The following is a 54,086-nucleotide window of genomic DNA, read 5'->3' as shown; positions in this document are numbered from 1 at the left end:
GCTCGGCTCCGCTGCGCTGCGCCTCCCGCCCAGGCTGGCATCGGAAATGCGGATCAGCTAATCATGCAACCGGACCAATCATCGCGGGCAGTCCATTTCCGAGTCCTGACGTTGAGCCGCAGACGAGCGCGGTGCGTTGGGATATTCCAAGGTCCAAGCCTTCACGTATCATGAAAACCTCCCCACCGCATGGTCAGGCGGCTTGCGCGAGTTCCTTGAGCCGCGCCTCGCAGGCCTCGCGCACGAGATCCTGAAGCGATGCGATCCGTGCATCGAGCCAGGCGAGTTCCTCGGCGCTGATCCGATATTCAGACGAATAGCGCGCCTTCACGTAAGCGGCTCTCAACAGCTCGTAGCAGCGTCGCTCGAACTTGTTCGTCGTCGGCCAGACCTGTGTCAGACGCGGCTCAAGTTCCTCCGCCAGCGTACGTAATCGATTGAGATTGTGGGTCTTGGGGCTGTAGAGGGTACGGACGAGAAACAGGCAATGATAGAAGCGTTCGACCGCTTGGTGGAACTGAAACGCCGCTTCCTTCAACCGTGCTTGGGAAACACAATACCGTGCGGTATCCAAAAATCCGGCCGCGCTTTCGAACCATTCCCCATAATAGCCCGTCGTCTCGGCCAGCGCCTGGTCGGCCGAAAGCGGAGTCGGACGCACGAAGGGATGACCCGGCTCGGCATGGAGCAGGACGCCCTCGCGCAGGATATCCGCGAAGAAATAGCGACCGCGCGCGAGCTTCTCGTTCACGCTGTCGAGGCTGTCGACGATGAACTGGACGGGCGTGCGCAGCAGCTGCCCTGCCGCCAGTTCCTCGTTCAGTCGCTGGTCGGTCTTCAACCAGAATTCGGGGACGTCGGCGAGGTCCTCATGGTTGACGACGATGAGAATGTCATAGTCGGAAAAATAGCGGCCGATCGGATCCTCGACCCAGTCGCCCCGCGCATAGGATCCGAACAGGATGATCTTGAGGATGCGACCATCGCGAAAGCGCGGCGCCCGCCTGGTGGCGAGTTCGTCGGCAAAACCGCCACGCAGGACCTCGACGACATGATCGAGCTCGCGGCGCTTGCCCTCCGGGAGATGATCGAGCGATCGCTTCACAGCCACAGATTCGCGCGAATTGTTCGATCTGCCAAGCCTTTAATCGATGCTCGCATAACCGAGGGCGTCAGCTCGAAGAAGCTCCAATAGCCACGTCGACACATCATCGAGCATAGCTCGGCCAAAGCGCCCCAGCCCACAAGGCTCACCCTCGTCCGAGAAGAAGCTGCCGATAACCACCCGCAACCAACCGACGACCTTCGCGGAGCAGGCGCTGGACCTGGAGCCGCAGATAGTCGGAGGTTCCACGCCAGTCGGCTGCGACCCGCGAGTTGCCGAACAAGCCCGCCGCCAGTTCGCGCTGGCTCGCCCCCGCCCTCACCGCATCGAGCGCGCGGAGCATCAGTGCCCAACGCGCGGCGCGGCGCTCCCGGGGCAGGAGACTTCGGACAAGTCGTCCGGTCCGTACAAGGCAGTCCAGGCGCTTGAGGGTCAGCATGCGGGCTCCCAGATCATCGAGCCCGGAGAGGATGAAGCGCGGCACGATGGGACCGGCCAAAACCGTGCCGTCGACGACATCGAGGCGCACATGGACGCCGCCTTGGCGCAACAGCAGGCGTTCCGGGCCCGTATCCCCGGGCTGAACGAAGACTCCGACCCCGAGTCGGAGGACGTCGATCATCCCCACCTGCTCCGGTTCGGCAGCAAGCGCCTGAACGGAAACGACGTGCGGATCGCTCTGACTGGTCCAGAACAACCGGGCATCACCCGCCCGGATATCGGGGTGCTCGGCGAAAGCTCAACCCCCAAGGCAAGGCGTCGGACAGGCCATCGGACAGGAGATACGCGCTTCCCGTCTGGTCTGTCACACGCCCGAGCCGAACGACCGCGGCGCGATAGGCAGGGTCGCGTCGAACGAATTCCCAGGCGAGACCCGCACGGTCGAGATCAGCGACATAGTGATAGTGGCTACTGTCCTGCCAGTCGCAGGGCGGATCGGAAGCGGACATGGCGGCTCCTTGTCGTTCCCCCGGACCGCAACCAATCAGGGGCGCCACGGGCTGTCATCGGAAAGCCATAGCCGCGAGGCCCACGATGGACGGGTTGCGGAAGCTTCGCCGAGTCGCTCCCGCTTGCTGGCGGAGACATGGCGGAAACTGGCGGGCCTCACGCAATTTCTGGCGGGCAGGATACCAGACTTCGCGGCACTCACGAGTCGGTTACCGCTGCGGAGCCTATCGAACGCCATTTTACCCTGCTGAAAGGCTGACCGCCCCTAGGCCGGATTTGCCGAGCGCGCGATCGCTGATCTAAGGGAATTCGCGTCGGGCGCCGTGACATAGGCGCGGGGCTGGAGCCGGGGGACGCGGTCGAAACCGCGTCGGCAGCGCCCCACGCACGAAATAGCGGGCCTTTGCACAAAGGTTCCAACGCCCGACCCCTCTTGCTCCCCTTTTCCGATTGGCCCACTCTTGGACTGCCTCCGGCGCCGGCCGGCGGCAGGGGCGTGGAAACCCCTGTGTAGGACGTCAGATGACCGCGATGTTGTGCGGGCATCGGGACATGCCCGGTCGCGCCAAGCGATCCGGGCCGCTCGATGATGACAGCGTTCCTCGCAGGATGGCGCCCCGCAGATCGCGGAAGGCACATCATGGCGACACACAAGGATCGGACCGAGGATGGCGACGATGGCGAGACGATGGTCCGCACCCGGCTCGAGCGACATTATCGCGCCCATGCCGGCTGGCTCGGACGAACGTTGCGCTTCCGGTTCGGCGCCGGCGCCGAAGAGGCCGAGGATCTCGTGCAGGAATCCTATCTGCGGATGGCGCGCTACGCCGATGGCGACCATGACCGGCGTCCCCGCGCATTGCTGCTCGCGATCGCGCGCAACCTGCTGCGCGACCATCGCCGCAGCGCGGCCTGGCGCCATAGCGCCCAGGTCCAGCGAGCGCTCGAGCCCGGCGAGATCCTGCCCGTTGAACCCGATCAGGCCGAACAGCTTCTCCTCAAGCAGATCATCCTGGGCATGCCAGCGCTGTACCGCGACGTCTTCCTGCTCTCACGGTTCAGCGCGATGAGCTATGCCGACATCGCTCGCCATCTCGGCCTGTCGGTCAAGACCGTCGAGTGGCGGATGACCAAAGCGCTCGAACATTGCTCGGTGCAGCTGCGCTATTAGGGAATTGGACGATGGCCGGGGATGCCGAGGACGAAGAGATCGAACGGGCGGCGGCCGACTGGCTGAGCCGGCTCAACAGCCATTCGGTCTCCACCGAGACGATCGAACAATTCTATGCATGGCGCCGCAATCCCGCGCATGCCGCTGCCTTCGGCCGCCTCGAATATCTCTGGGACCGCTCCGCCGCTCTCGACGGCGACCGCGATATCGCGCATGCCGTCCGGGAGGTGCTCGGACGACCACCAGCGAAGGCGCGATCCAGCTGGCTCACCAGCCGGCGCGCGGTGTTAGCGGGTGCGGCTGGCCTGCTTGGCGCCGGCGGACTGGGATGGGCCTTTCAGCCCGATCGCTACGAAACCGCCCATGGCGAGCAGCGGACCGTGACGCTCGATGATGGCAGCAAGGTCGCGATCAACACCGACAGCGCGATCGAGGTGCGGATCAGCCGGTCGGCACGTCGCCTGACGCTCGTGCGGGGCGAAGCCTGGTTCGATGTCGCGCATGATCCTGCCCGCCCCTTCACCGTCGAGGCGGCCGACACACTCGTCACCGCCACCGGCACGAGCTTCTCGGTGCGCCGCGGCGACCGGTTCGAACGGGTCGTGCTGAGCGAAGGCGGGGTGACGGTCGCCATTGACGACATCGGCGCCGTCCATCGCCTGCAACCGGGAACGGCCCTCACGGTGCGCGCCGGCATCGCCGGGCCGGTCATGCCGGTCGACCTAGCGTCCGAGATGAGTTGGCGGAGCGGTCGGCTCAATTTCAAGGACATGCCGCTGGCGCAGGCCATCGCCGAGGTCAACCGCTACACAAGGCAACCGCTCCGCCTCGCAGGATCACGCTTCGCGGCGGTACCCGTCAACGGTACGTTCGAGACCGGCGATACCGACACGTTCGTCGCCGCAGTGACGGCGCTCTTTCCCCTTGCGGCGCAACCGACGCGCGACGGCATCCTGCTCGCAGAGCGTTGATCCCGGGTACCGTGACAAAATTATTTCCCTCGCTGTCAGGGTAGCCCCTGCCCTGTCCCGTTGAAGGCTCATCGGCGCCGCCGTCACCCGGCCGGCGCCTGGACGGCCCGAGGGGGAAGGAATGATGGTGACGATGAGGAAGATGGCGATTGGCGCAGCGATGGGGGCGCTGGCGATCGCCGCAACGGAAGGCTCGGCGAGCGCGGCGCAACCGGTCGAGTTCGGGCAGGCCGCAGCGCCGATGGACACGGCGTTGCGCAGCTATGCGGCGCGAACCGGCCGGCAGCTCTTCTACACGAGCGCCCTGGTCGCGGGATTGACGGCACCAGCGCTTGCGGGCCGGCTCGATCCCGACGAAGCGCTGCGGCGACTGCTCAGGGGATCGCCGATCATGGTGGTCAAGGCGCGGGGCAAGCTCGTCGTTCTTGGACAACGCGCCCAGGCGCCACAACCGACCGCCACAAAGGCCGCAACACCTCGCCCACCACGCCGCAAGGCGACCGAGGCCGCCGCCCCAACCGATGGCGAGCAACCCGAACCAGCGATCATCGTCACCGGCAGCAATATCCGCGGCCAGGTTCCGACCGGCCCCCTGCTCGTGCTCGACCGCACCGAAATCGATCGATCGGGCTATGGCACCGTCGCCGAACTGGTGGCGGCGCTGCCACAGAATTTCGGCGGGACCGCCACCGAGGACAGTTTGTCGACGGGGTCGGATCGCAGCTTTCCCAATACGGGCTTCGGCTCAGGCGCCAATCTGCGGGGGCTGGGATCGGATGCGACGCTAGTCCTGGTCAATGGGCGTCGCATGGCCGGCTCAGGCGGCAAGGGCGATTTCACCGATCTCTCCTCGATCCCGGTCGGCTCGATCGCGCGGATCGAGATCCTCGCCGACGGCGCTTCCGCGATCTACGGGTCTGACGCGGTCGGCGGCGTCATCAACATGATCCTCAAGAAAGATTTCGAAGGCGCGGAGACTCGCGCGCGCTTCGGCAGCGCCACCTCGGGGTCGCTACGCGACTATCAGTTCAGCCAGCTCGCTGGCACCCGCTGGTCCACCGGGCACATCATGGCCTCCTATGAATATTCGAAGCGGGCGGCCCTCCCGAGCGCCGATCGCCGCTTCACCCGCAGCGCCGACCTCCGTCCGCTGGGCGGCGACGATTTCCGCAACAGCTATTCGATTCCGGCGACGGTGCTTCGCTTCGATCCAGGGCTTGGCACCTATGTGCCGGGCTTCGCGGTGCCTGACGGACAGGACGGCACCGGTCTCACCCCTGGCTCCTTCACGCCGGGTGGCAATTTCAACGATCTGCGGACCGGGACCGACATCCTGCCACGCCAGAGTCGCCATATCGGCTATGTCTATGCCGAGCAGGAAGCGAGCGGGGCGCTCACGCTGTTCGCCGAGGGTCGCTACGCCCATCGCAGCTTCTTTCTGCGCAGTCCGGCCTATTTCGGCATCTTCCCGGTGACAGGAGCCAATCCCTGGTTCGTCAGCCCGACGGGGGCCGGCGTCGATCTCCTCGGCTACAGCTTCCTGCGCGAACTGGGTCCGATCCGCAACCAAGGCTCGGTCGAGACGTGGAGTGCCGCTGCGGGCGGAACGCTCGAGCTGGGCCGCGGTTGGACGATCGACGCCTATGTCTCGCGGGCATCCGAACGCACGCACAACCGGACCAGCAACTATGTCAACAGCGCTTTCCTGAACGAGGCGTTGGGCCTCGTTCCCGACGATCCGACGACGCCTTTCAGCACGGCGCGCGACGGCTTCTTCAACCCCTATGGCAGCGGCGCCTCGAACAGCGCCACCCTGCTCGGCTTCATCGGCCAGGCCGCCACCGAGGAACTCGATCGATCACGGGTCGATACCGTCAACGCCAAGGCGGATGGCGACCTGTTCGACCTGCCCGGCGGAACTGTCCGGGTCGCCATCGGAGCGAGCATCCGCTGGGAGCATTTCGAGCGACACGGCATGAACTTCACCGATACGGTGACGCCCGTCCCGCTGATCCCCACCGACGACAGCCGGCGGATCGACGCGGGCTTCATCGAGCTTTCGGTGCCGCTCGTCGGCGCCGACAATGCCATGCCCGGCATCGAGCGGCTGCTGCTGACGGCCGCGGTCCGGCATGAGGATTATCAGGATTTCGGCACGACCACCAATCCCAAGCTCGGCCTGCTCTGGGAACCGCTGTCGGGGCTCGCTTTGCGCGGAAGCTGGGGCACGTCGTTCCGCGCGCCCTCGAGCAAGGAGATCACCGACCCGCTCCAGGCCGTCACCACCCAATATGTCAACGCCGCAGGCGGACGCACGTCGGTGCTGTCGTTGAGCGGCGGCAATCCGAACCTCAAGCCCGAAAAGGCGCAGGCATGGACCTTGGGTGCCAGCTGGTCGCCGCCCGCATCGGGGTTCAGGGTCGAGCTCAACTGGTTCCATACCCGCTTCAGCGACCGGATCGGCCGCCCGGCCTTCGAGAATCCGACACGGGTCCTGCGCGATCCGGCCTTTTCCTCCTTCGTCACCCTGGTCGATCCCATCAACAATCCGGCCGATCTGGCTCGGTTGCAGGCGCTCGCTGCCACGCCCGGCGCCAGCATCTCGATCGCACAACCGCTCGATTCGCTGCGCGCGATCGTCGACGGGCGTTATGCCAACAGCGCCCGCACGATCGTCCAGGGGCTCGACGCGCAGCTGAGCAAGACCTTGCCGCTGGCGGGAGGGACCGCAGTGCTTTCGGTCAACGGCAGCTGGTTGATGGATTTCAAGACCCAGGTCACCTCGGCGGCTCCCGCTGTCGAGCGGGTCGGCACGGTGGGCAATCCGAGCGACCTGCGCGCCCGCGCCAGTCTGAGCTGGGATCGCCGCGGCGTGGGCGGCACCTTTACCATCAACCATGTCGGCGGCTATCGCGACGATCTGAGCCTGCCGCGCCGATCGGTCGGCGCCTGGACAACGCTCGATGCCCAGCTGCGCTATGCGCCCGAGCGCCCCGGCTGGCCCAAGGGCCTCAGCATCGCGCTCAGCATCACCAATCTGCTCGCGACCGACCCGCCCTTTGTCAACAATGCAGGCGGCTTCGGCTATGATCCGGCCAATGCCGATCCCCTGGGCCGTGTCGCTTCGCTCCAGCTGACCAAGCGCTGGTAGCCCCACCTCTCTCGTAGATCGGACAAACATCATGACCATGTTCCGCACGGCATTGTCGTGCCTGTGCCTCGTCGTGTCCGCGACACGGGCCGCCAGTTCCAGCTATGACGTCGCGGCGATGCTGCGCACGGAGAGCTACGGCGCCGTCTGGATCGCCCCCGACGCGCGGGTCGCGGTGGTCGAGCGCCGCCAACGCTATGACACGGCCAGCGACTATGGGCTCGGCTCCTTCACCGCCCGCCAGCTGTCGAAGCTGATGCGGATCGATCTCGAACGAGGCGGCCCAGCCAAGCCATTGTTCGACCAGCCGGCGGATACGGGCTTCTGGGCGGAAGGCTTTTCGCCGTCCGGTCGATATCTGTCGGTGATGGCGCTCAAGGACCGCAAGCTGCGCGCGGGGCTGTTCAACATGGAGCGTCGCGAGCTGCGCTGGCTGGATCTCGTTCCCGACCTGCCCTTTTCCCAACCGGGCCCGGTCTGGATCGACGATGATCATCTGCTGATGGTCGCCTTCGCACATCAACGCTTGCCGCGGCTGCTCGACGGCGTGGCGGCGCCCCAGGCGCGGGTCGAGCGGGGCTGGAGGCTGCAGGCCGAAGGCCGGACAGCGTCGCTTCGCCGCCTCACCAGCCGCGACGAGAGCCCCGCGGTCGCGCGCAACGAACTGCAGCTGATCGACCGGGCGAGCGGGGCGCAGACCTCGCTCATCGCGGGCGAGATCGCCGATCTCGCACTGTCGGCCGATCGGCGGTTCGTAGCCGTGGTCACGCTGGGTAAGGCCATCCGACCAGGCTCCGGTCCGATCGGTCTCGATTTCCAGCCGCGCACGCATATCCTCACGATCATCGACCTGCGCTCGGGAAGCCATTGGCGTCCTTGTGGGGATTGCGATATCGGTCCCGACCTGCTGCGCTGGTCGCCGACAGGCGCGTCGCTACTGGCGATCGCGCGGCACGTGGTCACGGACGCCTGGGAAAAGGGAGCGCTGCTGCGGGTCGATCCCGGACGGCACAGCGCGCGCTTCCTCGCCGACGGCAGGCTGGCACCTGCCGTCGGTCGTGACGAGGGCGGCGGCGGGCCCTTTCTGTCAGCCACCTGGGCGGGATCGACCCCACTTCTCTACGCTAAGACCCGGCCTGACCGGGCGGACTGGTATGCGCTGAACGACGACGGCCCGCATAATCTCACCGCCACTTTCGCGTCACCGCCACGCACGCTGGCCGCAACCGGGCAGGACCATCTCAGCATCTTTGCCGATGGCCGGCTGTGGCAGGTCGACCTCACCGGGCACAGGCAGGTTCTCGCCGACCACATTGCAGGCGTTGGAACTACCCAGCTCGACGGCTATCATTTCGGGCAGCGCGGCCTCATCAACATGCCGCCCTATCGCCCACCCGTCTTGCTGCGCCGGCATGCCGGCGCTCCCATGCTTCGATCCGAAGCGGCCGGCGCAATCGTCGACCTGCCCGCGTCGGCAACCCTCATCGGCGACGCGACCGCCCATGGCAGCGCGCTGATCCTCGACCAGGACGCATCCGGCATCGGTTCGCTGATCGCGCTCGACGCCAGGGGTTCCCGGACCGTCGATCATATCAACCGCCATCTCACGGGCATGCGGCCTGGGCGGTTCGTTCCCATCGCCGCACACTCGCCGGACGGGACGCCGCTCACCCATTGGCTGCTGTTGCCGGTGGATGCGCCGGCCGACCGCCTCCCGCTGATCGTCATCCCCTATCCCGGCACCGTGTGGGGGGCTGGCAGTCCGCCCACGATGCCGCTCCAGCGGGTACAGGCGGTCACCAATGGGCAGCTTGCCGCAGCCCAAGGCTATGCCGTCCTCTATCCGAGCCTGCCGCTGCCACTCGACGCGCGTGAGCCCTTGCCGAAGATCATCGCCGGCGTCGACGCCGCGGTCGACGCCGCCATTGCGAGCGGGCTGGTCGACCCGGACCGGATGGCGGTATGGGGTCAAAGCTATGGCGGCTATTCGGCGCTTGCGATCGCCACGCGCAGCCACCGCTACCGGACGATCATCGCGTCGGCTGCACCGAGCGACCTGATCGGGCTCTATGGCAGCCTCGTCCCGCGCACCGATGCCGACCGCCCCGAATATGTGCTGACGATGGCCGAGGCGGTCGAGCTCGGTCAGTTCCGGATGGGTGGACCGCCATGGGCGACGCCGGAGAGCTTTCTGCGCAACAGCCCGCTTCTCGCCGCCGATCGGATCGAAACACCGCTGCTGCTCATCCATGGCGACATGGATTTCGTTCCCATCTCGCAGGCCGAGCGGATGTTCGCCGCGTTGGTTCGGCGAGGACGTACGGTCGAGCTGTTGCGCTATGCGGGAGAAAATCATGTGTCGACCTCGCCCGCCAATATCGCCGATCAGTTGAAGCGGCTCTTCGCCTGGCTCGCCACCTATCTTCGCCCGCACTGATCAGCGACCGCTCCAGCGGCGCAGCCAGGCTTCGACCGACGCGTAATAAAGCGGGGTTCGCGCCTTGACCGCCCCGACGAGATGATCCTCGTCGAGCATCGCATCGAGCTTCGGACGGTCGACAAGGCCGCGTGACACCAATTCGCCATCGAGCAGATAATCGCGCAGGAACGGCAGGTTAGCAACCACCGCCCGATTGGAATAGCGGCTCGTCTCGCCCTTGCCGTTCCGGCGGTAGATGGCGTCGGGCAACCGGTTACGGAAGGCATCCCGCGCAAGCGGCCGGTCGCGCAGATCGAAGGCCAGCTCCGGAACCGTGAGCGACAGGCAAGCCTCGATCACCGGCTGCGCCATCAGCGGATGGATGACGGGTGCCGCCTGGTGCCGCAGGGTCGGCGAGAAGAACAGCCGACAATTGGCGATCGTGTCGATGTGGATCCGTTTGGCAGGAGCCAGATCACGAGCATCATCGAGCCAGGGCGAGCGAAACCGCCGTGGATCGATGAGCGCGCGCGCCTTGGCGCCCAACAGGGACGCGTCAAACGCCGCCGAGGCCGAAGAGGCCGGAACGCTGCGCACGCAGTCGCGGAGCATCATTCCCCAGACACGCCATATCGAACAGCCCGCCCGTTGCGCGGCGATCCACGGCATCGGCCCGAAGAAGCTCGATACCCCATGATCGCGGGCATGATCGACAGCGATGTCAGGGTAGGCCATCTGGAAGAAAACCGCGTCGCCGCCCTGACCGGTCATGATCACCCCGGCGCCCCTCTCGCGAGCCGCCGCGATCATCATCTCCTCTTCATGGATGTCGAGACCGTACAGACGCGGGCCGGCGGTGCCGGCGGTCGATGCAAGCCTGGAAAAATCCATCGTTTCGGCCGAAACGGTGCGTTCGATCAGATCGATACCATGCTGACGAGCGGCGGCACGGGCCAGTATTCGCTCATCGCCTTCCCCATAAGCCGTCGCGAAATTGATCGCGCTGATCCGCTCGGGGTCGACCATCTGCGCGAGCGCACCCAGCACGATCGCGGAATCGAGCCCGCCCGACAACTGGACGAGGATATGTCCCTGGCCCGCCGAACGCGCCCTGCAGGCGAGATCAACCGCCCGTCGCAGCACGGCGGACGCCTCATCGCGCCGCTGTCCGGCGGCACCGCGAACGATAGCGGACGGAGACCATAGGACGCGGTCGAACGTATTGCCTGTCAGATCATGGAGAACACCAGGTTGCAGCAGCGAGACACCCGACAACAAGCTATGGTCAACCGCCACGAGCGGATGCGCCAGAAGATGGGCGACCATGGCAGGATCGGGACCGATCCGCGCGCCTGCCGCCTCGACGAGCCAATCGGGCCAAGAGGGTGCTATCAGCCAGCTTCCTTCCAGTTCGGTGCGATAGGCCTGCATTTCTCCGATCGGATCGCGCAGCATCGTCACGCCACCGCCGCCGTCGCAGAACAATGCGAGATAGCGCCCCCAGGCGGTGCCCAGAAGGCTGCTCGCCCGCGTTTCACCGGTGTGGGCCGCAGCCGAAATGCGATCGAGCCATTCACCGCAGACCCTGGTGCCGCTCTTGTCGAACAAGTCGCCGACGAGGAGGATCTCGCCATCGCCCGAAGCAAGGAGGGGCGCACGGTCGGAGCGACGCCAGATGGCGAGTTGATTGTCACGGATCGTAGATGCGAGTTTGCCGCCGCCATGGCGTTCGACAGCGCGAGCGACGGCAGCGACCCCGGCCGCAAAGGTGGCGCCATCACCCTTTCGGACCATCACGACATAGTCGAGTTCGGGATCGGGATCAGAGCCGGACAATAGGGGTGTACCACCGGACATGTTCGAGCGTGTCGTTGAGAACGACACCGTCATGCTCGACCCAGCAATGGGCGTCGAACGGATGGGTTCGTACGCCGAAGATCCACTTCGCATGGGCGCCACGCAGCTCGAGCATGTGGAGCAGCAACAGCGACCGGACCAGGCAACGGCCCGAGCGGGGAACGAGCGGTCGGAGCCGCGCCGTCATCCTGGCGATCCCATGCACCTCCGAAACAGGGGCGGAGCGGCGCGGCCGGATACCACGCGCGCGCTGCCGCGCGAACCAGCGGGCCGGTCTGCCGAGCCTTATATCGCGCCAAGTGCGGATCGCGGCGAGGCCCAGAACAAGGAGATCGACGAGTCTCACGCGAATAGAGCCTTCCGATATTCCAAGATCGGTCCCGGCGGTTGTCGGCATTGGGCCTGCCCAGGCAGTGCCGGCCGGGCTCTCGACGAGCAAGCCCTCTTCGGACAAGGCATCGAGCAGGTCAGACGGAGAAGGCGTTCCGGTCATCGCTGCCATGACGGCGGACTTATGGCGCCGTGGCACACAGAGATATTCGTCCCGTGCTGCATCGAGAAAGACGAGATCGCCGTCGACAATGGCGAGATGAACATCAAGAGCGAGACGCAGCGACGGCATCGACAAACTCCGGATGGGAACGACGGCAGAGCCGCCGTTCCCTGAAGGTCAGACCGCCGGTCGATAAAGAGGAGCTCCGCTGAACTCCTCGACCCCGAACGGCAGGATCGAGCGGGTGTCGCGCTTCACCGATCCGAGCCGCTGGACGGTGCGCTTGGCTTGCTTGGTCATCGATCGTCTCCTTCGAAGCTGCCCATTGCAGCCGGTTCAGGATCGATTCGAGGCGTCTATATTCAATATATATTCGCCATATTCTTTGGCCTCTGCCCGGCGAACGATAAGCGGCGCCGCTCTCGCCAGCGCGTCGTGGGAACGACGTGCGAGCGTGCGCAGCCGCCTTGCGTCGCGGGTGCCCATTGCGATGGAGAAATTGCGGACGAGATCACCATCGACCGGTAGCTGGGGCTCATACCGCCGGTAGGGCAGAAGAGCCCGATCTGTTTGAAGCCATGCAGTTGCGATGGCGCTGTCTTGGGCTTCAGCGACGAACCAGTCCCAGAGCGGCGCATCCACGGGCATCATATCCGATCCGAAAGATTTCCGCGCGAGTAACAGTGGCACGGCAGCGACCGCGAGCAAGCCACGCAAGCGATAGATCTGCTCGAGTTCATAGGCATGCCGACGCGGCACCAGGAAACCGACACCACGCAGTTCGGCGAGGAAACCTTCGCCGACCAGTTGTGCCAATGTCTCACGCACGGGAATGGGACTCATTCGGGCCAAGCCCGCCAGTTCGCTAATCTTCACCCGCGCCCCAGGCGGATATTTTCCCGTCCGCACGCCATCAATAACCAGGGTGCGAATTGTGTCCTTATCGTATGCCACCCTCGGTCCCTTCGTAAGATCGAGGGCGACGCTACGTGCTGATACGACGAGGCTGAATTATGAGCGCCACTAGGGAGTAATTCTGGCTCGACAGACGTGAATTTTTGGCGACAGCTTGACCGGGGATTGGTCCGGATATGGCGGAAAATGCCGGGTTCGCCCCACCCGATCGCGCCCAAACAGCACGAAATTGGGGAAGCACATATCGGGTGCGTCAGCGGCTTTGCTCGCGCTTGCGGACACGGCCGGCATTATCAAGCTGGGTCGGACGACGCCCATGGCTTTAAGGGGCTGAAAACCAACGGCGATGGCCATGAATGGATGTGATAGTGGTGGATAAAGCCGAAGAGCGTAGTCATGCGGCGCTGATCGCCGAAGCGCTCAAATCGATCCGCAAGCAAAGGCGGATGAAACCTTCTGAAGTCGCGGCCGAGATGGGGATGCCGGTGCGCACCTATGAGCATTTCGAAGCCGGGACGGCGCGCATCACTTATGCGCGGATCGCCGCTTTCGCTCGTGCCACAGGGAGCGATCCCGTCGCCATTTTGGCGGCGGTGCCCTTACGTTCGGCGGCATTCGCACTACGATCAGCGGACAACAAATTAATGACGATCGTGTTCACCATGCTGCGTGAACTCAACGAGGAGCTGGGGCCCGATATCCAATATATCGACGCGCGAACGGTCATTGGTGCGATGGATCGATTGGCAAAGGAACTTGTCAGCCATGTTCGTGACCGCGATCAATATGCCGAATATTGGTTACGCGAGAAAGCATCGAAACTGGACGGGGTCTCGGTCGATCCAGAAAAACGAAAGCCGCCTTCCTGCACCAAGAAAGCAAGCAACTGAGCTATTTTTACAATTTCACACGCATATTGCCGGTTGCCATATCCTATGATTTCGTGAAATTTTCTTCCACGCAAGGAGAACCGATTACGTTCGGCTTCCTGCACGACACCTCAACCCTTTCGGGCTCAGCCGGAAATGGCGCCAGCTCGATATTAACTCGTTTCCGCCGAAGTCGGAATCCCAAGATGAGGAGCAATGCCCTCTTCCTGTGCTAGCGCCGACAGGAACGCCTCCCATGCGGCGAAGCCGGCCGCTCGAAGCTCAAGCTCCCGGTTCTTGTCGTAGACGCCTTCAATGCCCTTTCGCTTATGGTTGAGCATCAACTCGGCGATATCGCGATCAATCCCCAGCCTGCGCGCATTCGAGCGAAAGGTCCGTCGAAAATCGTGAAAATGCCATGACGGGATCCGACGGTCAGCCAGTTTCTCCATTCGCGCATGGATCCGATCGCGGACCTTGAACCAGCCACAGAGATGAGGACCGTCTATTCGAGACGAGGGGAACAGCCAGACATGATTGGTTGCCGCCAACGAGCGCCCCCACCGCCCCAGCGCAATATAATTAGCCTCGCCATTCTTTGAACGCTCAGGCGGCAGCGTCCACAAGCCGTCTACGAACTCCGAGGCCGGTGCCGCGAGCAGTTCGGTCTTCCGGGCTGCGGTCAGCAATAGCAACAGAAATCCCCGGCGATAGGAGAAGGGCTCATCGGCCAGGGCACGGAGCAGCAGCTTCAGCTCCTCATCACTCAAAAAGCGCTGATTTGCCTTAGGCCCGGTGTCGAACCAGTTGGAATTGAGCGTCGGAGCCGGATGGGCGGCCAGCTTGATCCCCGCCATCTGGCCCTCGCGACCCGAGCACCATTTCAGGAAGCAACTCAGCTCGCCGGCCATCTTATTGGCACGATCCTTCGACGCATCGGCCTTGTCATAGACCGCATCCCAGCATGCATCCTCGGTCAGCGCATCGAGAATGACCGAGCCCAGCCGAGGCTTGATGTCGCGCGTGAACATCACCTCCTTGTCCTTGATCGTGCGAGGCTTGAGGCGTTTGCGATCACCACGTCGCATCGCCGCCATATAGAGGCCATGGGCTTTCTCGACAGTCATTGCCGCTCGCTCGGTCTCCGCGCGAAGGGCTGCCCGCGGATCTTCGCCCCTCTCCACCGCTTCATTGAGGCCAATCGCCCACATCCGCGCCGCCGCGATCGGATAAGCTGGGAAGCAGCCGAGCTGCATGGCGACGATCACCTGGGATTTGGCGATACGGCGACGGTAACGCCACACCTTCCGACCGAGCGCGTTGACTTCGATATACAGGCCCGGCGTCAGCGGATCGACCCGCTTGCCCGAACGCAGGGAATCGATGCTCGAGGGGAGCAGGGGTTGAACTTTGGTCACGGGAACCTCGACACCTTCGAGGCGAACAGGACACGACACAGGAAATGACACAATGGGCGTCCAACATGGGCGAAAATCGTCCAATATTGGCTATCCGTTTGACCTGTGAAACTCACTGGAATGCCGACCACCTGCTCGCTAGAAACCGCTGAAAAGCGGCGAAAATGCGCGATCCTTCAGGTGATTCGGTCATGGTAGCGGAGGAGGGACTTGAACCCCCGACACGCGGATTATGATTCCGCTGCTCTAACCAGCTGAGCTACTCCGCCCCAAGGCGTCCGCCGATGCGGTGGAGGGGGCCTATAAGCGGGGCATTGATCGCGGTCAACTGGACATTGGCGGATCGCACGATAGTAGAGCGCCAGAGCATGGAGAAAGCCGGGAGATTCGGAATTGGCCCAGTATGACGTTCTGATCGTGGGTGCCGGCCATGGCGGCGCACAGGCGGCGGTGGCGCTTCGGCAGAACAAGTTCGAGGGCACCATCGCCATCGTCGGCGACGAACCCGAGCTGCCCTATGAACGTCCGCCACTCTCCAAGGAGTATTTCTCGGGCGAGAAAAGCTTCGACCGGATCCTCATCCGTCCCGCCACCTTCTGGGCGGAGCGCAACGTCGATATGCTGCTCGGCAAGCGGGTCGAATCGGTCGATCCCGCGGGTCATGCCGTCACCCTCACCGACGGGTCGACCATCGGCTATGGCAAGCTGATCTGGGCAACCGGCGGCGCACCGCGCAAGCTGACCTGCTCGGGCCATCATCTGAGCGGCGTCCACGGTGTCCGCACCCGCGAGGATGCCGATCGCATGCTCGGCGAGATGGAGCGTACCACCAACGTCGTCGTGATCGGCGGCGGCTATATCGGGCTCGAGGCGGCTGCCGTCCTCTCCAAGTTCGGCAAGAAGGTGACCGTGCTCGAGGCGCTCGACCGGGTCCTCGCCCGCGTCGCCGGCGAGGCGCTGTCGCGCTTCTACGAGGCCGAGCACCGCGCCCATGGCGTCGACGTGCAGCTCGGCGCCAAGGTCGACTGCATCGTCGGCGACGACCAGGATCGCGTCACCGGCGTGCAGATGCACGACGGCACCGTCATCCCCGCCGACATGGTGATCGTCGGCATCGGCATCGTTCCGGCGGTCGAGCCGCTGATCGCGGCCGGCGCGGCCGGCGGCAACGGCGTCGACGTCGACGAATATTGCCGCACCAGCCTGCCCGACATCTATGCGATCGGCGATTGCGCGATGCACGCCAACCCCTTCGCCGACGGCGCACGCATCCGCCTCGAGTCGGTTCAGAACGCCAACGACCAGGCGACCACCGCGGCCAAGCACATCCTGGGCGGTACCGACGCCTATCATGCGGTGCCCTGGTTCTGGTCGAACCAGTATGACCTGCGGCTCCAGACGATGGGGCTGTCGATGGGTTATGACGAGACGATCGTCCGTGGCGATCCGGCGAATCGCAGCTTCTCGGTCGTCTATCTGAAGAATGGCCGGGTGCTGGCGCTCGATTGCGTCAACGCGGTGAAGGATTATGTCCAGGGCAAGGCGCTCGTCACCGGCGGGGTCTCCCCCGACAAGGCGAGCCTCGCCGATCCCGAGATTCCGTTGAAGTCCCTGCTTCCCGCCTGAAAGCCGGCGGGAGACCGGGAACCGTAGCATCGCGTCCACGTTGGAAAAACCTGCCATGCCGGCTGGGGACGAGGATGGAACGATGGAACTGACGGTTTCGCTCGATATCGTGTGTCGGCTGATCGTGCGGGCGCGCGAGCTGGAAGCGCAGGTCCCCGCGATCGAGAATGACGATGAGGAGGACCCGACCGACAGCGACGACCCGATGGCGGTGCTGGAGGACGAGGCCAACGAGGCAATCGAGGACGAGGTCCGCACCCTGCTGGAGGACCTCGCCGACGACGAGGTCGCCGACGTGCTGGCGCTCGCGCTGGTCGGGCGCGGCACCTACGACGCCACCGAATGGGACGAGGCGCTCGAAGCGGCCAATGAGGATGATGCGGAGACGATGGTCGAGCAGCTGCTCGATATGCCGATGCTCGCCGGCTATCTGGAGGCGGGGCTGACCGCCTTCGACCTTAGCTGCGACGGGATCGGGCAGATCGACTGAGGCGCGCGACGCTCGCCGCTATCGGTCCGCTCCCGCCTTCTCCCCGGCCGGCACCCGCGCGACATAGCCGGCGTCGCGCCCGTTCCACAGCGTCGGCAGCAGCTCGACCACCGCGTCCGGCATCGCCCTGAGCAGTTCGAGCCGGGCCTCCTCGCGCCACATGTTGCGGGCATAGCCGGGGAAATCGCACAGCTTGTCCCAGGCCTGGCCATTTTCCGCGGCCAGCCGCACGGCAATATCGTCGAGGTCGATCAGCTTCTCGGTCAAATCCCATTCCCCATGATGGTTCATGGGACCGACCTAAGGGCGGCCGCACCTCAAGGCGCGCGGCTTTCGACCGATCGGCGACGCGCGGCCACCAACCGCTCGCCGGCCGACGAACCGACATCGATGGTCGACCGGCGGCATCGCGCCGCTCAGTGGGTCCGGCGCAGCGACACCACCGGCGTGGCCAGCGCCATCCGGACCAGATCGGCCTGCCGGCGCACGTCGGTCTTGGCCATGAGCTGCTTGAGCTGGGTGCGGGCGGTGTGGATCGACACCCTGCGCCGGGCGGCGAAGCCGGCGATGTCGCTGCCCGAGCAGAGCGCCGCGAGCAGCTCGGCCTCCGATCGGGTGATGTCGAAGCAGGTCCGCAGACGATCGGGGCAGATGTCGACCGCCTTCCCCTGGTCATTGAAGGCCAGCATCATCAGCCTGTCCCCTTCGGCCTCGACGCCGTCCGCCTCACCGGCTGCCTCCAGCCAAGCCCGCTGGACGAACAGCGTGCGCCCGCCCGCGGTGAAGCGGCATCCGTGCGGCGCGGCCTTCGGATCGAGCAGATGGCCGACCAGCGCCGCGATCTTCCGCTCTCCCTCGGCGACGGCCGGCCCCCGCGCGGAAAGCAGCCCCGCCTCGGCCAGCAGCCGGCGGGCCGCCTCATTGGCATAGACGATCTCGCCGTCGGGCCGCACCACGGCGACCGGCTGTTCGAGCAGCGCGAGGGTCTTCTCCATCACCCGCGCGCCCGACTCCTTTTCCTCGGCCTGCTCGATCAGCCGCAGCGCCTCGCGCACATGGGGCATCAGCCCGGCGAGCAGGTCACGGGCATCATCCCGCAGATCGGGCCCACCATGCCGGGCATGGAGGGCGAGACCCACCTCGCGATCGGGACGCAGGTTCACTCGCGCGCCGAGGAAACGGCCGACCCCCAGGGGAATGAAGCGCGCCTGCCAACGCCGCAGCTCGGGTTGAAGGAAATCGGGGCAGGCCGAATCCTCGAAGAAGCTGATCCCGTCGCTGGGCGGATTGACCAGCGCCAGCATGCGGGGGTTCTGGAAATCGGCCCAGCTGCCCCTGGATGATATGAACGGTACCGACAGGCAGGTCTCGAACCCGGTCGTCCGCAGCCGCTCGTCGGTGCGCCGGAACCATTGCAGGGTCACGGCGCGCGCGCGGGTGGCGTCCCGGATCGCCCCCAGCGCCACCGCCAGCCGGCGGCGATCCTGGCTCGCGCCGTACAGGTTCGCCAAAATGCCGTGATCGTCCATCGCAGCGCCCCCCGGATATGTCGTCCGCGCCTTCGCTTTCTCGACGCGGGCAAAATAAGTGAAAATTCAATTTTTTTGCAACGGGGCATTTTCATACCGCGTTTGGGCGATGCCGCGTTTCGGGCGGCGGCGTATCATCATCGGCGGGAGACCAAGGAAAAGGCGACGATCGCAGGTTCGGCGCGGCTCGACGGAGCGTGTCACGCAGGCGGCGCGCCGGCCACTCGAACCGAAAGAGGCGCCCGACCGATGTACAAGACGACGCGGACCATGACGATGCTGGCCTTGCTGGCCGGAACCTTCCTCCTCTCGCCCGCGCAGGCCCAGCTTGAAGGCGCCGCCGCCGAGCCGCCGCCGGTCGCGGCCGACACCATGTACGTCAACGCCAGGGTTCGCACGCCCGACGGCTGGAAGACCGGCCTCGCCGTCGCGGGGGAGACGATCGTCGCGGTCGGCTCCGAGCAGGAGCTCGCCGCCTATCGGACGCCGAAGACCCATGTCGTCGATCTCGGCGGCGCCACCGTGCTGCCCGGCCTGGTCGACATGCACGTCCATGCGGTGAGCGCGGGCCTCGACGCCGCCAATTGCCGCTTCAGGCAGGGATCCAAGCCTGCCGAGATCATCGAGACGGTGAAGGCCTGCGTCGCCCGCGCCAAGCCCGGAAGCTGGATCGTCGGCGGGCAATGGGACGGCGCCTCGTTCGGCACGTCCGCGCCCCACCGGGCGCTGCTCGACCGGATCGCGCCGAACAACCCGGTGCTGCTCCGCGACGTCAGCTTGCACAGCGCCTGGGTCAATGGCGCCGCGCTCGCGGCCGGCGGGATCACCCGCGACACGCCCAATCCGGACGGCGGCATCATCGAGAAGGACAAGGCCGGCAACCCGACCGGCATCCTGCGCGAGCGTGCCGCGATGAAGCTGCTCGAAAAGGTGCCGCAGCCCGATACGCCGGCAATGGTCGACGCTCTCCGCTCGGCGACCCGGACAATGCTGTCGCTGGGCATCACCAGCTATGAGGACGCGCTGCTCACCACGCCGGCGGCCAAGGCCTATGCCGCGCTCGCCGATGCGGGCGAGCTCTACCAGCATGTCCGCACCTGCATGTGGGAGCCCGACCAGGCGCTGATCGCGTCGCGCAACCTCTATGCGCGACCGGGGCTGGAGATGGGCTGCGTCAAGATGATGCTCGACGGCGTGCCCACCGATGCGCACACCGCGGCGATGCACGACGATTATGCCGACACCACCGGCGTGACCGATCCCGCGCGGCGCAAGGGCCTGCTGCTCGTTGCGCCCGACCAGATCTCGGCCAAGCTCACCCGCTACGACGCCGCCGGGCTGACCGTGAAGCTCCACGCGACCGGCGACGCCGCCGTCCACGCCGCGCTCGACGGGATCGAGGCCGCGCGCAAGGCCAACGGCATCACCGGCATGCGGCATGAGATCGCGCATGCGAACTTCGTCCTGCCGGCGGATTTCGCCCGGGCCGGGGCGATCGGCGCCACCTTCGAATTCTCGCCCTATGTCTGGTTCCCCAATTCGGTGATCAAGGACGTCATCAAGGCGGTCGGCCCTACCCGGATGGAGCATTTCAGTCCGGTGAAGAGCGCGCTCGACGCCGCCCTGCCGGTGACGGTGGGCTCCGACTGGCCGGTCGTGCCGGCGGCCGACCCGTGGCTCGCCATGGAGACGCTGGTGACCCGCCAGGCGCCGGGTGGCATCGGCGATCCGATCTCGCCGCAGGAGCGGATCAGCGTGGCGCAGGCGGTCGACCTGTTCACCCGCGCCGCCGCCCGCCAGCTCGGCATCGGGGACCGGACCGGCAGCATCGAGCGCGGCAAGCGCGCCGACCTGATCGTCATCGATCGCGACATCTTCGCGATACCGGCGACCGACATCCACAACACCAAGGTCCTGCGCACGATCATCTCGGGGAAGGAGCGCTACACGCGCCCATAGGCCCGACATCGCTCCGGCCGACCACGATCGGCCGGAGCGCCGCGGCCTTCGCCTATATCTCGACCTGGCTGCCCAGCTCGACGACGCGGTTGGTCGGCAGCTTGAAGAACTCCATCGCGCTCTCGGCGTTGCGCAGCATCCAGGCGAACAGCTTCTCGCGCCAGATCGCCATCGCCGGCCGCTCGGACGGCAGCAGCGTCTGCCGGGCGAGGAAGAAGCTGGTGTCCATCATCTTGAACTCGGGCCCGCAGGTCCGCGTCCGCGACAGCACCGCCGGCACATCAGGATCCTCCATGAAGCCGTAATTGATGACGATGCGGTAGAAGCCCTGGCCGAGGTCGGCGAAGTCGACCCGGTGGCTTTCGCGCACATAGGGGGCGTCGGCGATCTTCACCGTCAGCAGGATCACCCGTTCGTGCAGCACCTTGTTGTGCTTGAGGTTGTGAAGCAGCGCATGGGGCACGCCCTGCGCCTGCGAGGTCATGAACACAGCCGTGCCGGGCACCCGTACCGCCGAGTTGACCGCCGACTGGACGAACACCTTCACCGGCATCGCCGCCTCGCGCAGCCGGTTGATCATCAGCATCCGGCCGCGCCCCCAGGTGGTGAGCAGGGTGAAGGCGATGAAGCCGATCAGCAGCGGGAACCAGCCGCCGTCGGGTACCTTGGTCAGGTTCGCGCCGAAATAGGCGAGGTCGACCGCCGCGAACACCGCGATCAGCGGCGCGGCGAGCGCCTTGTTCCAGCCCCACAGGTGGATCAGCACCACCGCGATCAGGCAGGTGTCGATCGCCATCGCGCCGGTCACCGCGATGCCATAGGCGGCAGCGAGGTTGGACGATGTGCGGAACGACATGACCAGCAGGATGACCATCACCATCAGGCCCCAGTTGATCGCCGGGATGTAGATCTGGCCGATCGATCCGGCGCTGGTGTGGGTGATGCGCAGGCGCGGGATGAAGCCGAGCTGGATCGCCTGCTGGGTGACCGAGAAGGCGCCGGTGATCACCGCCTGGCTGGCGATCACCGTCGCCATCGTCGCGAGGATGACGAGCGGCAGACGCAGCATCTCCGGCGCCAGCAGGAAGAAGGGGTTGTGGATCGTCCTGAGCGCGGTCGCCATGTCCTGCGACAGGATCATCGCGCCCTGCCCCAGATAGTTGAGCATCAGCGCCGGCAGCACGAAGACCAGCCAGCTCAGGCCGATCGGGCGGCGGCCGAAATGCCCCATGTCGGCATAGAGCGCCTCGGCGCCCGTCACCGCGAGCACGACCGATCCCATGGCGAGGAAGGCGAGCGTACCCTCCTCCATGAAGAAGCGGACCGCATACCAGGGGTTGAGCGCGATCAGGACGTGCGGATTGCCGAGGATATGCCAGGTGCCGAGCACGCCGAGCGTCGTGAAGTAGATCATCATGATCGGGCCGAACAGCATGCCGACCTTGGCGGTGCCGCGCGACTGGATCATGAACAGGCCGATCAGGATACCGACCGCGATCGGCAGCACCATCGGCGCGAAGCCCGCCTCCACCGTGGTCAGGCCCTCGACCGCCGACAGCACGGAGATCGCCGGGGTGATCATGCTGTCGCCGTAGAACAGTGCGGTGGCGAAGACGCCGAGCAGGATGATGCCCTTGCCCCAGCGCTTGCCCTCCGACTTGCGGTTGATCAGCGCGAGCAGCGCCAGGCTGCCGCCCTCGCCCTTGTTGTCGGCGCGCATGATGATCGCGACATATTTGAAGGTCACGACCAGCATCATCGACCAGAAGATCAGGCTGAGGACGCCGAGGATATGAAGCTCATCGGGCGGCAGCGGATGATGGCCGGCGAAGGTTTCGCGGAACGCATAGAGCGGACTGGTGCCGATGTCGCCGAAGACGACCCCGACCGCGCCCACCACCATCGCGCCCAGGCTGCCATGGGCATGGCCGCCATGTCCCGGGGACGATCCGTCCCGGTCGACGACCGCTGTGGCGTCGCTGCTCATGCGAGGATGGACTTCATGCTTGGAACACGCCCATTTCCCGCGCCCTCCTTCCCCCGTCAGGCGCTTAGCGGCGGGCACCTAGCATTTGTTCCATGCCCCCGCAACATCGCGCGGGGACGGGCCGTGCCGAGTTCCGGGCGCGCGCCCTATTCCTTGGCGATCACGGTGCGCAGCGTCACCTGCGTCACCAGCCGCTGCACGCCGGGCAGCGCCGACAATATGTCGCGATGGACCCGTTCGTAGCTGTCGTCGTCGGGAATCTCGACCTTGATCAGATAATCCGATTCGCCGCTGAGCAAATAGGCCTCGCTGACCTGCGGGGTCCGCTCCAGCGCCTGCTCGAACACCATCATCGTCGCCTGCCGCTGGTCGGCGAGCGTCACCTGGACGTAGATGGTCGACGGATTTCCGCGCGCCTGGCGCGACAGCCGGGCGCCATAGCCGAGGATCATGCCGACCTGCTCGAGCGCCCGGACCCGCCGATGCGCCGCCGACGGCGACAGCCCGACGCGGGTGCCAAGCTGTTCGCTGGTGAGGCTCGCGTCGCGGGCGAGTTCGACGAGGATTTTGCTGTCGATGCGGTCCATGCGGGAGATTCTCGCACGACTGGCGGCTCGCGCGCAATTCACTCTTCCGATTTGCGCCACCGCGCCGCCAATTCGCAACCTTTTCCCATCGCCGAAGCGTTATGATCGCGACGCAGCGACGGAGGGGAATGGATCATGCGGATCGGCGTTCCAAGGGAAATCAAGAATCACGAATATCGCGTCGGCCTCACCCCGGCCTCGGTGGCGGACCTCGTCGCCGCCGGCCATACGGTGATCGTCCAGACCGGCGCGGGGCTCGGCATCGATTTCGAGGATCAGGATTATCGCGACGCCGGCGCCTCGATCGTCGCCGACGCGGCCGCCGTGTTCGCGGGCGCCGACCTGATCGTCAAGGTCAAGGAACCGCAGCCGTCGGAGATCGCGCTGCTCGAACCGCGCCATACGCTGTTCACCTATCTCCACCTGGCCGCCGACAAGCCGCAGGCCGAGGGGCTGATGGCGTCGGGCGCGACCTGCATCGCCTATGAGACGGTCACGTCGCGCTCGGGCGCGCTGCCGCTGCTCAAGCCGATGTCGGAAGTCGCGGGACGCATGTCGATCCAGGTCGGCGCCCATTATCTGGAGAAGGAACAGGGCGGACGCGGCGTGCTGCTCGGCGGCGTGCCCGGCGTCGCGCCGGCGCGGGTCGCGATCCTCGGCGGCGGCGTCGCCGGGATCAACGCCGCGCAGATGGCGGTCGGCCAGCGCGCCGACGTCACCATCTACGACATCAACAACGATCGTCTCGCCGAGCTCGACATGCATTTCGGCAGCCAGATCAAGACCGCCTACGCCTCCAAGGCGGCGATCGCCGCCGCTGTCGCCAGGGCGCATCTGGTGATCGGCGCGGTGCTGGTGCCGGGCGCCGCCGCGCCCAAGCTGGTCACCCGCGACATGCTCAAGACGATGAAGCGCGGCTCGGTGCTCGTCGACATCGCGATCGACCAGGGCGGCTGCTTCGAGACGAGCCATCCGACCACCCATGACGATCCGGTGTTCGAGGTCGACGGCGTGATCCATTATTGCGTCGCGAACATGCCCGGCGCGGTCGCCCGTACCTCGGCCTTCGCCCTCAACAACGCCACGCTGCCCTTTGTCCAGAAGCTGGCGGACCTCGGCGCCGAGGCGGCGATGGCGGCCGACCCGCACCTCGCCGCGGGCCTCAACGTCTCAGGCGGACATGTCCGCCACAAGGCGGTCGCCGAAGCGCTGAACCTGCCCTTCCAAGGGTAACGTCTTTCCTCCCCTCTCCCCTGGAGGGGAGGAAAAGGGAGAGGGGAGGACGGCCTTTCCCCCCAATCTCCGGGCCGGCATGCGGTCCCCCCACCGCATGATCCCCTCTCCCGACCCCTTTGCCGCTTCCATGCCAGGTCCGGCCACCGGGCTCCCGCTCAGCTGAAGTTGAGCTGCTCACCACCCCTGAACAGGTTGACCAGCTCGCGCCGGGTGCAGAGCCAGCGCCCTTCCGCCTCGTCCCAGCGGAAGGTCTCGGTCGCGCGGCTGATCCGGGTCGGGGCGGAACTTTCGAGCGGCGCCTCGCCGTCGGCGCCCCACAGCAGCATGTACCAATGCGCGGTGGCACCGCCCTGTCCGTCGAACTCGGCGCGGAAGTTGCTGAAGGCGTGAACGGCGACCCGCGCGCCGCGTGCCTCGCGCCAGCTGTAGAAATTCTGGATCGCCTCCCGCCCTTCGAGCAGCAGCTTGCCCGATGCGTAGACCGCCTCGGGTGCATAATATTCGCCTGCCCGACGGCCCCAGTTGGTGTCGACGTCGTGCCAGAAATCAGCGAGCCCCATCTGCAGCTCGGCGGTGGCGATCGCCCTTTCCCTGCGGTTCATCAATACGGCTCCATCATGTGAAGTAGAGGTCGAGCGCCGTCCGGTCGATCGCCTGGCGCGCGGCGTCGTCGGGGACGAGGCGATGGTAGAGGGCCAGCGCGGCGGCATAGTCGACGCTGCCCTCGTGGTTCACGAAGGGGGCGTCGCTGCCCCAGATCAGCCGCTCCGTACCCGCCTCGACGAGCAGCCGGACGGCGCAGTCGCGCGCGGTCTCGAATGCCATGCGGAAGCCTGCCGATATCTTCACCCAGGTGCCGCCCCGGTCAATGGCGCGGAGCAGCGCCTCCATTCCCTCGCCGTGCGCGCCCGCGTCGCGTCGCGGCACGCCGAAATGATCGACGACGACGCGGACGCCGGATTCCGCCAGCGCCGGGAGCAGCACGGGCAGGTCGTCATTGCCGGCAAGCAGCTCGACATGCAGCCCCGCATCGGCAAGCGCGTGCAGATGTAAGCGCCACGGATCGGCGCGCGGGTCGGGCAGTCCGGCCAGCCGCCGCCAGGTCAGCCGCACGCCGACGACGCCCCGACGCGCCAGATCGCGCAACCGCCGCGCGTCGGCGTCGGGCGGCAGGATGACGGTGCCGCGCAACCGATCGGGATAGGCGGCCAGCGCCGATAATATGTGGTCATTGTGGTCGCCATGGAGGCTGGCGGCGGCGATCACGCCGTAATGCAGGCCGTGGCGCGCCATGTCGGCCAGCCAGTCCTCGACCGCATAGTCATAGTCGGGCCGCGCATGGGCATCGGCCGCGAGCGGCGTCGCACGGTTAAAGACATGGGCATGGCCGTCGACAACCGGGGCCGCGCCCTCCGCTGCTGCCTCGTCGCCGGCCATGGCTCAATGCTTCAGGTTGGCACGGGTGATGGTGGGGGTGCCGGGCAGGCTCATCAGCCAGAAGGAGAAGATGCCCGCCGAAGCCAGCGGCACCGCCAGCAGCGCGAAGATGCCGACCGCGTCGAACCCCTCGCCCAGCACGAAATTGCCGAACAGCGGCGCGAAGATCGAGGCGATCCGCCCCGCCCCATAGGCCCAGCCGACACCGGTCGCGCGATGGCTGGGCGGATAGAGTGCGGCGGCCATCGCGGCGATCCCGGCCTGACCCCCATGCTGGAAGATCGCCATGGCGAAGACCGCGACGAACATCCCCGCGCCGGGCGCCAGCACGCCGATCATCACCGCGCCCACCGCCGCGAGGAGGAAGGTCCAGGTCATCACCAGCTTGAAGCCGAGCCGATCGATGCAATAGCCGATCAGCATCATGCCCGCGAGGCCGGCGACCGTGTTGGTCGCGTTGATCGCCGCGACCTGCTGCCAGTTCAGCCCGACGACATCCTTGAAGATCGTCGTCTTCCACACGCCCGCGGTGATGAACACGAAGCTGGAGATCGCGACGGCCCACATCAGCAGCGTCTTGAGCAGCTGTCCCGGGCCCAGGATATCCGACAGCAGCGCGCGCTTGCGCGTCTCCTTCCCTCGCGCGACCGCGTGGACGGAAACCGGCGCGTCGCCCGCCGCGCGCATCCGGTCGGCGAGCGGCTGGATACGGGGGTCCTCAGGATTGCGCGCCGCCATCGAGCGCAGCGATTCAGGCAGGAGGAACCAGATCAGCGGCAGCATGACCGCCGGCATCGCCGCGGCGATCCAGAAGGCGCCCCGCCAGCCGAAGGGTTCAAGCACGAAGGCCTGCATCGCCGCGCCGAGCAGCGCACCGATCATCGTGCCCGACACCGTGATCGTGCTCATCGTCGAGCGCAGCCGCTGCGGCGCGGTCTCCGACGCCAGGGTGACGAGGATCGGCACCATCGCCGTGCCGCACAGGCCGGCAACGAAGCGCCAGGCGGCGAAGGGCACCAAGGAATGGGTATGCACGATCGCCAGCGCACTCAGCATCATGCCGCCATAGCAGGCGAGCAGCACGCGCGGCCGGCCGAACCGGTCGGCGAGCGGCGGGATAACGAAGGCGCCAAGCAGCATGCCAACCTGCTGCGCGATCATCGCGGAGGTGATCGCGGTACGCGGCACGCCGAAATCCTCGGCCAGCTTGGGCAGCACCCAGCCCACCACATAGAGCTCATAACCGTCGATCGCGGTCAGCAACGTGCAGAGGACCAGCACCGTCAGGTGGAAGCGGTTGAACCTCAGAGCGTCCAGAAAGGAGTCGACATCGACCGACCCGGAACCCGCGCCCGCCATCCTGTAATCCTCCCCTGGCCGCAATTGCCGTCGATCGGATAGAACAGATCATCAGGCAGGCTGTCAATCATCTTTATCATATGTCATTCATAATGGTAGAATTCCATCGCGCAATTTCGTACAGCAGCCCGAGCGCCGACGCGCCGGGCGGAGAGGAAGGGAGAAAGATGTCGCCGGTCAGCCATGTTTCCACGCCCCGTTTCGACGTCGACGCCGGCTGGGAGCGGATTCCGGCGGGAATCAGCCATCGTGACGTCACCGGCGTCGCGGTCGATTCGCAGGACCGGGTCTATCTGTTCACCCGCTATCCGGCGCGCGTGCTGGTCTATGACCGCGACGGCAACTATCTCCATCATTGGGGCGACGACGTCTTCACCATGGCGCACGGGCTGACCATCGGCCCCGACGACCGGGTCTATTGCGTCGACAATGGCGACCACAGCATCCGGGTATTCACGCTCGACGGCGCGCCGATCATGACGCTGGGCGTGCCCGGCCAGGCGTCCGACACCGGCTATGACCCCAAGCCGCCCTATGAGGTCCATGCCTGCGAGTGCATCCGCTATCCGGGCGGGCCGTTCAACCGCTGCACCAACCTCGCGGTCGCGCCGAGCGGCGAGCTCTACGTCGCCGACGGCTACGGCAATTGCCGGGTCCACCGCTTCTCCGCCGACGGCGCGTTGATCCAGAGCTGGGGCGAGATCGGCACCGGGCCGGGCGAATTCCATCTGCCGCACGGCATCGGCTGCGACGCCGAAGGACGCGTCCTCGTCTGCGACCGGGAGAATGACCGCATCCAGATATTCTCCGCCGACGGCGCCTTCCTCGACCAGTGGACCGACATCCAGCGCCCTTGCGACCTGGCGATCGACGCCGACGGCCTGGTCTACGTCGCCGAGCTGTGGCGCCCCAAGGGCAAGAAGAGCTTCGTCCATGGCGAGATGCACGAGGACCGGCCGGGTCGGGTCAGCGTGCTGGACCGCGACGGGCGGGTGCTCGACCGTTGGGGCGGATCATCCGAAGAGCGCCACGCGCCCGGCAATTTCATCGCGCCCCATGCGATCGCGGTCGACGGCCGCGGCGACGTCTATGTCGCCGAGGTGACCTACAGCTTCGCGCTGCGGCCCGGCTGGATCGACGAAGCGCATGCCGGCCACCAGATCCAGAAATTCACACGCCGGCGCTGAACCGCCCGGCCGATCATCAGGAGAGAGACAGGATATGCGCCGTTCCACCGACCGGATATTGACCACCCATGGCGGCAACCTGCCCCGCCCGGCCGACCTCGATGCGCTGCTCGTCGACGCCGACAGCAACCGCGACGCGATCGAGAAGCGCTTGCCGCTGGCGGTGCAGGAGGTGGTCGACAAGCAGATCGCCTGCGGCGTCACCGTCATCAATGACGGCGAATATGTGAAGGCCGCCAACATGGGCAGCTACACCAGCTACATCCAGAGCCGGGTGACCGGCTGGGAGACGCTGCCGCGCGATCCGTCGGCGGCGCCCAAGCGGGCCGGCCCCGGCGAGCGCGACCGCCGCGACTTCCCCGGTTTCTACGAATCCGGCCTGTGGTTCGCGGGCGCGGGCGGCCCGGTCCGTCCCGGCTTCATGACCCCCGGCAACGCGCCGAAGCGCCCGGCGACCGAGAAGGTCTGCACCGGTCCGCTGACCTATGTCGGACAGGACGCGATCCAAGGCGACATCGACGCGCTCAAGGTCGCGCTGAAGGGCAAGGAGGACCAGGTCGAGGGCTTCATCGCCGCGCTCGGTCCGCTCAGCGCCGGCGCCGGCGCGCGCAACGCCCATTATGCCGACGAGCGCGACTATATGATGGCCGTCGCCGCGGCGATGCGGAACGAATATAAGGCGATCACCGACGCCGGGCTGATCGTCCAGGTCGACGAACCCGAATTCGCCACGAGCTGGATGTTCTACCCCGACTGGTCGGTCGAGCAGTATCGCGACTATCTCAACTTCGCAGTCGAGGTGATCAACCATGCGCTCGATGGCCTGCCGCAGGAGCAGGTCCGCTTCCACATGTGCTGGGGGAGCGGCCACCGCCCTCACGTCCACGACATCGAGTTCCGCCACATCGTCGACCTGCTGCTCAAGGTGAACGCCCAGGCCTACAGCTTCGAGGCGAGCAATGTCCGCCACGCGCACGAATGGCGCATCTGGGAGGATGTGAAGCTGCCCGAGGGCAAGATCCTGGTGCCCGGCGTCGTCGGCCACATGACCGACCTGGTCGAGCATCCCGAGCTCGTGGCCGAGCGGCTCGTCAATTTCGCGAGCCTGGTCGGCATGGAGAACATCCAGGCCGGCACCGACTGCGGCATCGGGTCGCGGGTCGGGCACGAGGAGATCGTCTGGGCCAAGCTGTCGGCGATGGCCGAGGGCGCGGCGCTGGCGACCCGGCGGCTCAGGGGCAAATAGCTCGTCGCGCGGGGCGTCCGCGGTGCGGGCGCCCCATTTTCCGGGCCTGTCGATGCTGGACATGCCGCCTTCGATCGGACAGTAAGGGTCATGGACAAAGCCGCCCGCCCGAAGAAGGATCGCCACCCGCCATCGATCCTCCATCTCGTCAAGCAGGTCCAGTACAAGGCCTATGTCCAGCTGGAATCGGTGTTCCAGCCGCTCGGCATCACGGCGGTCCAGTTCCGTATCCTGACGACGCTCTCGTCCAAGCCCGGCACCAGCTCGGCCGAGCTGGCGCGGCTCTACGACGTGAAGCCGCAGACGATGATCAAGCAGATCGCGATCCTCGAGACCAAGGCGCTGATCGATCGGCAGGTCAGCTCGACCAACAAGCGCCTCCTCGAACTGCGGCTGACCCCGGCGGGCGAGGATATCCTGCGCCAGTGCCAGAAGGACAGCCGCGCACTGGAGCGCGAGATCATGTCCCCGCTCGGCGCCGGCGAGCAGGACGCGCTGCGTGGCTTCCTCACCCGTCTGCTCGAATCGCTGAGCGCCCCCAACCAGGGCGACGCCGAGATCCAGGCCGAGGAATTCACCGAGGAATATAGCCGCGCCGGCGTCCAGCGCGTCTGAGGCCGCAATATAGCCTTATAGCCTTTCCCCGTCATTCCGGTCTCCACCGGGATGACGAGGCGGCCTGTCACCCGCCTAATGCCCCGCCACATGCCCGACCCGGGCAAGCGGCTTGACCGTCAGCAACAGCCAGATGACGATCCCGGCCGAGGCCAGCGGCGCGGCGAGCAGGAAGAAATAGCCGAGCGCGCCCCAATGATGTTCGAGCGCCAGCGCGCCGTACATCGGGCCGACGATCGACGCCGCCCGCCCCGCGCCATAGGCCCAGCCGACCCCCGTCGCGCGATTGCGGGTCGGATAGAGCGTCGAGGCGATCGAGGCGAGGCCGGCATGGGCGGCGTGCTGCATCGTCGCATTGATCGCGAGCGCGACGTACATGCCCCATCCGGGAGCGAACAGCGCCATGCCGACCGCCGCCATCGATGCGATCACGAAATAGGTCGGCACGATCGCGCGGAAGCCGAAGCGGTCGATCATCATCCCGATCGTCACCATGCCGACAGCGCCGAAGCCGGTGCCGAGCGCGGTGGTGATGCCGACCTGCTTCCAGTCGAGGCCGATCAGGTCGTGGAACACCGTCGTCTTCCACAGCGCCGCGCTGATGAAGCCGAACGAGCTGATGAAGGCCAGCCACAGCAGGATCGTCGGCAGGGCGAGGCCCGGCGCGAACAGCTCGCGCACCAACGCCACGCTGCCGCCCTTGGCCGTGCGGGCCTGCGGCGGGGCGAGCTCGATCGTTCCCTGCCCCGGCGCCAGCGCCTCCAGAGTGCGCAGCAGGCGTGGATCGGAAGGATTGCGGGCGGCCAGGAATTTCGGGCTTTCCGGCAGGAAGAAGAGCATGACCGGCAACAGCAGCAAAGGCAGCCCGGCGCCGATCCAGAAGGCGATGTGCCAGCCATGCTGGTTGAGCAGGAAGGCCTGCATCGCCGATCCCAGGATCGCGCCCGGCATCGATCCCGCCAGCACCATCGTCACCATCGTCGAACGCCGCCGCGCCGGCGCCAGCTCGGAGGCGAGCGCCACCATGTTGGCGATCACCGCGCTGGCGAACATGCCGGTGACGAGCCGGCAGATGGCGAGCGCCAGAACGCTGTTCACGAAGATCGTCACGAAACAGCTCGCCGAGACCGCGAGCAGGCAGAGCAGCAGCAGCCGCTTGCGCCCGATCTGGTCGGCGATCGGCGCGATCAGATAGGCTCCCAGCACCATCCCCGCCTGCTGGGTCGACAGCACCCAGGTCAGCGAGGTGCGGGTCACCCCGAAATCGTCGGAGACCTTGGGCAGCACCCAGCTCAGCACGCCGAGGTCAAAGCCGTCGACCATCATCACCAGCGCGCCGATCAGCATGACGCGGAAGTGGAAGGGCGAGAATTGCACCCCGTCCAGGAAGCTCTCGATATCGATCGGGCCCGTTCGTGCGGCCTCGTCCGATTGTGCCATGCTCGATCCTCTCCTTCGGCGGCCGTTCGCGGCCGGCTATTCCTTGCCTTGCGCGGCATCGCGCGCGTCGACGATCGTCTTCAGCTTGCGGGCGGCGCTGACCGCCACCGGCCAGCCCGCGTAGAAGGCGATGTGGGCGATCGCCTCGCCGATCTCCTCGACCGTCAGGCCGTTCTCGATGCCGTATTCCATATGGCCCTGCGCCTGGTCGCGGCCGAGCGCGACCAGGCAGGTGATGGTGATCAGGCTGCGGTCGCGCGGCGACAGCTCGGGCCGCTCCCACACCTTGCCATAGAGGACGTCCTCGGTGATCTCGTCGAGCAGCGGCGCCACCGCCGCCAGCTCCTTGCCCCGCCCGCCTGCCGGTCGCTTCATCGCCTCACCTCTCCTCTGGTCACGCCGCGCGATAGGGCGCGAAGTTCGCGACCGCGGCCTTGAGCATGTTGCGGACCATGACGAGGTCGGACTGCCAGGCAATATATTTCACGCCGCGCTCGACATAGGCCCTGAGCTGCTCGGCATTGCTGACGACCGTGCCGATATGCTTGCGGCCGGCGGCCACCTCGATCACCCGATCGATCGCGGCGACCACGTCGGGATGTCCGGCATTGCCCGGATGGCCGAGCGACTGGCTGAGGTCGCCGGGCCCGATGAACAGCACATCGAGATGCTCGACCGTGCACAACGCCTCGACGTCCGCGACCATCTCCTTGTTCTCGACATGCACCGAGACCAGCGTGTCGCGGTTGGCGCGCGCCTCATAGTCGGCGCCCGACAGGCCATAGGCGGCGGCGCGGCAGCCGCGCGCCGATCCGCGCTCGCCGATCGGCCAATATTTGGCCCGGGCGATCACCTCGCGCACCTCGGCCGCGCTCTTGAGCGAGGGGACCTGGATGCCGCTGGCGCCACTGTCGAGGACGTGGAGGATATTGGCCTCGGCGGCGTCGGGCGTGCGCACCACGCTGCTCATCCCCACCAGCTCGCAGGTACGGACGATATTCTCGATCCCGGCATGGGTATAGCAGCCATGCTCGGCGTCGATGATCAGGAAGTCGAATCCCGACAGGCCGAACAGCTCGGCCATCGGCGCCGAATCGAATTTGAAGAAGCTGCCGAACACGACCTCGCCCGCCTCCAGCTTGTGCTTCATCGCGGCATTGAACATCGCCTCTCCCCAATCCCTCCGTCGCTCCTCGAAAACGGCTGAATCCCGTTTCCAAGAGTCGCTATTTACAAACGCCATTCAACATGGCATCAATATTCTTATAAGCCAAGCTTTCATTCGAGCGCCGTTTCGCCACGGCGTCCGGACCAGCAATTAGCATAGGAGATGATGTGAGGCGCAGCACCGAACGCATATTGACGACCCATGTGGGGAGTCTGATCCGCCCTCTTCCCGTCCTTCGCGACATGATGGCGAAGACGCTGGGCGAGCCCGTCGACGAAGCCGCCTTCCAGGCGCATGTGACGCAGGGTGTCGCCGACGTCGTCGCGAAGCAGGCCGAGATCGGCATCGACATCCCGAGCGACGGCGAGATATCCAAGCCCAGCTTCCACAATTATGTGGTCGAGCGGCTCGGTGGACTGGAGAAGGTCCCGCCCGAGCAGAAGGGCCCCTATTACGCGATGCTCCAGGAGGAATTCCCGGGGTTCATGAAGCAGTATAACGGCATGTACAAGACGATGTGGATGCCGCCCGAACTCGATGCGGAGAAGACGCAGAAGGCCGCGAAGACCCCGCCGACCCGGGTCCGCGTCGCCGCCCCGATCACCTATGTCGGACAGGCCGCGCTCCAGCGCGATCTCGACAACTACAAGGCGGCGCTGGAAGGCAAGGACTTCGTCGAGGCGTTTATGCCCTCCGCCACCCCGGCGCGCGACGATGCCGATGCGGGCGAGGTCTATGAGAGCGAATCCGCTTATCTCTATGCACTCGCCGATGCGATGCACGAGGAGTATAAGGCGATCGTCGATGCGGGCTTCGTCGTCCAGCTCGACCTCGGCCTGCCGGCCCGCAACCAGGTGTTGCCCGGCAACCCCAACCCGACGCCGGAAGACCTGCGCCGCGCCTCCGAACGGCAGGTCGAGGCCTATAACCATGCACTGCGCGGCATCCCGGAGGACCGGGTCCGCTACCATATGTGCTGGGGATCGATGAACACGCCCCACACGACGGACGTGCCGCTGCGCGAGGTGATCGACATCATCCTGAAGATCAAGGCGCAGGCCTATGTGATCGAGGGTGCCAATCCGCGCCACGAGCATGAATGGATGGTGTGGAAGGACGTGAAGCTGCCCGACGGCAAGATCCTCGTTCCCGGCGTGATCAGCCACCAGACCAACGTCGTCGAGCATCCCGAACTGGTCGCCTGGCGGATCGAGAATTATGCGAGCGTCGTCGGCCGCGAGAATGTGATCGCGGGCACCGACTGCGGCTTCTCGCAAGGCTGGAACATGGCGCGCGTCCATCCCGAGGTGCAGTGGGCCAAGCTGTCTGCGCTGGTCGAAGGCGCAAGGCTCGCATCGCAACGCCTCTGGGCCTGACGGTGCCGGCGGGCCCCACCCTCGCCGACGGGATCGCCGACTATATCGCGGCGGTGCGGCTGACGCCGCCAGGAGAACGGCCGCCGCTGGAAACAGCGCGGCTGCTCGCCGATCGCCATGCAGACCGCATCGCCATCCCCCGGCCCGAGGGGATGGCGGTCGCGACCAGCTTCGTCGTCGGCCAGGGCCGCGAGACGCCGATCAGGATCTACCGCCCGGCGGGAGACGGAGCGCAAGCCGCGCTCGTCTATTTCCACGGCGGCGGCTTCACCATCGGCAGCATCGAAAGCTATGAGCCGCTGGCGATGGGGCTGGCCGAGGCGAGCGGCGCGACGGTGATCAGCGTGCATTACAGCCGCCTGCCCGAGGCGACGCCGCGCGCCATCATCGACGAATGTTTCGGGGTGCTCGGCTGGGCGCACGCCATGCCCGAGGAGCTGCGCATCGATCCCGCGCGGATCGGCGTCGCCGGCGACAGCGCGGGCGCCTTCATCGCAGCACAGCTATCGATCCTGACGCGCGACCGGGGCGGCCCGGCAATCGCCGCCCAGGTGCTGATCTACGGCATGTTCGACCTCGTCGCGCGCGAAGCGCACCGCACCGCGGAGGACCCGGTGCTGAGCTGGCCCGTCATCGAGGCGATGCTCCACACTTGGCACGAGTGCGATGCACGCGACCCGGTCGGCCTCCCCGCGCCGCTGCGCTGCGCCGACCTGTCGGGCCTCCCGCCCGCGATCCTCCTCGGCGCCGCGCTCGATCCAATGCGTGAGGAGGGCGACGACTATGCCGGCCGGCTGCGCGCGGCGGGTGTCGCCGTCGAAACGCGCACCGCCCCGGCGATGCCGCACGGCTTCCTCCGCGCACTGCGTTTCTCCGCCCCCGCGCGCGACGAGATGACGCGGCTCGGCACATCGATCCGAACCATCCTCCGGACATAGGAAAGACCATGGCATTGAAGCACGACGATCCCGCCTTTCAGGCCGGCCGCGAGATGCGCAAGGCGCTGTTCGGCGCGGCAAGCGTCGAGCGGCTCGACGCCGCCGACGACTTCCACGAGCCCCTGGAAAACTACGTCACGTCCGCCTGCTTCGGCGAGACCTGGACCCGGCCGGGCCTGACGCTGCGCGAGCGCAGCCTGATCACCATGGCGATCTGCGCCGCGCTCAATCGCCACACCCCGCTGAAGCGCCTCGTCAAATGCGCGATCGCCAACGGCGCCACCAAGGACGACATCCGCGAGGTGCTGCTCCAGACGACGCTCTACATCGGCGTGGCCGGGGGCGTGGAGAGCTGGCAGCTCGCCGCCGAGGCGCTGAAGGAGATCGACGCCTACTGAGCTCCTGGTCCATCGGGCTCTGGGAAAGGCGGTGGCTACCCTCGTCCCAGGAACGGAATCTTGTTCTGGACGACCAGCGCCTCGTAGAAATTGAGGTGGTCGGGCATGTCGGCCATGTGGACGATCACCTCGGCGATGTCCTCGGGCGCGGCGGTCAGCTCGGCGGGCCGACTAGCGGCGGCGCCCCCGCCCAGCTCGGTCGCGACGATGCCGGGGTGCATGACCGAGACCGCGATATTGTGTGCGCGGCCGTCGATCGCCAGCGCGCGGGTGAGCCCGTCGAGCCCCCATTTGCTGGCGGTATAGGCCGGGCTGTCCGCGCGCGGCACGCGGGCGGAGATCGAGCCGACATTGATGATCCGGCCATGGCCCTGCGGCTTCATGATGCGGATCGCGGCGCGCGCGCAGAGGAAGGCCGAGGTCAGGTTGGTGTCGATCACCTTGTGCCACAGCGCCAGTTCCAGCGCGTCGGCCGGCGTGCTGTCGGCGATGCCGGCATTGTTGACCAGCACGTCGACCCGCCCGAACCGCTCCATGGCAGCGGCGAACAGCCGCTCGACCGAGCTTTCGTCGGTGACGTCGGTCGCGACCGCCAGCGCTTCCGTGCCCGCCGCCGCCAGCCGCGTCGCGAGCGTATCGAGCCGGTCGGCGCGCCGTGCGGCGAGCACCAGCTTCGCGCCCCTGGCCGCGAAGGCGAAGGCGCATGCCTCGCCGATTCCGGAACTGGCGCCGGTGACGAGCGCGACCCGATCCCGCAGGATGCCCATTCCGGTCAGGATGCGGGCTTGTCGGCGCTGAGGCCGGCGGCGGCGATCCCGGCGGTGCCGCATGCGACATCCTCGTCGATCTTCCCGCCCGACACGCCGACGCCGCCGAGCGCGACGCCGGCGGAGGTGTAGATCGGCAGGCCACCGGGGATCGTCGCGACATTGGGCACGTTGGCGGCCGGGTTCAGCCTGGCGAGATCGGCGGTCGAACGGCCGAAACGCGAGGCGGCCGTCGCCTTCCAGCGCGCCACCTCGCCCGCCTGGTAGGAGGCGCCGTCCATATGCGCATAGGCGACGAGCATGCCGTGCGTGTCCATCACGGCAACCGTCATCCGCTTGCCGTTCTTCGACGCCCAGTCGAGGCAGGTGTCGCGAATCTTCGCCGCGCTGGCATAGTCGAGCGCGGGCCGCGCCGTCTGCGCCGCAGCGGTCGTTGCGACGAGCAGGCCGGCGGCGATGGCCAGGCTCGACCGAAGCATGATCGTCATTCCATGTCCTCGCGATACAGCTCGGCTATGCATGCGCCGGCACCGGCGCGCCCGTCGCGCGCGACCGCGCGTAGATCGCCGCGACGACCGGGATCGCCAGGATCACCGCGAACAGGAACAATGTCCAGAAGCGGCCGAAGCCCGCGCCGATCGCGAAGCCGCCGAGCAGCGGCCCGACGATCCCGCCGACCCGCGAACAGCCGAGCATGATGCCGAGCCCGGCGCTGCGCACCGAAGCGTCGTAATAGTTGAGAGTCACCAGGATGATCGCCGTGAAGGCGCCGACGTTGAAGAAGCCCGACAGGGTCGATGCGACGATCAGCGGCACGATCGCACCGTCCGGCACCATCCCGAGCAGGGTGAAGGCCAGCCCCATGCCGATCAGGAAGATCACTGCGATCTTGCGCTCGCCCACCTTGCGGGCGAGCGCGCCGACGAACAGGTGCGCGAAGATGCCGGCGCCATGGGTGCAGACCCCCGCGATGCCGTTCCAGGTCATCGTCATCTGCGCCATGTCGAGCAGCTTGGGCCGCCAGCTTGCCATGAAACCGCCGCTGACCGTGAAGACGAAGCCGGCGAGGCAGAGCAGCCCGGTGCCGAACCACAGAGCGCGCGGGATGATCGTCCGGCCCTTGCGGCCGCCCGCCACGGTCTCGGGTGCGGGCGGCAGGCTGTCGAACTCGGGCTTGTTCATCCGGCGGAAGATCGCGTTGAGCCGCTGGAGCGCGTTCGCCGGGCGGCGCGCGACGAGGTACATCGGCGATTCCGCGAGAACGAAGAGGCTGAGCACGAAACTGACGACGCTGAGCAGGGCCGCGGCGAAGAACAGCGCGCGCCAGCCGAGCGGCTCGAGCAGCAGCGCGGCGAGCGCGCCGCACACCATGCCGCCGGCCGAATAGCCGGTGTGGAGGATGCCGACGAGCAGGTTCGACCGCTCCTCGTTGCTGAACTCCGACACCGTCACGTTGAGGCAGACGACCAGCGCGCCGAGGCTGACACCGGTCAGCAGCCGCAGCGTCACCAGCATCAGCAGCGAGCTGCTGACCGCGGTGAGGAACAGCATGATCACCAGCGAGCCGAGCAGCCACAGGGTGAGGGTGCGTCGGCCGACCTTGTCGGCGAGCGGCGACAGGAAGAAGGAGCCGACGGCGATCCCGACCGGGGTCGCCGTATAGGCGAGGCCGAAGGTCTCGGCCGAGATCCCCCATTCCTTCATCAGCGCCGGCGCGGCGTAGGACAGGGTGACGACGTCGACCCCGTCGGATGCGTAGCTGAGCACGCACAGGGCGATGATCGCATATTGATAGACGCTCATCGGCGACTGTCGGATCACGTCGGTGGGCGATCTGGACACGCGCATCTCTCTCCTGGTTGAAACCCGAAGGGGCGGGGCCGGCACCGCCGGTCCCGCCCCGACCGATGCCCCCGGTCAGAGCTTCAGCCGCACCCCTGCGACGTAGAAGCGCCCGATCTTGTCGAACATCTGCGAGTTGGAGACGGTCGGCTGGACGATGTTGTTGGGAATGATCGGCGGGGCGTTGTTGAAGAGATTGTCGATCTTGCCGTAGAGCTCGATCGCGTCGGTGATCTTGTACGCCGCCGACAGGTCGACATAGGCGCGGCCCTTCACATGGTTCTGATCGGCCGGCAGGTCGACATCGTCGATGTAGAAGGAGCGGAATTTGCCGCTGCCGATATAGCGGACATAGGCGCCCAGCTTCAGCGGGCCGCCGGCATAGGTCAGATCGAAATTGGCCTTCCAGCGCGGCTGGCCGCTATAGTCGGTGGCGAGGTCGCCGACATAGTCGATCGTCACGCCCGAAGTGGTGAGCTTCAGGTCATGGACATAGGTGACGAGCAGCCGGGCGCCGATCGTACCGTCGCTTTGCCCGAACCATTCGACCGGGCGGCGATAGGCCGCCTCGAAGTCGACACCGCTGGTCTTGACCGTCTGGGTGTTGATCAGCGTCGCGGTCACCCGGCTGATCTTGCCCGCGCCATCGAGCTCGACGAACGGGCAGAAGCTGTCGATGCCGAGCTTCAGGCAATTGTCGACGATCGTCTGGGCCGGAACCGAGGTGATCGCGTCCTTGATCTTGATCGAGTAATAGTCGAGCGAAACGCTGAGCCCAGGGACGAAGCCGGGCTGCAGCACGACGCCGACCGCCTTGGTGTCGGCCTTTTCCGGATCGAGGGCCGGATTGCCGCCGGTGAGCTGGGTCACGAAATTGGCGACGTTGTCGCGCGGGTCGACGATCGTGTTGATGACCTGGTTGCGGCCTGAGAACAGCTCGTTGATGTTGGCGGCGCGGATGTCGCGCGATAGCGTGCCGCGGAAGCGGATGTCGGAAATCGGCGAATAGTTCAGGCCGACCTTCCAGGTCGTGACCCCGCCCGACGAGCTGTAGTCCGCATAGCGGATCGCGCCGTTGAGCTCGAGGCTCTTGGCGAAGCGCGCGTCCTTGGCCAGCGGCACGCCAACCTCGGCATAGACCTCCTTGACGTTCAGCTTGCCCGAGAAGGGCTGCTGGTTGATCGAGCGCCAGCCGCTCACCAGCGAGACGGCGTCCGAGACGCTGTTGATGGTCTCGCGCCGATATTCGCCGCCGAAGGCGAGCGACACGTCTCCGGCCCAGGTCGCGAAGGGGGTGCCGGCGACGTTCAGGCCGGCGGCGTTCTGGCGCATCTTGGCGGCATAGAAGGACGTGCCGCGATACCAGTCGAGCGCGGCCTGGCTGATCGATCCCACACCGAAGACGTTGATCGGGACGCAGGCTGGATTGTCGTTGGCGGTGCTGGCGTCGGCGTTGATCCGGCACACGGGCTGGCCGGTCAGCGGGCTGATCACCGAATCGACGCCCGCGAACCAGTTGGCCTGGATGCGGTTGTTGACGCTTTCCTGGCGGAAGCGGTTGTCAGACCGCTGGACGAAGGCGTCCCAGCTCCAGCCGTCGCCGAATTTGCCTTCGGCGCCTGCCGCGTAGCGCATCGCGCGGGTGACGCTGTTGTTCTCGGAGAAGCCGTCCTCCAGGTTCATGCGGCCGAAGCTGAACGAGGGGATGTTGTTCGCGGTCATGATGTCGCGGATCGACGTGGGCAGGAAGGCATTGTCCCGCCGGATCGTCAGCGTGCCGCTGTCATAGTTGGGGGCGAGGTCCGATTGCACCTCGACCCGCGACCAGAGCAGCTCGGACCAGAAGGACAGGCTGTCCGACGCCTCGTAGCTCAGCCGTCCATAACCCGAATAGCGGGTGATGCGCGGCATGATGTTGCCCTCGTCCTCGATCGAGTCGCCCTGCCCGCCGAGCTGGAACACCGTGTTGATCCGGTTGCCGTAGACGAAGGGCTGCGGCGTGCCGTTGGGCCCGAACTGGATGCCGTAGAGCGGGCTGGTCGCGGGGGCGACGATCAGGCCGCCGAAGGTCATGCGCGAGAAGGTCGCGCCGTCGGCGATGAAATTCTTGGTCTGGCCGTTGGTCGGCGTGTAGCCGAGATTGTTGAACAGCACCGAATTGCGCCGGCCCCAGGGCCGGCTCGCCACCCGCGTCTGGCCGGTGTTGCGGAAGAAGTCGCCCGCCACCGTCACGTGCAGCCGATCGTCGAGGAAGCTCTTGCCGGCCGCGGCCGAGATCACCGGGCGGTGGAAATCGTCATATTTGGACTGGCCGTAGGACGCGTCGACCTTCAGCCCCTCGAAATTCTTGTCGATCGAGAAGTTGATCACGCCGGCGACCGCATCCGAGCCATAGGCGGCCGACGCACCGCCCGTCACCACCTCGACCCCGTTGATCAGCGAGACCGGGAAGATGTTGGTATCGATGCCGCCGAACGGGCTGGTCGCCGCGAGCCGGCGGCCGTCGAGCAGCAGCAGGGTGCGCGCCGAGCCCAGCGCGCGAAGGTCGGCGACGTTCTGGCCGACCGGCTCGCTCGATCGGCCGATATTCTGGTTGATGCGGAGCTGCGGGATTTCATAGTTCAGCTCGGCGACGGTGTTGAGCGCGCGGCTCTCGATCTGGGCGTCGCCGATCGCGGTGACCGGGGTCGGCGCGGTGAAGCCGGTGCGCAGGCGCGAACCCGTGACCGTTATCTCCCGATTGTCGTCGTAGCGCGTGTCGCTCTCGGCCGCTGCGGCGGGCGCCGGACTGGCGACCTGCGCTCCGGCCGGCGACGCGATCGCGATCAGCGGCAGCGCCAAGGCGGCGGCGCTCGATCCAGCCAGCCAGGCCGACGGCCGCAGGCGCGTGGATACGGAAATGGTCCTCTTCATCGATCCTCCCCAGGTTGGTGCGGCGTTCTTTCGCTGTGCCGCTGACGTCCAGGCCATCGATCGTCCGGCCCTGAAACCCATGCCGATGGAATGAGCCAACGCCCGTGACTCATTATGATATGACGAACGATACTTGTTTATGACATACAGTTTCAGGTTTGCGCAAGCCGCGAAATCGCATATTGACGAATGAAGTTAGATATAGGCAAAAATCCGCACCGCCGCTCGACCGCGGCCGGACTGCGGAAACGAGGGAGAGCGGCGTGGCTGGAACATCGCGGGGCGCGGGGTCGGAAAGACCTGGGCTGCTGGCGGCGGCGATGAGCCCCTACCAATATCTGGTCGTGGCGCTCTGCTGCTTCTGCAACGTCGCCGACGGCTTCGACGTCGCGTCGCTGGCGCTGGCCGCGCCGGTACTGACCCGGGAGTGGGGCGTCGCCCCGGCGGTGCTCGGCACCATCTTCGGCGTCTCGTCGGTCGGGCTCTCGATCGGCGCCTTCGCGGTGGCGCCGCTGGCCGACAGGATCGGCCGCCGCCCGGTGATGCTCGGCGCGATCGGTTCACTGGCGGCCGCACTGCTCCTCACCAGCGTCTCCACCGACGTCTATCAGCTCCTCGTGCTGCGCCTCGTCACCGGTGTCGGCCTGGGCACGCTCGTCGTCTGCCTGAACACCACGGTCGCCGAGGTCAGCACCGACAAGGTCCGCAACGTCGCGCTCGCGATCCTCCATCTGGGCTTCACCATCGGCACGATGACCGCCAGCGCGGTTGCGGTGCTCGCGCTCGAATATTCGGGTTGGCGGATGATCTTCGTCGCGGCCGGCCTGCTCAACGCGGCCACCTTCGTCGCGAGCCTCGCCCTGCTCGGCGAGTCGCCCGAATTCCTCGCCAAGCGCCGTCATCCGCGCGACCTGGACTGGATCAACCAATTGCTGGCGCGCGCGCAGAAGCCGCCGCTGGCCGACTTCCCCCCGCTCGACGCGGCGCACCGGGAGCGCGGCACGATCAAGGCGCTGCTCGCCCCCGATCTGCGCCAGGCGAGCCTGCTCGTCTGGGCCGCCTCGCTTACCTATGCGATCGTCGGCTATTTCCTGCTCAACTGGAAGCCGACGATCCTCGCCAATGCCGGCCTGTCGCCGACGCTCGCGGCGGCGAGCGGGATGATCACCGGCGCGTGCGGCGCGCTTGGTCACCTCACCATGGGGCTGCTCGCAAAGCCGGTCGGCGAGGGACGGCTGACCGCCATCTATTTCGCGCTCGCCGCGGTTTCGCTGATCATCTTCGGCATCCAGCCGCCAGATCCGGTGCCGCTGCTGGCGATGGCGGGGGTCACCACCCTGTTCGTGGTCGGCGCCTATACCGGCCTGTTCCTCGTCGCGGTGAAGATGTATCCCGCCGACGTGCAGAACACCGGCGTCGGCTTCGTCGTCGGCTTCGGCCGGGTCGGCGCGATCATCGGGCCGATGATCGGCGGCTTCCTGCTCGGTGCCGGACTCGATCGGATGGACACCTATTTCGTCTTCTCGGCGATCGCGATCGTCCCCGCAGTCACCATGCATCTCGCCAACCGTCTCGCCGCCCGTCGGCCGCAATCCGGAGACCATCATGCCGCAAGCCCGGCTGTTTGACACCCACGCCCATTTCTTCACCGCCGACACCGACCGATACCCGATCGACGTCACCGGCGCGCGCGAGGGCGAGGAGGCGGTGCGTGCCCGCATCGCCGCCAACCCGGCGACCCCGGCGACGCTGATCCCGCTATGGGATCGGCTGGGCGTCACCGGCGGGGCAGCGGTCCAGTACAACACCGTCTACAAGACCGACAACAGCTATGCGCTGGCGGTGGGCGACGCGCATCCCGACCGGCTGGCGACGGTGCTGATCCTCCACGCCGCCGATCCGGCCACCCCGGCGAAGCTGCGGTCGCTCGCCGCCGCCCATAATGTCTGCGGGCTGCGGCTGTTCGGCTATCCCGACGCGGCGGGCGAATATCCCTGGCTCGACTCACCCGCCGCGCTCGACACCTGGGCGGTCGCGGACGAGCTCGGCCTGCGGATGGTGCTGATGTACGCGCCGGGCGTCGCCTCGGCAGCGGCGCTCGGCCGGATCATCGCGCTCGCCAAGCGCTTTCCCTCGACGCCGATCTGCCTCGACCATTGCGGCTGGCCCGCCGTCGACAAGGGCGACGAGGGTACGATCGGGGCCGAGCATCTCTCGCTGCTCTACGTCCCCAACGTCCATTTCAAGGTCACCCAGATCAACTTCAACCGCTTCGCCGAAACCGGGATCGACTCCGCCCGCTTCGTGCGCCGCATGGTCGACACCTACGGGATCGATCGGGTGATGTGGGGATCCGATTATGGCAACACGAAGAACAGCTATGAGGAGATGGTCGAGCATGCCGTCGCCGCGACCGCGCTGCTGACCGACGCCGAACGGGCGAAGCTGCTGCACGACAATGGCCGGGCGCTGTTCGCGAGCCGCCAGCCCGCCCGGGCATGACCGTACCCGAGCCTCCGGTCGTCGATGCGCATTGCCATGTCTTCCACCGCGCGATGCCGTTCGCAGACACCGCCTGGACCCGGCCCGACTACGACTATCGGGTCGAGACCTATCTGGCCGAGCTCGACCGGCACGGCATCAGCTTCGGGGTGGTGACCGCCGCCAGCCTGTTCGGCGATTATAATGACTATACATTATCGGTGCTCGACCGGCACCGTCGGCTGCGTGCCACGGTCATGCTCGATCCCGACACCGGCCCAGCCGAGATGGCGACATTGAAGGCGCAGGGCGTGTGCGGCGTCCGCTACCAGCTTCCGCCGGCGGCGGCGCTGCCCGATCCCGCCGGCTATCGCTTCCGCCGCTTCGTCCGCCGGCTGGCCGATGCCGGGCTCCATATCGAGCTGAACCTGAGCGGCGCGCAGCTCGCCGCCCTGCTGCCCGCACTCGACGACAGCGGGATCGATATCGTCGTCGACCATTTCGGCCTGCTCCGCGCCGAACACGGGATGGAGGGCGAGGGTTTCCTTGCGGTGCTCCGGTCGGTCGAACGGGGACGGACCCGGGTCAAGCTGTCGGCCGGCTTCCGCCTGCGCGCGGACGAGGTTGCCGGCTATGCCGCGCGGCTGATCGCGGCGGCCGGACCCGAGCGTCTGTTCTGGGGCAGCGACGCGCCCTTCGTCGGCTTCGAGCGCGCGGTGGACTATGCCGCGACGCTCGACCTCTTCTATCGGATCGTCCCCGACGCGCGCACCCGCCGGCTCATGTCCGACGCGGCGCTGCGCTTCTATTTCTTCTGACCGCGCCGCATCTCCGCCGCCTTGACCGTGTTGGCGAGCAGGCAGGCGATCGTCATCGGGCCGACCCCGCCGGGCACGGGGGTTACCGCGCGGGCGTGCTGGACCTCGTCATAGGCGACGTCGCCGACCAGCCGGGTCTTGCCGCCTTCGCCAGGCATGCGGGTGATGCCGACGTCGATGATCACGGCGCCCTCCTTCACCCAGAAACCCTTGACCAGGCGGGGCGCGCCCGCCGCCGCGACGACGATGTCGGCCTTGCGGACGATGTCGGGCAGGCCGCGCGTCTCGATATGGGTGACGGTGACGGTCGCCTCGCGCTCGAGCAGCAGCATCGCGATCGGCTTGCCGACGATATTCGACTTGCCGATCACGACCGCGTCCATGCCCTTCATGTCGTCGATCACGCTGTCGAGCAGCATCATCACGCCGAGCGGGGTACAGGGCACCAGCCCGCCGGTGCCGGTCGACAGCCGGCCGACATTGACCGGGTGGAAACCGTCGACGTCCTTGGCGGGGTCGATCGCGCTCAGCACCATGCCGTCATCGATGTGCGGCGGCAGCGGCACCTGCACCAGGATGCCGTGGATCGTCGGATCGGCGTTGAGTCGGGCGATCAGGGTCAGCAGCGCGTCCTGCGTGGTCTGCGCGGGCAGGCGATGCTCGAAGGACAGGATGCCAACCCGCCGGCACGCCTCGATCTTGCGGCCGACATAGACCTCGCTCGCCGGATCCTCGCCGACCAGCACCACCGCCAGCCCCGGCGGCGCCCCGTCGCGCGCGACGATGGCGCGGACGGCGGCGGCGGTCTCCTCGTCGAGCGAGCGGGCGATCGCCCGCCCGTCGATGCGATGCGCGCGGGCCGCGCTGTCGAGCGCGGCGTGGCTCGGGGCCATGGTCTTCTCCGGAACGTTGGCGTCCGGGTCAGGCAAGCTCCCCGAGGGATACGCTGACGATCTGTCCCTGCGTATATTCCTCGAATCCCGCCTCACCCATTTCGGTGCCGATACCCGACTGCTTGGCGCCGCGGAAGGGGACTCGAGGATCGACGCCTTGCGGACGGTTCACCCACACGGTGCCGGTGCGGACACGCAGCGCGAGCTCGCTCGCACGCTCGACGTCACTGGCCCAGATCGTGCCGCCCAGCCCATATTCGGTGTCGTTGACGCGTTCGAGCAGCTCGTCGATGTCGTTGTACTTGAGCACCGGGAGGACCGGTCCGAACTGTTCCTCGCGGACCAGCGGCGTATCCTCGGCGATGTCGCGGACGATGGTCGGACGGATGAAATAGCCCGGGCCGTCCATCGGCTCGCCGCCGGCGACGATCGTCCCGCTCTGCGCGGCGTCGGCGATCAGCGCGGTCAGCTTCTCATATTGCTGGCGGTTCTGGACCGGGCCGATCTGGGCGCCCTGGCGGGTGCCGTCGTCGACCACCGTCTCGCGCGCCAGCCTGCCGAGCTCGTCGCAGAAATCGTCGTAGATCGCCTCGGGCACATAGGCGCGCTTGGTCGCGATGCAGACCTGGCCGGCGTTGCGCATCGCGCCGTCGAACACCTTGCGGGCGACCGTCTTGGTGTCGACGTCGTCGAGGACGATCGCCGCGTCGTTGCCGCCCAGCTCCAGCGTCACCCGCTTCAGCGTCTCGGCGGTCGAGGCGAGCACCTTCTTGCCGGTCGCGGTCGATCCGGTGAACGAGACCTTGGCGATGTCGGGGTGGCTGGAAAGCGCGCCGCCCAGCTCATTCTCGTCGCAGATGATATTGAGCACGCCGGCGGGCAGCACGTCGCGGCACAGCTCGCCGAACATCAGTGTGGTCAGGGGCGTGGTCGGCGCCGGCTTGGCGACCATCGTGTTGCCGGCCATCAGCGCCGGGCCGAGCTTGTTGATCAGCAGGACCAGCGGGAAGTTCCACGGCGTGATGCCGGCGACCACGCCCAGCGGCACGCGATGCTCGACGATCCGCTGGCGCGCATCGTCGCGCAGCACCTTCGGTTCCAGCCGCATGCCGGCGAAAGTCCGCAGCACGTTGACCGCGCCTTTGACCTCGCCTGCCGCCTGATCGAGGGGCTTGCCCTGCTCGGCGGTCAGCACCGCCGCGAATTCGTCGACCTTTTCGGCGAGCGCGTCGGCAATGCTCGTCAGCAGCCGGGCGCGTTCGTCGGCCGGGGTCGCCGCCCAGCCCGGGAAGGCACGCTTCGCCGCGGCCACCGCCTGGTCGAGGATCGCGCGATCCGCCTTCGGGCAGCGCGCGAAGGGCTTGCCCAGCGCCGGGTTGATGACGTCGAAGCTCGTGGCTCCGGGATGCGCCTGTCCGTCGACAAGCAGGAAATATTGGCGTTTCATCGTGGCTCCTTGGGCGGTCAGGCGGTCTGCATCGCCGGCGCCGCGGCCGAGCCGGCGGTCTCGTCGAGACCCATCAGCTTCGCCGCGTTGCCACCGATCATGCGGCGGATATCGTCATCATCATAGCCGAGATCAATGAGCATCTGGATGACGTGGCGCAAACCCTCGACCGGCGTCGGATTGCCGACCTGCCCCAGGTCCGATCCAATGATCGTGCTGGCGACCCCGCCCGCGTCGATCAGGGCCTTCAGCCCTTCCTTGGTGTAGTTCCTGCCCTGTACCCCGGCCCACATGCAGCAGCTATGCTCGAGATAGGCGCCCATCGCCGCCAGCTCGGTCATGTCGGCATGGCTCGCGTCGATCAGGAAACTCGGATGGTTGACCAGCAGACGCCCGACGCCCCGCGCCTTCGCCTCGGCGAACAGGGGCCAGATCTCGCTGATGTGGAGATGGCCGGCCGACAGCACCGCATCCTGCGCGGCGATCTGGTCGAGGATCAGCTTCACCTCGTCGAGCAGGGCGCCGCGATCGTCGACGACGGTCAGCGCGCGCGGCGGCAGCATCTTCTCCTTGGTCGGCAGGAACTGCTTGCGGTGCGAGTGGCGGATATGGTTGGCGGCCGAGAAGGTCGGCATCCACACCAGCCGCGCACCGAGCTTGAAGCCATGCTCGACCGCATAGGGATTGAGCCCGCCGGTGGTGTTGTTGAGCGGCACGCCGGTCAGCAGCATCACCTTGCCCGGCATCGTCTCCTTGAGCAGCTCGGCGACCGGCGTGACCGAATAATAATGGTCCTTGAACAGGATCGCGCGCAGCCCCGCTTCCTCGCCCTCGCGGATCGCCTCGACATGGTTGAGGCGGCGCGGCATCACCGAGGGGCCGCTGTGGCAATGCAGATCGATCGCGCCACGCAGCAGCGCGCTGATACGGTCGGTCATGCGCCGGTCTCCTGGTCGTCGGCAGGCATCGGATAGTCATCCGCGTTGAGCACCCAGCCCGGCTTCAGCGAAAAGTCGCGGCGCGGCGGGCAGAAGACGTCGAGCAGCCGGTTCAGCCCCGGCGCCATGCCCTGCGACGTGTGGATGGCGGGCGGCGGGATCACCGCGACCGAAGGCGCGGCAATGCGCTCATGATCGTCGTCGATCCAGCGGGTCGAGTCGCTGATCCAGGGCCAGCGCAGATGGTGGACATAGTCGCCGTCGAGCGCGATCGAATATTGCTCGAAATCGTCGTGATGATGCGGCGAGAGATTGTCGGGCGAGCGCGGCCCGACCCGGCCGTCGCCGAAGTTCACCATGATCGTCGAGCCGCGATAGATGCGCCCGAACCGCCCCTCCTGCGGCGCGACATTGCCCGAATAGACGCGCACCTTGCGGCCGCCGACCGGATCGGGCCAGGCGGCATAGGGCGCGACGTTGGGATCGGGTTCGGCATAGGCGGCGGCGTTCGAGCATTTGGCGGCGAGGTCGGCCGATCGCGTCGTGAACAGGCGCAGCAGCCGCCCGCCCTTCACCACCGTGATCCGGCTGCGCCCACCGGGCACGAACGCGATCGCCCGGCCCGATACCGTCTCACCCCCTTCGGGAATCTCGATCAGCAGCTCGGCACCCTCGTCAGGCAGCACCACCGCATATTCGTCGACCTGGTCGGCCCGGTCGAACACGGCGCCCGCCTCGGCCTCGCTATAGGCGACGATCATCGTCTGTCCGCGTGCATACCAGTCACGGCTGAGCGCCGAGGCATCCTGCGGCTCGGTGCCGGTGAACAGCGCATAGCTGGCCTTCTTGAAAGCGGTCGGAACCCGCCCGGATCGCGCGGGAGCCAGGGTCGTCCTCAGATCGTCGCGTCCGTACATTCGGACCCTCTCTCCCACATGATATAAGCCAAGCTTAGAACCGTCGACAGGCGGCTTTCCATCGCCTATAACAGCCCCACTGATAAATGTATAGTATTGAATGATATTCGTCTATTTCATATCTTGATTCTATCATTAGCCGGCGAAATCGGCATTGGACCGGCCATGCCGGACCGCCGCAAGGGACGCAGCGCCGTACCGTCGGCCAGGGGAGAAGAGCTTTGCCGCATGCCGAGAAGAGCGATGTCGAGGGCGGTGCCGCGGTGCTGACCCGGCCGATTGAGGACGGGCAGATTGCGTCGACCGTCGCATCGGGCCTGGCCCGCATGCTCGCTCCCCGCTCGATCGCCATTGCCGGCGCCTCGCCCGATGCGAAGACGATGGGCGGCGCCGTGCTCGCCAATGTCGTGCGATTCGGTTTTACCGGGCCGGTCCACCTGATCAGCCCGACCCGCGATGCGATCGACGGGCGGCCCTGCCTGAAATCCTGCGACGACCTGCCCGAGGGCGTCGACGCGGTCGTGCTCAACGTGCCGCGCGCGGCCATCCTGCCGGCGGTCGAGGCCTGCGCGCGGCGCGGGGTCGGCGGCGTGATCGTCTTCGCCTCGGGCTTCGCCGAGGCGGGCGAGGAAGGCCGGCAGGAACAGCAGGCGATCGCGCGCCGCTGCCGCGAGGCCGGGCTCGCATTGCTCGGGCCCAACTGCCTGGGCTTCGTCAACTATGCCGCGGGCATCGCGCTGAGCTTCGAACCGATGCAGCCCGTCGCCGCGCTCCGCACGCGCACGGTGGCCGTGGTCGCGCAGAGCGGCGCGACCGCTTCGGGGATGCGAGCCGCGATGCAGGGGCGCGGCGTTTCGGTGTCGATGTCGGTCGCGACCGGCAACGAGGCGGTGGTGACGGCGAGCGATCTGATCGACGTGATCGTCGCCGGCCGCTCCGCCTCGGCGATCGCGCTCTATGCCGAACAGATCCGCGAACCCGCCGCCTTCCTCGCCGCGGCGCGCCGCGCGCGTGCCGCGCGCATTCCCGTCGTGCTGCTCCATCCGGGACGGAGCCGGCGCGGCCAGGCGGCGGCGCAGTCGCACACCGGCGCGATGGTCGGCGACTATGCGTTGATGAAGAGCGCGGTCGAGAACGAAGCCGTCGTCACCGTCGCGACGATGGACGAGATGCTCGACACGGTGGCGATGCTCCACCGCTTCCCCGAGCCGCCGCAGGGTCGCCTCGCGATCGTCACCAATTCCGGCGCGATCCGGGGCATGGGCTTCGACTTCGCCGAGGATATCGGCCTCGACCTGGCCGACATCTCCGCCGCCACCCGCACACGGATCGCCACCGCGCTGCCCGAGGGGATGGAGATCGACAATCCGCTGGACGTCGGCACGACCGGCTTCGTCAGCGGCGCGATCTTCGGCGCCTCGACCGCGGCGATGCTGGCCGATCCGGCGGTGGGCGGCGTGTTGCTGGCGCTGGCCGGCGGCGCCCCGCCGCAGCAGCGTGCCAAGGCCGAGGCGGTGATCCCCGAGGCGGTCGGCGCGGCCAAGCCGGTGGCGATGGCCATCATCGGCGACGAAGCCCCGCTCGATCCCGAATTCGTCGCGGCGATGCGCGAGAGCGAGACGCCGCTGTTCCGCTCTCCCGAGCGCGCGATGCGCGCCTTCGCCGCGGTCGGCCGCTATGCCGATGCGCTCGCCGCCGCCAATGATCGGACCCCGGCCGCGACCGGCCTCGACGGCTGGGCCGCGCCGGGCGTGAAGCCCGAATATCTCGGCAAGGATTTCCTCCGCCGGATCGGCGTGCGCGTGCCCGAGGGTGGCCTTGCCGTGACCGTCGAGCAGGCGCTGGAGATCGCGGCGAGGATCGGCTTCCCGGTCGTGCTCAAGGCGCAGGCGGCCGCGCTGTCGCACAAGAGCGACATGGGCGGCGTCATCCTGAACCTCGCCGACGAGGCCGTGCTGCGCGCCGGGTGGACCCGGCTGATCGCCAATGTCGGCGGCGTCCGGCTCGACGGCGTGCTGGTCGAGCAGATGTCGGCGCCGGGGCTGGAGATGATCGTCGGCGCCCGCCACCACGCCGAGTGGGGGCCGTCGATCCTGGTCGGCCTGGGGGGCGTACTGACCGAGGCGCTCGACGCCACCATATTGCTCCCCGCCGACATCGGCCATGCCCGCGCCGTCGACCGCATCCGGACGATGCGCGGCGCGAAGCTGCTCGACACCTTTCGCGGCCGGCCGGCGCGCGACGTCGACGCCGTCGCCGATGTGGTGGTCCGGCTCGGCGCCGCGATGCGCGCCGGAATCGGCATCGAGGAGATCGATATCAACCCGCTGATGGTCCACGCAGCCGGCGAAGGCGCGGTCGCGCTCGACGCCCTGCTGGTCACCGGCACCCCGCAAAGCTGACCAGACGAGAGAGGAAGAGATGGCGACCATGACCGCACCCACCGCAGAAGAGAAGCCCGTCCCCGGCGGAAACGACGTCCTCGTGAAATTCGACGAGGGGATCGCCTGGGTCCACCTCAACCGCCCCGACAAGCGCAATGCTATGAGCGTCGGGCTGGCGCGCGAGATGAACGCGGTGCTCGACGCGCTCGAAATCGACGACCGCTGCAAGGTGATCGTGCTGACCGGCAGCGGCGACGCCTTCTCCGCCGGCATGGACCTGAAGGACTTCTTTCGCGCCACCGACGCCATCTCCGACGTCGAGCGGCACCGCGCCTATCGCGAGACCCGCGCCTGGCAGTGGCGGACCTTGATGTACTACGCCAAGCCGACCATCGCGATGGTCAACGGCTGGTGCTTCGGCGGCGCCTTCACCCCGCTGATCTGCTGCGACCTCGCCATCGCCGACGAGGCCGCGGTGTTCGGCCTGTCGGAGATCAACTGGGGGATCATCCCGGGCGGCGTCGTCTCCAAGGCGATCTCGACGCTGATGGGCGACCGCGAGGCGCTCTACTACGTCATGACCGGCGAGAAGTTCGACGGCAGGCGCGCCAAGGAGCTCGGCCTGGTCAACGAGGCGGTTCCGGCCGACCGGCTGCGCGAACGCACCCGCGAGCTGGCGCTGATCCTCGCCGAGAAGAACCCGACCGTGCTGCGCCAGGCGCGCATGGCCTACAAATATGCCCGCGAGATGAACTGGGAGCTGGCGGCGGAATATCTCACCGCCAAGGGCGACCAGACCACCTTCGTCGACGTCGAGAAGGGCCGCGCCCAGGGCATGACCCAGTTCCTCGACGAGAAGACCTTCAAGCCCGGCCACGGTCACTACAACCGGGACGCCTCGTGAAGCGGCCGAGCGGCGCCAAGGGGGACGAGCTCGCCGCGCTCGCCCCCGCCTTCGTCGAGATGACCGACCGCATCCTCTATGAGGAGGTGTGGGAGCGTGAGGGCCTGTCGAAGCGGGACCGGTCGCTGCTGACCGTCGCCGCACTGATGACCGCGAACCGGCACCAGCAGCTGGAGGCGCATATCGGCCTCGCGCTCGACAACGGCGTGACGCGGGAGGAGATGGGCGAGGCGTTGCTGCATCTCGCCTTCTACGCTTCCTGGCCAGCCTCCGTCTCAGCGTCGCGGACGTTTCTCGAAGTGGTGAAGAAGCGCGGGGAGTAGTTACCCCGCCCGCGGCAGGCCGAGTGCCTGTTCGGCGATGATGGTGCGGTGGATCTCGCTGGTGCCGCCATAGATGGTCTGGCCGATCGCCTGGCGGTGCTTCTCCTCGATCTCGACCAATGCCGGGGTTGCGGGGTCGAGCGAGGCGGGCGCCGCCAGCGCCATCAGGTCGGCGGTGTCGGCCATGTAGCTCTCGGTCGCGAAGAGCTTCGCCATCGGTCCCGTCGCGCGGCTCGACCGTGCGGTCGCCGTGGCCCAGGTGGCGCGGCGGCAGAGCAGGTCGGCCAGTTCGACATGCGTCGCCACGCGTGCGATCCGGGTGCGGACGGCGCGATCGTCGATCGGCGCGCACCCGCCCGCGTCCGCTGTCCGGGCCCAGCGCAACGCGGCGTCGAGCAGGCTGTGCTGGAGGACGTGATAGCCTTCCCCGCCATGCTCGATCGCCATCGCCGCCGCCATTACCGCCATGCCGCCGTCGACGGGCCCAAGCCGGTAGCGATCGGGCACGCGGACCTGGTCGTAGAAGCTGATGTTGGTGCGCTCGTCCTGCAGCGTGTGGACCGGCCGGATCGACACGCCGGGCAGCATCAGCGGCACGAAGAAGATCGTCAGCCCGCGATGCTTGGGCTGCGACGCATCGGTGCGCGCGAGCAGCAGCACATAGTCGGCGATATGTGCGCCGGTGGTGAACATCTTCTGCCCGTCGATGATCCAGTCATCGCCGTCGCGCACCGCGCGGGTACGGGCCGCATAGATGTCCGATCCCGAATCCGGCTCGCTGAAACCGAGACAGGAGAGCGCGGCCCCCTCGGCAAGGCGCGGCAGCACCTCCTTCTGCAATTCAGGTGATCCGAACTGCATCACCATTCGTGCACCCATGTTGGTGATGCCGATCGGCACGCGGGTCCAGCGATATTCCTCGAACACGCGGGCGAGCGCCGACACCTCATAGGGGCTGCGCTCCGCCCCGCCCCAGCGGCGCGGCCAGTCGGGATAGGCGAGCCCCGCCGCCGCCAGCTTGCGGTGGAAGCCGGGGTCGTGGCCGTCAGTCGAATGATGCGCGGTCGCGCGCAGCTGGTCGGTCAGCTCGGCCTCGAAGAAGCGCCGAGCCTCGTTGGCGAAGCGCTCGGCCGCCGCGCCGAAGCCGAAGTCGATACCCGGATCGCGCGTCTCGGGGAGCGCCGTCGCTTCCCCCGCCCAGAGCCGGTCGCCGACCTCGGCGAGCGCCGCGTCGGGATCGCCGTCGATCAGCGCCGCGCGGTTGATCGCGGTGAAATAGAGCTGGATGTCGGATTCGAGCGACAGGCCATAGCCGCCGAAGCTGCGCAGCGCCGTCCGCGCCGCGCGCCGCGCCGCCGTCGCCGCCCACCAGCGCGCCATCGCGATCGATGCGCCGGCATCGTCGCGCCCGGCGGCGATCGCCCAGATCGCGCGCCACACCAGCAGCCGCCCCGCGTCGAGATCGGTCGCGGCGTTGGCGAGCGGGTGCGCGACCGCCTGGAAGGCGCCGATCGGCTTGCCGAACTGGCGGCGCTGCGCGGCATAGGCCGCCGCCATCGCC

Annotated in this window: 48 protein-coding genes and 1 tRNA gene (1 of these 49 only partly in view); 21 read left to right on the top strand and 28 right to left on the bottom strand. The window is 67.0% G+C overall.

The features are described from left to right. Positions 1–193 precede the first annotated feature (193 nt). The 3 genes from B5X82_RS21410 to B5X82_RS27350 all read right to left on the bottom strand — a co-directional run bounded on the left by B5X82_RS21410 (position 194) and on the right by B5X82_RS27350 (position 2,055). The gene (locus tag B5X82_RS21410; RefSeq protein ID WP_079650203.1) at positions 194–1,105 is read right to left on the bottom strand and encodes a HEPN domain-containing protein; all 912 of its coding nucleotides are present in this window, start codon (positions 1,103–1,105) and stop codon (positions 194–196) included. A gap of 145 nt (positions 1,106–1,250) precedes the next feature. Further along, positions 1,251–1,802, bottom strand: coding sequence for a DUF2285 domain-containing protein (locus tag B5X82_RS21405; RefSeq protein WP_079650202.1), 552 nt, complete (start codon positions 1,800–1,802; stop codon positions 1,251–1,253). Between the two features lie 7 nt (positions 1,803–1,809). Continuing rightward, complete coding sequence (locus B5X82_RS27350; RefSeq protein ID WP_377266498.1) at positions 1,810–2,055, bottom strand: transcriptional regulator domain-containing protein; 246 nt, start codon at positions 2,053–2,055, stop codon at positions 1,810–1,812. Positions 2,056–2,696: 641 nt separating this feature from the next. Between B5X82_RS27350 and B5X82_RS21400 the strand changes: the two genes are divergently transcribed. From B5X82_RS21400 to B5X82_RS21385, 4 genes are all read left to right on the top strand, one after another. Next, entirely contained in the window at positions 2,697–3,227 is a 531-nt protein-coding gene (locus B5X82_RS21400; protein ID WP_209046642.1) for an RNA polymerase sigma factor, read from the top strand. Between the two features lie 11 nt (positions 3,228–3,238). After that, positions 3,239–4,198, top strand: a complete 960-nt coding sequence (locus B5X82_RS21395; RefSeq protein ID WP_079650201.1) for a FecR family protein — start codon at positions 3,239–3,241, stop codon at positions 4,196–4,198. Between the two features lie 142 nt (positions 4,199–4,340). Further along, positions 4,341–7,349, top strand: a complete 3,009-nt coding sequence (locus B5X82_RS21390) for a TonB-dependent receptor (protein ID WP_176152654.1) — start codon at positions 4,341–4,343, stop codon at positions 7,347–7,349. Between the two features lie 31 nt (positions 7,350–7,380). Then, positions 7,381–9,786, top strand: coding sequence for an alpha/beta hydrolase family protein (locus B5X82_RS21385; RefSeq protein WP_079650199.1), 2,406 nt, complete (start codon positions 7,381–7,383; stop codon positions 9,784–9,786). Here B5X82_RS21385 and B5X82_RS21380 read toward each other — a convergent pair whose 3' ends face one another. From B5X82_RS21380 to B5X82_RS21370, 4 genes are read right to left on the bottom strand one after another with little or no spacing between them, the layout of a single operon-like run. Further along, positions 9,787–11,658: an asparagine synthase-related protein gene (locus B5X82_RS21380; protein WP_079650198.1), complete on the bottom strand. Its 1,872-nt coding sequence runs from the start codon at positions 11,656–11,658 to the stop codon at positions 9,787–9,789. It lies immediately after the preceding gene. Continuing rightward, the gene (locus B5X82_RS21375) at positions 11,591–12,247 is read right to left on the bottom strand and encodes a lasso peptide biosynthesis B2 protein (protein WP_079650197.1); all 657 of its coding nucleotides are present in this window, start codon (positions 12,245–12,247) and stop codon (positions 11,591–11,593) included. Before B5X82_RS21375 ends, B5X82_RS21380 begins: the two co-directional genes overlap by 68 nt. 48 nt (positions 12,248–12,295) lie before the next feature. Continuing rightward, the gene (locus tag B5X82_RS27270) at positions 12,296–12,418 is read right to left on the bottom strand and encodes a hypothetical protein (RefSeq protein ID WP_268878259.1); all 123 of its coding nucleotides are present in this window, start codon (positions 12,416–12,418) and stop codon (positions 12,296–12,298) included. A 36-nt stretch (positions 12,419–12,454) separates the two neighbouring features. Then, the gene (locus B5X82_RS21370) at positions 12,455–13,072 is read right to left on the bottom strand and encodes a GntR family transcriptional regulator (RefSeq protein ID WP_079650196.1); all 618 of its coding nucleotides are present in this window, start codon (positions 13,070–13,072) and stop codon (positions 12,455–12,457) included. A 317-nt stretch (positions 13,073–13,389) separates the two neighbouring features. Here B5X82_RS21370 and B5X82_RS21365 point away from each other — a divergent pair, with 317 nt between their 5' ends. Next, positions 13,390–13,923 carry a helix-turn-helix domain-containing protein gene (locus tag B5X82_RS21365; RefSeq protein WP_079650195.1) on the top strand — a complete coding sequence of 178 codons (534 nt, stop codon included), beginning with the start codon at positions 13,390–13,392 and terminating at the stop codon, positions 13,921–13,923. Between the two features lie 152 nt (positions 13,924–14,075). Here B5X82_RS21365 and B5X82_RS21360 read toward each other — a convergent pair whose 3' ends face one another. Beyond that, complete coding sequence (locus B5X82_RS21360) at positions 14,076–15,320, bottom strand: tyrosine-type recombinase/integrase (RefSeq protein ID WP_139385153.1); 1,245 nt, start codon at positions 15,318–15,320, stop codon at positions 14,076–14,078. Positions 15,321–15,512: 192 nt separating this feature from the next. After that, positions 15,513–15,589: transfer RNA gene (locus B5X82_RS21355), tRNA-Met, on the bottom strand. 124 nt (positions 15,590–15,713) lie between these two features. Here B5X82_RS21355 and B5X82_RS21350 point away from each other — a divergent pair. Beyond that, the gene (locus tag B5X82_RS21350) at positions 15,714–16,946 is read left to right on the top strand and encodes an NAD(P)/FAD-dependent oxidoreductase (RefSeq protein WP_079650193.1); all 1,233 of its coding nucleotides are present in this window, start codon (positions 15,714–15,716) and stop codon (positions 16,944–16,946) included. An 82-nt stretch (positions 16,947–17,028) separates the two neighbouring features. Next, positions 17,029–17,436, top strand: a complete 408-nt coding sequence (locus tag B5X82_RS21345; RefSeq protein WP_079650192.1) for a DUF3775 domain-containing protein — start codon at positions 17,029–17,031, stop codon at positions 17,434–17,436. Between the two features lie 18 nt (positions 17,437–17,454). On the opposite strand, the gene B5X82_RS21340 is transcribed toward B5X82_RS21345, so the two are convergent. After that, positions 17,455–17,703: a hypothetical protein gene (locus B5X82_RS21340; protein WP_079650216.1), complete on the bottom strand. Its 249-nt coding sequence runs from the start codon at positions 17,701–17,703 to the stop codon at positions 17,455–17,457. Positions 17,704–17,852: 149 nt separating this feature from the next. Beyond that, the gene (locus tag B5X82_RS21335) at positions 17,853–18,965 is read right to left on the bottom strand and encodes a helix-turn-helix transcriptional regulator (protein WP_079650191.1); all 1,113 of its coding nucleotides are present in this window, start codon (positions 18,963–18,965) and stop codon (positions 17,853–17,855) included. Between the two features lie 249 nt (positions 18,966–19,214). Between B5X82_RS21335 and B5X82_RS21330 the strand changes: the two genes are divergently transcribed. Next, positions 19,215–20,924 carry an amidohydrolase gene (locus B5X82_RS21330; RefSeq protein ID WP_079650190.1) on the top strand — a complete coding sequence of 570 codons (1,710 nt, stop codon included), beginning with the start codon at positions 19,215–19,217 and terminating at the stop codon, positions 20,922–20,924. A gap of 52 nt (positions 20,925–20,976) precedes the next feature. Here the strand turns inward: B5X82_RS21330 and B5X82_RS21325 are convergent, their stop codons facing one another. Together B5X82_RS21325 and B5X82_RS21320 are read right to left on the bottom strand one after the other, a co-directional pair. Next, positions 20,977–22,911 (bottom strand): potassium transporter Kup, encoded by a 1,935-nt coding sequence (locus tag B5X82_RS21325; protein WP_079650189.1) that lies wholly within the window; start codon positions 22,909–22,911, stop codon positions 20,977–20,979. 146 nt (positions 22,912–23,057) lie between these two features. Then, complete coding sequence (locus B5X82_RS21320) at positions 23,058–23,498, bottom strand: Lrp/AsnC family transcriptional regulator (RefSeq protein WP_176152653.1); 441 nt, start codon at positions 23,496–23,498, stop codon at positions 23,058–23,060. Positions 23,499–23,633: 135 nt separating this feature from the next. On the opposite strand from B5X82_RS21320, the gene ald reads away from it, so the two are divergent. After that, positions 23,634–24,731 carry an alanine dehydrogenase gene (gene ald, locus B5X82_RS21315; protein WP_079650187.1) on the top strand — a complete coding sequence of 366 codons (1,098 nt, stop codon included), beginning with the start codon at positions 23,634–23,636 and terminating at the stop codon, positions 24,729–24,731. 158 nt (positions 24,732–24,889) lie between these two features. Here ald and B5X82_RS21310 read toward each other — a convergent pair whose 3' ends face one another. Genes B5X82_RS21310 through B5X82_RS21300 form a run of 3 tightly spaced genes read right to left on the bottom strand, consistent with a single transcriptional unit; the run spans position 24,890 to position 27,530 of the window. After that, positions 24,890–25,336, bottom strand: a complete 447-nt coding sequence (locus B5X82_RS21310; protein WP_079650186.1) for a Cif family virulence factor — start codon at positions 25,334–25,336, stop codon at positions 24,890–24,892. Positions 25,337–25,349: 13 nt separating this feature from the next. Continuing rightward, complete coding sequence (locus B5X82_RS21305; protein WP_079650185.1) at positions 25,350–26,171, bottom strand: amidohydrolase family protein; 822 nt, start codon at positions 26,169–26,171, stop codon at positions 25,350–25,352. 3 nt (positions 26,172–26,174) lie between these two features. Beyond that, a complete protein-coding gene (locus B5X82_RS21300; protein WP_079650184.1) occupies positions 26,175–27,530 on the bottom strand; it encodes an MFS transporter in 1,356 nt (451 codons plus the stop codon). 167 nt (positions 27,531–27,697) lie between these two features. On the opposite strand from B5X82_RS21300, the gene B5X82_RS21295 reads away from it, so the two are divergent. The 3 genes from B5X82_RS21295 to B5X82_RS21285 all read left to right on the top strand — a co-directional run bounded on the left by B5X82_RS21295 (position 27,698) and on the right by B5X82_RS21285 (position 30,578). Then, a complete protein-coding gene (locus B5X82_RS21295) occupies positions 27,698–28,717 on the top strand; it encodes a peptidyl-alpha-hydroxyglycine alpha-amidating lyase family protein (protein ID WP_079650183.1) in 1,020 nt (339 codons plus the stop codon). A gap of 34 nt (positions 28,718–28,751) precedes the next feature. Further along, positions 28,752–29,963 carry a uroporphyrinogen decarboxylase/cobalamine-independent methonine synthase family protein gene (locus B5X82_RS21290; protein WP_079650182.1) on the top strand — a complete coding sequence of 404 codons (1,212 nt, stop codon included), beginning with the start codon at positions 28,752–28,754 and terminating at the stop codon, positions 29,961–29,963. Between the two features lie 90 nt (positions 29,964–30,053). Next, positions 30,054–30,578: a MarR family winged helix-turn-helix transcriptional regulator gene (locus B5X82_RS21285; protein WP_079650181.1), complete on the top strand. Its 525-nt coding sequence runs from the start codon at positions 30,054–30,056 to the stop codon at positions 30,576–30,578. A 75-nt stretch (positions 30,579–30,653) separates the two neighbouring features. On the opposite strand, the gene B5X82_RS21280 is transcribed toward B5X82_RS21285, so the two are convergent. Genes B5X82_RS21280 through B5X82_RS21270 form a run of 3 tightly spaced genes read right to left on the bottom strand, consistent with a single transcriptional unit; the run spans position 30,654 to position 33,183 of the window. Then, positions 30,654–32,018 (bottom strand): MFS transporter, encoded by a 1,365-nt coding sequence (locus B5X82_RS21280; protein ID WP_079650180.1) that lies wholly within the window; start codon positions 32,016–32,018, stop codon positions 30,654–30,656. Between the two features lie 36 nt (positions 32,019–32,054). Next, positions 32,055–32,393: a carboxymuconolactone decarboxylase family protein gene (locus B5X82_RS21275; protein ID WP_079650179.1), complete on the bottom strand. Its 339-nt coding sequence runs from the start codon at positions 32,391–32,393 to the stop codon at positions 32,055–32,057. 19 nt (positions 32,394–32,412) lie between these two features. Then, on the bottom strand, positions 32,413–33,183 hold the full coding sequence (locus B5X82_RS21270; RefSeq protein WP_176152652.1) for an HpcH/HpaI aldolase family protein: 771 nt from the start codon (positions 33,181–33,183) through the stop codon (positions 32,413–32,415). Between the two features lie 170 nt (positions 33,184–33,353). On the opposite strand from B5X82_RS21270, the gene B5X82_RS26835 reads away from it, so the two are divergent. Genes B5X82_RS26835 through B5X82_RS21260 form a run of 3 tightly spaced genes read left to right on the top strand, consistent with a single transcriptional unit; the run spans position 33,354 to position 35,898 of the window. Beyond that, entirely contained in the window at positions 33,354–34,562 is a 1,209-nt protein-coding gene (locus B5X82_RS26835) for a cobalamin-independent methionine synthase II family protein (RefSeq protein ID WP_176152651.1), read from the top strand. A gap of 2 nt (positions 34,563–34,564) precedes the next feature. Beyond that, positions 34,565–35,500, top strand: a complete 936-nt coding sequence (locus tag B5X82_RS21265) for an alpha/beta hydrolase (RefSeq protein ID WP_176152650.1) — start codon at positions 34,565–34,567, stop codon at positions 35,498–35,500. 8 nt (positions 35,501–35,508) lie between these two features. Further along, positions 35,509–35,898 (top strand): carboxymuconolactone decarboxylase family protein, encoded by a 390-nt coding sequence (locus B5X82_RS21260; protein WP_079650176.1) that lies wholly within the window; start codon positions 35,509–35,511, stop codon positions 35,896–35,898. A 35-nt stretch (positions 35,899–35,933) separates the two neighbouring features. On the opposite strand, the gene B5X82_RS21255 is transcribed toward B5X82_RS21260, so the two are convergent. From B5X82_RS21255 to B5X82_RS21240, 4 genes are all read right to left on the bottom strand, one after another. Continuing rightward, positions 35,934–36,728, bottom strand: coding sequence for an SDR family oxidoreductase (locus B5X82_RS21255; RefSeq protein WP_235862759.1), 795 nt, complete (start codon positions 36,726–36,728; stop codon positions 35,934–35,936). Continuing rightward, complete coding sequence (locus B5X82_RS21250; RefSeq protein WP_176152649.1) at positions 36,671–37,153, bottom strand: GlcG/HbpS family heme-binding protein; 483 nt, start codon at positions 37,151–37,153, stop codon at positions 36,671–36,673. The genes B5X82_RS21255 and B5X82_RS21250 overlap by 58 nt, the downstream gene beginning before the upstream one ends. Before the next feature lie 25 nt (positions 37,154–37,178). Beyond that, a complete protein-coding gene (locus B5X82_RS21245) occupies positions 37,179–38,507 on the bottom strand; it encodes an MFS transporter (protein WP_176152648.1) in 1,329 nt (442 codons plus the stop codon). A gap of 75 nt (positions 38,508–38,582) precedes the next feature. Beyond that, positions 38,583–41,420: a TonB-dependent receptor domain-containing protein gene (locus B5X82_RS21240; protein ID WP_079650172.1), complete on the bottom strand. Its 2,838-nt coding sequence runs from the start codon at positions 41,418–41,420 to the stop codon at positions 38,583–38,585. Positions 41,421–41,683: 263 nt separating this feature from the next. Between B5X82_RS21240 and B5X82_RS21235 the strand changes: the two genes are divergently transcribed. Genes B5X82_RS21235 through B5X82_RS21225 form a run of 3 tightly spaced genes read left to right on the top strand, consistent with a single transcriptional unit; the run spans position 41,684 to position 44,719 of the window. Then, positions 41,684–43,048 carry an MFS transporter gene (locus B5X82_RS21235; protein WP_139385152.1) on the top strand — a complete coding sequence of 455 codons (1,365 nt, stop codon included), beginning with the start codon at positions 41,684–41,686 and terminating at the stop codon, positions 43,046–43,048. Beyond that, positions 43,026–43,922, top strand: coding sequence for an amidohydrolase family protein (locus tag B5X82_RS21230; RefSeq protein WP_079650170.1), 897 nt, complete (start codon positions 43,026–43,028; stop codon positions 43,920–43,922). The genes B5X82_RS21235 and B5X82_RS21230 overlap by 23 nt, the downstream gene beginning before the upstream one ends. Further along, complete coding sequence (locus B5X82_RS21225; RefSeq protein ID WP_079650169.1) at positions 43,919–44,719, top strand: amidohydrolase family protein; 801 nt, start codon at positions 43,919–43,921, stop codon at positions 44,717–44,719. Before B5X82_RS21230 ends, B5X82_RS21225 begins: the two co-directional genes overlap by 4 nt. Here B5X82_RS21225 and folD read toward each other — a convergent pair. From folD to B5X82_RS21205, 4 genes are read right to left on the bottom strand one after another with little or no spacing between them, the layout of a single operon-like run. Beyond that, positions 44,707–45,612: a bifunctional methylenetetrahydrofolate dehydrogenase/methenyltetrahydrofolate cyclohydrolase FolD gene (folD, locus tag B5X82_RS21220; protein WP_079650168.1), complete on the bottom strand. Its 906-nt coding sequence runs from the start codon at positions 45,610–45,612 to the stop codon at positions 44,707–44,709. The genes B5X82_RS21225 and folD overlap by 13 nt on opposite strands. A 28-nt stretch (positions 45,613–45,640) precedes the next feature. Beyond that, entirely contained in the window at positions 45,641–47,059 is a 1,419-nt protein-coding gene (locus B5X82_RS21215) for an aldehyde dehydrogenase family protein (RefSeq protein ID WP_079650167.1), read from the bottom strand. Positions 47,060–47,076: 17 nt separating this feature from the next. Further along, positions 47,077–47,997, bottom strand: a complete 921-nt coding sequence (locus B5X82_RS21210) for a DUF6282 family protein (protein WP_079650166.1) — start codon at positions 47,995–47,997, stop codon at positions 47,077–47,079. Further along, on the bottom strand, positions 47,994–48,914 hold the full coding sequence (locus B5X82_RS21205) for a cupin domain-containing protein (protein ID WP_079650165.1): 921 nt from the start codon (positions 48,912–48,914) through the stop codon (positions 47,994–47,996). The genes B5X82_RS21210 and B5X82_RS21205 overlap by 4 nt, the downstream gene beginning before the upstream one ends. A 221-nt stretch (positions 48,915–49,135) precedes the next feature. Between B5X82_RS21205 and B5X82_RS21200 the strand changes: the two genes are divergently transcribed. Genes B5X82_RS21200 through B5X82_RS21190 form a run of 3 tightly spaced genes read left to right on the top strand, consistent with a single transcriptional unit; the run spans position 49,136 to position 52,525 of the window. Further along, the gene (locus tag B5X82_RS21200) at positions 49,136–51,316 is read left to right on the top strand and encodes an acetate--CoA ligase family protein (RefSeq protein WP_209046644.1); all 2,181 of its coding nucleotides are present in this window, start codon (positions 49,136–49,138) and stop codon (positions 51,314–51,316) included. A gap of 28 nt (positions 51,317–51,344) precedes the next feature. Further along, positions 51,345–52,202: a p-hydroxycinnamoyl CoA hydratase/lyase gene (locus B5X82_RS21195; RefSeq protein WP_079650214.1), complete on the top strand. Its 858-nt coding sequence runs from the start codon at positions 51,345–51,347 to the stop codon at positions 52,200–52,202. Then, positions 52,199–52,525: a carboxymuconolactone decarboxylase family protein gene (locus tag B5X82_RS21190; protein WP_209046646.1), complete on the top strand. Its 327-nt coding sequence runs from the start codon at positions 52,199–52,201 to the stop codon at positions 52,523–52,525. Before B5X82_RS21195 ends, B5X82_RS21190 begins: the two co-directional genes overlap by 4 nt. On the opposite strand, the gene B5X82_RS21185 is transcribed toward B5X82_RS21190, so the two are convergent. Next, positions 52,526–54,086 carry the 3' portion of an acyl-CoA dehydrogenase gene (locus B5X82_RS21185; protein WP_079650212.1) on the bottom strand. It continues 515 nt past the right edge of the window, so the window shows 1,561 of its 2,076 coding nt (coding positions 516–2,076); its start codon lies beyond the right edge, outside the window — the gene reads right to left on this strand; the stop codon is at positions 52,526–52,528. It lies immediately after the preceding gene.

It is taken from the genome of Rhizorhabdus histidinilytica, from assembly GCF_900167915.1.
Classification (GTDB): domain Bacteria; phylum Pseudomonadota; class Alphaproteobacteria; order Sphingomonadales; family Sphingomonadaceae; genus Rhizorhabdus; species Rhizorhabdus histidinilytica.
This window is presented reverse-complemented; position numbering and strand designations above follow the sequence as displayed.

Excerpts from the sequence above, each read along its gene's own strand:
- B5X82_RS27350 (WP_377266498.1), bottom strand. The coding sequence starts at position 2,055 with ATGTCCGCTTCCGATCCGCCCTGCGACTGGCAGGACAGTAGCCACTAT.
- B5X82_RS21400 (WP_209046642.1), top strand. The coding sequence starts at position 2,697 with ATGGCGACACACAAGGATCGGACCGAGGATGGCGACGATGGCGAGACG.
- B5X82_RS21395 (WP_079650201.1), top strand. The coding sequence starts at position 3,239 with ATGGCCGGGGATGCCGAGGACGAAGAGATCGAACGGGCGGCGGCCGAC.
- B5X82_RS21390 (WP_176152654.1), top strand. The coding sequence starts at position 4,341 with ATGGCGATTGGCGCAGCGATGGGGGCGCTGGCGATCGCCGCAACGGAA.
- B5X82_RS21385 (WP_079650199.1), top strand. The coding sequence starts at position 7,381 with ATGACCATGTTCCGCACGGCATTGTCGTGCCTGTGCCTCGTCGTGTCC.
- B5X82_RS21380 (WP_079650198.1), bottom strand. The coding sequence starts at position 11,658 with ATGACGGTGTCGTTCTCAACGACACGCTCGAACATGTCCGGTGGTACA.
- B5X82_RS21375 (WP_079650197.1), bottom strand. The coding sequence starts at position 12,247 with ATGCCGTCGCTGCGTCTCGCTCTTGATGTTCATCTCGCCATTGTCGAC.
- B5X82_RS27270 (WP_268878259.1), bottom strand. The coding sequence starts at position 12,418 with ATGACCAAGCAAGCCAAGCGCACCGTCCAGCGGCTCGGATCGGTGAAG.
- B5X82_RS21365 (WP_079650195.1), top strand. The coding sequence starts at position 13,390 with ATGGATGTGATAGTGGTGGATAAAGCCGAAGAGCGTAGTCATGCGGCG.
- B5X82_RS21345 (WP_079650192.1), top strand. The coding sequence starts at position 17,029 with ATGGAACTGACGGTTTCGCTCGATATCGTGTGTCGGCTGATCGTGCGG.
- B5X82_RS21335 (WP_079650191.1), bottom strand. The coding sequence starts at position 18,965 with ATGGACGATCACGGCATTTTGGCGAACCTGTACGGCGCGAGCCAGGAT.
- B5X82_RS21330 (WP_079650190.1), top strand. The coding sequence starts at position 19,215 with ATGTACAAGACGACGCGGACCATGACGATGCTGGCCTTGCTGGCCGGA.
- B5X82_RS21325 (WP_079650189.1), bottom strand. The coding sequence starts at position 22,911 with ATGAGCAGCGACGCCACAGCGGTCGTCGACCGGGACGGATCGTCCCCG.
- B5X82_RS21320 (WP_176152653.1), bottom strand. The coding sequence starts at position 23,498 with ATGGACCGCATCGACAGCAAAATCCTCGTCGAACTCGCCCGCGACGCG.
- ald (WP_079650187.1), top strand. The coding sequence starts at position 23,634 with ATGCGGATCGGCGTTCCAAGGGAAATCAAGAATCACGAATATCGCGTC.
- B5X82_RS21310 (WP_079650186.1), bottom strand. The coding sequence starts at position 25,336 with ATGAACCGCAGGGAAAGGGCGATCGCCACCGCCGAGCTGCAGATGGGG.
- B5X82_RS21305 (WP_079650185.1), bottom strand. The coding sequence starts at position 26,171 with ATGGCCGGCGACGAGGCAGCAGCGGAGGGCGCGGCCCCGGTTGTCGAC.
- B5X82_RS21300 (WP_079650184.1), bottom strand. The coding sequence starts at position 27,530 with ATGGCGGGCGCGGGTTCCGGGTCGGTCGATGTCGACTCCTTTCTGGAC.
- B5X82_RS21295 (WP_079650183.1), top strand. The coding sequence starts at position 27,698 with ATGTCGCCGGTCAGCCATGTTTCCACGCCCCGTTTCGACGTCGACGCC.
- B5X82_RS21290 (WP_079650182.1), top strand. The coding sequence starts at position 28,752 with ATGCGCCGTTCCACCGACCGGATATTGACCACCCATGGCGGCAACCTG.
- B5X82_RS21285 (WP_079650181.1), top strand. The coding sequence starts at position 30,054 with ATGGACAAAGCCGCCCGCCCGAAGAAGGATCGCCACCCGCCATCGATC.
- B5X82_RS21280 (WP_079650180.1), bottom strand. The coding sequence starts at position 32,018 with ATGGCACAATCGGACGAGGCCGCACGAACGGGCCCGATCGATATCGAG.
- B5X82_RS21275 (WP_079650179.1), bottom strand. The coding sequence starts at position 32,393 with ATGAAGCGACCGGCAGGCGGGCGGGGCAAGGAGCTGGCGGCGGTGGCG.
- B5X82_RS21270 (WP_176152652.1), bottom strand. The coding sequence starts at position 33,183 with ATGTTCAATGCCGCGATGAAGCACAAGCTGGAGGCGGGCGAGGTCGTG.
- B5X82_RS21260 (WP_079650176.1), top strand. The coding sequence starts at position 35,509 with ATGGCATTGAAGCACGACGATCCCGCCTTTCAGGCCGGCCGCGAGATG.
- B5X82_RS21255 (WP_235862759.1), bottom strand. The coding sequence starts at position 36,728 with ATGCGGCACCGCCGGGATCGCCGCCGCCGGCCTCAGCGCCGACAAGCC.
- B5X82_RS21250 (WP_176152649.1), bottom strand. The coding sequence starts at position 37,153 with ATGACGATCATGCTTCGGTCGAGCCTGGCCATCGCCGCCGGCCTGCTC.
- B5X82_RS21240 (WP_079650172.1), bottom strand. The coding sequence starts at position 41,420 with ATGAAGAGGACCATTTCCGTATCCACGCGCCTGCGGCCGTCGGCCTGG.
- B5X82_RS21230 (WP_079650170.1), top strand. The coding sequence starts at position 43,026 with ATGCCGCAAGCCCGGCTGTTTGACACCCACGCCCATTTCTTCACCGCC.
- B5X82_RS21225 (WP_079650169.1), top strand. The coding sequence starts at position 43,919 with ATGACCGTACCCGAGCCTCCGGTCGTCGATGCGCATTGCCATGTCTTC.
- folD (WP_079650168.1), bottom strand. The coding sequence starts at position 45,612 with ATGGCCCCGAGCCACGCCGCGCTCGACAGCGCGGCCCGCGCGCATCGC.
- B5X82_RS21215 (WP_079650167.1), bottom strand. The coding sequence starts at position 47,059 with ATGAAACGCCAATATTTCCTGCTTGTCGACGGACAGGCGCATCCCGGA.
- B5X82_RS21210 (WP_079650166.1), bottom strand. The coding sequence starts at position 47,997 with ATGACCGACCGTATCAGCGCGCTGCTGCGTGGCGCGATCGATCTGCAT.
- B5X82_RS21205 (WP_079650165.1), bottom strand. The coding sequence starts at position 48,914 with ATGTACGGACGCGACGATCTGAGGACGACCCTGGCTCCCGCGCGATCC.
- B5X82_RS21195 (WP_079650214.1), top strand. The coding sequence starts at position 51,345 with ATGACCGCACCCACCGCAGAAGAGAAGCCCGTCCCCGGCGGAAACGAC.